46 protein-coding genes and 1 pseudogene are annotated in these 56,044 nt (G+C 40.7%); 5 read left to right on the top strand and 42 right to left on the bottom strand.

Going from position 1 to position 56,044, the window contains the following annotated elements:
* Window positions 1-161: 161 nt before the first annotated feature.
* From E5329_RS16265 to E5329_RS16360, 21 genes are all read right to left on the bottom strand, one after another.
* Window positions 162-851: an acylneuraminate cytidylyltransferase family protein gene (locus E5329_RS16265; protein ID WP_135990528.1), complete on the bottom strand. Its 690-nt coding sequence runs from the start codon at window positions 849-851 to the stop codon at window positions 162-164.
* Between the two features lie 15 nt (window positions 852-866).
* Entirely contained in the window at window positions 867-3,140 is a 2,274-nt protein-coding gene (locus E5329_RS16270; RefSeq protein ID WP_135990529.1) for a glycosyltransferase, read from the bottom strand.
* Between the two features lie 44 nt (window positions 3,141-3,184).
* Complete coding sequence (locus E5329_RS16275; protein ID WP_135990530.1) at window positions 3,185-3,844, bottom strand: class I SAM-dependent methyltransferase; 660 nt, start codon at window positions 3,842-3,844, stop codon at window positions 3,185-3,187.
* A complete protein-coding gene (neuC, locus tag E5329_RS16280) occupies window positions 3,841-5,013 on the bottom strand; it encodes a UDP-N-acetylglucosamine 2-epimerase (protein ID WP_135990531.1) in 1,173 nt (390 codons plus the stop codon). Before neuC ends, E5329_RS16275 begins: the two co-directional genes overlap by 4 nt.
* Before the next feature lie 45 nt (window positions 5,014-5,058).
* Window positions 5,059-5,583, bottom strand: coding sequence for a class I SAM-dependent methyltransferase (locus tag E5329_RS16285; protein ID WP_168356654.1), 525 nt, complete (start codon window positions 5,581-5,583; stop codon window positions 5,059-5,061).
* Window positions 5,564-5,719, bottom strand: coding sequence for a hypothetical protein (locus tag E5329_RS29835; RefSeq protein WP_168356655.1), 156 nt, complete (start codon window positions 5,717-5,719; stop codon window positions 5,564-5,566). Before E5329_RS29835 ends, E5329_RS16285 begins: the two co-directional genes overlap by 20 nt.
* A 24-nt stretch (window positions 5,720-5,743) precedes the next feature.
* On the bottom strand, window positions 5,744-6,745 hold the full coding sequence (neuB, locus tag E5329_RS16290; RefSeq protein ID WP_135990533.1) for an N-acetylneuraminate synthase: 1,002 nt from the start codon (window positions 6,743-6,745) through the stop codon (window positions 5,744-5,746).
* A 33-nt stretch (window positions 6,746-6,778) separates the two neighbouring features.
* Complete coding sequence (locus E5329_RS16295; protein ID WP_135990534.1) at window positions 6,779-7,831, bottom strand: lipid II:glycine glycyltransferase FemX; 1,053 nt, start codon at window positions 7,829-7,831, stop codon at window positions 6,779-6,781.
* A gap of 2 nt (window positions 7,832-7,833) precedes the next feature.
* Complete coding sequence (locus tag E5329_RS16300) at window positions 7,834-8,886, bottom strand: DegT/DnrJ/EryC1/StrS family aminotransferase (protein WP_135990535.1); 1,053 nt, start codon at window positions 8,884-8,886, stop codon at window positions 7,834-7,836.
* A gap of 3 nt (window positions 8,887-8,889) precedes the next feature.
* Window positions 8,890-10,782 (bottom strand): motility associated factor glycosyltransferase family protein, encoded by a 1,893-nt coding sequence (locus tag E5329_RS16305; protein WP_135990536.1) that lies wholly within the window; start codon window positions 10,780-10,782, stop codon window positions 8,890-8,892.
* Window positions 10,769-11,164 carry a hypothetical protein gene (locus E5329_RS16310; protein WP_135990537.1) on the bottom strand — a complete coding sequence of 132 codons (396 nt, stop codon included), beginning with the start codon at window positions 11,162-11,164 and terminating at the stop codon, window positions 10,769-10,771. Before E5329_RS16310 ends, E5329_RS16305 begins: the two co-directional genes overlap by 14 nt.
* A 64-nt stretch (window positions 11,165-11,228) precedes the next feature.
* Window positions 11,229-12,449: a flagellin N-terminal helical domain-containing protein gene (locus tag E5329_RS16315; protein WP_135990568.1), complete on the bottom strand. Its 1,221-nt coding sequence runs from the start codon at window positions 12,447-12,449 to the stop codon at window positions 11,229-11,231.
* Window positions 12,450-12,715: 266 nt separating this feature from the next.
* On the bottom strand, window positions 12,716-13,624 hold the full coding sequence (locus E5329_RS16320) for an NAD-dependent epimerase/dehydratase family protein (RefSeq protein WP_135990538.1): 909 nt from the start codon (window positions 13,622-13,624) through the stop codon (window positions 12,716-12,718).
* Between the two features lie 37 nt (window positions 13,625-13,661).
* Complete coding sequence (locus E5329_RS16325) at window positions 13,662-15,461, bottom strand: thiamine pyrophosphate-binding protein (RefSeq protein ID WP_135990539.1); 1,800 nt, start codon at window positions 15,459-15,461, stop codon at window positions 13,662-13,664.
* Between the two features lie 30 nt (window positions 15,462-15,491).
* Window positions 15,492-16,841, bottom strand: a complete 1,350-nt coding sequence (gene rfbH, locus E5329_RS16330) for a lipopolysaccharide biosynthesis protein RfbH (RefSeq protein ID WP_275443363.1) — start codon at window positions 16,839-16,841, stop codon at window positions 15,492-15,494.
* Window positions 16,842-16,926: 85 nt separating this feature from the next.
* Window positions 16,927-17,709, bottom strand: a complete 783-nt coding sequence (gene rfbF / locus E5329_RS16335; RefSeq protein ID WP_135990540.1) for a glucose-1-phosphate cytidylyltransferase — start codon at window positions 17,707-17,709, stop codon at window positions 16,927-16,929.
* Window positions 17,710-17,748: 39 nt separating this feature from the next.
* Window positions 17,749-18,822, bottom strand: coding sequence for a CDP-glucose 4,6-dehydratase (gene rfbG / locus E5329_RS16340; RefSeq protein ID WP_135990541.1), 1,074 nt, complete (start codon window positions 18,820-18,822; stop codon window positions 17,749-17,751).
* A 22-nt stretch (window positions 18,823-18,844) separates the two neighbouring features.
* Window positions 18,845-20,506, bottom strand: coding sequence for a glycosyltransferase (locus E5329_RS16345; RefSeq protein WP_135990542.1), 1,662 nt, complete (start codon window positions 20,504-20,506; stop codon window positions 18,845-18,847).
* A gap of 42 nt (window positions 20,507-20,548) precedes the next feature.
* Entirely contained in the window at window positions 20,549-21,562 is a 1,014-nt protein-coding gene (gene dmpG, locus E5329_RS16350) for a 4-hydroxy-2-oxovalerate aldolase (protein ID WP_168356656.1), read from the bottom strand.
* A 2-nt stretch (window positions 21,563-21,564) separates the two neighbouring features.
* Window positions 21,565-22,443, bottom strand: a complete 879-nt coding sequence (locus tag E5329_RS16355; protein ID WP_135990544.1) for an acetaldehyde dehydrogenase (acetylating) — start codon at window positions 22,441-22,443, stop codon at window positions 21,565-21,567.
* Between the two features lie 208 nt (window positions 22,444-22,651).
* Window positions 22,652-22,849, bottom strand: coding sequence for a hypothetical protein (locus E5329_RS16360; RefSeq protein ID WP_135990545.1), 198 nt, complete (start codon window positions 22,847-22,849; stop codon window positions 22,652-22,654).
* Window positions 22,850-23,279: 430 nt separating this feature from the next.
* Here E5329_RS16360 and E5329_RS16365 point away from each other — a divergent pair, with 430 nt between their 5' ends.
* Window positions 23,280-23,711, top strand: a complete 432-nt coding sequence (locus E5329_RS16365) for an RpnC/YadD family protein (RefSeq protein WP_135990546.1) — start codon at window positions 23,280-23,282, stop codon at window positions 23,709-23,711.
* Between the two features lie 602 nt (window positions 23,712-24,313).
* Here the strand turns inward: E5329_RS16365 and E5329_RS16370 are convergent.
* From E5329_RS16370 to E5329_RS16445, 16 genes are all read right to left on the bottom strand, one after another.
* Window positions 24,314-24,913 (bottom strand): RNA polymerase sigma factor, encoded by a 600-nt coding sequence (locus E5329_RS16370; RefSeq protein WP_135990547.1) that lies wholly within the window; start codon window positions 24,911-24,913, stop codon window positions 24,314-24,316.
* Between the two features lie 202 nt (window positions 24,914-25,115).
* On the bottom strand, window positions 25,116-25,688 hold the full coding sequence (locus E5329_RS16375) for an RNA polymerase sigma factor (protein ID WP_135990548.1): 573 nt from the start codon (window positions 25,686-25,688) through the stop codon (window positions 25,116-25,118).
* Between the two features lie 291 nt (window positions 25,689-25,979).
* Entirely contained in the window at window positions 25,980-26,456 is a 477-nt protein-coding gene (locus tag E5329_RS16380; protein ID WP_135990549.1) for a flagellar protein FliT, read from the bottom strand.
* 1 nt (window position 26,457) lies between these two features.
* Window positions 26,458-26,844 (bottom strand): flagellar export chaperone FliS, encoded by a 387-nt coding sequence (gene fliS / locus E5329_RS16385; RefSeq protein ID WP_135990550.1) that lies wholly within the window; start codon window positions 26,842-26,844, stop codon window positions 26,458-26,460.
* A 15-nt stretch (window positions 26,845-26,859) separates the two neighbouring features.
* Entirely contained in the window at window positions 26,860-28,389 is a 1,530-nt protein-coding gene (fliD, locus tag E5329_RS16390; protein ID WP_135990551.1) for a flagellar filament capping protein FliD, read from the bottom strand.
* 11 nt (window positions 28,390-28,400) lie between these two features.
* On the bottom strand, window positions 28,401-28,835 hold the full coding sequence (locus E5329_RS16395) for a flagellar protein FlaG (protein ID WP_135990552.1): 435 nt from the start codon (window positions 28,833-28,835) through the stop codon (window positions 28,401-28,403).
* Between the two features lie 89 nt (window positions 28,836-28,924).
* Window positions 28,925-29,140: a carbon storage regulator CsrA gene (gene csrA / locus E5329_RS16400; RefSeq protein ID WP_135990553.1), complete on the bottom strand. Its 216-nt coding sequence runs from the start codon at window positions 29,138-29,140 to the stop codon at window positions 28,925-28,927.
* A 1-nt stretch (window position 29,141) separates the two neighbouring features.
* A complete protein-coding gene (locus tag E5329_RS16405; protein ID WP_135990554.1) occupies window positions 29,142-29,606 on the bottom strand; it encodes a flagellar assembly protein FliW in 465 nt (154 codons plus the stop codon).
* Between the two features lie 11 nt (window positions 29,607-29,617).
* Window positions 29,618-31,153 carry a flagellar hook-associated protein FlgL gene (gene flgL / locus E5329_RS16410; protein ID WP_275443369.1) on the bottom strand — a complete coding sequence of 512 codons (1,536 nt, stop codon included), beginning with the start codon at window positions 31,151-31,153 and terminating at the stop codon, window positions 29,618-29,620.
* Between the two features lie 14 nt (window positions 31,154-31,167).
* Window positions 31,168-33,009, bottom strand: a complete 1,842-nt coding sequence (flgK, locus tag E5329_RS16415; RefSeq protein WP_135990555.1) for a flagellar hook-associated protein FlgK — start codon at window positions 33,007-33,009, stop codon at window positions 31,168-31,170.
* Window positions 33,010-33,022: 13 nt separating this feature from the next.
* On the bottom strand, window positions 33,023-34,720 hold the full coding sequence (gene flgK, locus E5329_RS16420) for a flagellar hook-associated protein FlgK (RefSeq protein ID WP_135990556.1): 1,698 nt from the start codon (window positions 34,718-34,720) through the stop codon (window positions 33,023-33,025).
* Window positions 34,721-34,860: 140 nt separating this feature from the next.
* A complete protein-coding gene (locus tag E5329_RS16425; RefSeq protein WP_275443370.1) occupies window positions 34,861-35,373 on the bottom strand; it encodes a flagellar protein FlgN in 513 nt (170 codons plus the stop codon).
* A gap of 15 nt (window positions 35,374-35,388) precedes the next feature.
* Entirely contained in the window at window positions 35,389-35,664 is a 276-nt protein-coding gene (gene flgM, locus E5329_RS16430) for a flagellar biosynthesis anti-sigma factor FlgM (RefSeq protein WP_135990557.1), read from the bottom strand.
* Window positions 35,665-36,170: 506 nt separating this feature from the next.
* On the bottom strand, window positions 36,171-37,730 hold the full coding sequence (locus tag E5329_RS16435) for a leucine-rich repeat domain-containing protein (RefSeq protein WP_135990558.1): 1,560 nt from the start codon (window positions 37,728-37,730) through the stop codon (window positions 36,171-36,173).
* 35 nt (window positions 37,731-37,765) lie between these two features.
* Entirely contained in the window at window positions 37,766-38,926 is a 1,161-nt protein-coding gene (gene srtB / locus E5329_RS16440) for a class B sortase (protein ID WP_168356657.1), read from the bottom strand.
* 46 nt (window positions 38,927-38,972) lie between these two features.
* Window positions 38,973-46,310, bottom strand: a complete 7,338-nt coding sequence (locus E5329_RS16445; protein WP_135990560.1) for a fibronectin type III domain-containing protein — start codon at window positions 46,308-46,310, stop codon at window positions 38,973-38,975.
* 606 nt (window positions 46,311-46,916) lie between these two features.
* Between E5329_RS16445 and E5329_RS16450 the strand changes: the two genes are divergently transcribed.
* A complete protein-coding gene (locus E5329_RS16450; RefSeq protein WP_135990561.1) occupies window positions 46,917-47,864 on the top strand; it encodes a hypothetical protein in 948 nt (315 codons plus the stop codon).
* A 422-nt stretch (window positions 47,865-48,286) separates the two neighbouring features.
* On the opposite strand, the gene tnpA is transcribed toward E5329_RS16450, so the two are convergent.
* Entirely contained in the window at window positions 48,287-48,715 is a 429-nt protein-coding gene (gene tnpA, locus E5329_RS16455) for an IS200/IS605 family transposase (RefSeq protein ID WP_135990562.1), read from the bottom strand.
* Between the two features lie 131 nt (window positions 48,716-48,846).
* On the opposite strand from tnpA, the pseudogene E5329_RS31750 reads away from it, so the two are divergent.
* Window positions 48,847-51,397, top strand: a pseudogene (locus tag E5329_RS31750) (DEAD/DEAH box helicase family protein); the annotation flags it as partial.
* Window positions 51,398-51,712: 315 nt separating this feature from the next.
* Here E5329_RS31750 and E5329_RS16465 read toward each other — a convergent pair.
* The 3 genes from E5329_RS16465 to E5329_RS16475 all read right to left on the bottom strand — a co-directional run bounded on the left by E5329_RS16465 (window position 51,713) and on the right by E5329_RS16475 (window position 53,321).
* Window positions 51,713-52,117, bottom strand: a complete 405-nt coding sequence (locus E5329_RS16465; RefSeq protein WP_135990563.1) for a hypothetical protein — start codon at window positions 52,115-52,117, stop codon at window positions 51,713-51,715.
* 93 nt (window positions 52,118-52,210) lie between these two features.
* Window positions 52,211-52,822 (bottom strand): zf-HC2 domain-containing protein, encoded by a 612-nt coding sequence (locus E5329_RS16470; RefSeq protein ID WP_135990564.1) that lies wholly within the window; start codon window positions 52,820-52,822, stop codon window positions 52,211-52,213.
* On the bottom strand, window positions 52,806-53,321 hold the full coding sequence (locus E5329_RS16475; RefSeq protein ID WP_135990565.1) for an RNA polymerase sigma factor: 516 nt from the start codon (window positions 53,319-53,321) through the stop codon (window positions 52,806-52,808). The genes E5329_RS16470 and E5329_RS16475 overlap by 17 nt, the downstream gene beginning before the upstream one ends.
* Before the next feature lie 798 nt (window positions 53,322-54,119).
* On the opposite strand from E5329_RS16475, the gene E5329_RS16480 reads away from it, so the two are divergent.
* Both E5329_RS16480 and E5329_RS16485 read left to right on the top strand, forming a co-directional pair.
* Window positions 54,120-54,641 carry a DUF5720 family protein gene (locus E5329_RS16480; RefSeq protein WP_135990566.1) on the top strand — a complete coding sequence of 174 codons (522 nt, stop codon included), beginning with the start codon at window positions 54,120-54,122 and terminating at the stop codon, window positions 54,639-54,641.
* Between the two features lie 99 nt (window positions 54,642-54,740).
* Window positions 54,741-54,920 (top strand): hypothetical protein, encoded by a 180-nt coding sequence (locus E5329_RS16485; RefSeq protein WP_135990567.1) that lies wholly within the window; start codon window positions 54,741-54,743, stop codon window positions 54,918-54,920.
* Window positions 54,921-55,144: 224 nt separating this feature from the next.
* Here E5329_RS16485 and E5329_RS16490 read toward each other — a convergent pair whose 3' ends face one another.
* Window positions 55,145-56,002 (bottom strand): DUF4368 domain-containing protein, encoded by an 858-nt coding sequence (locus E5329_RS16490; RefSeq protein ID WP_275443371.1) that lies wholly within the window; start codon window positions 56,000-56,002, stop codon window positions 55,145-55,147.
* Window positions 56,003-56,044: the final 42 nt, after the last annotated feature.

The following is a 56,044-nucleotide window of genomic DNA, read 5'->3' on the forward strand; positions in this document are numbered from 1 at the left end:
GGAAGCTGTTGCGGCTTGAATTAAGACGTAAATTCAACTAACTTTGGAAAGAACCCCTAAAATTATTGTTTTTCAGGCTTTTTCTATCATGACATCTCGTACTGACTTCCTTCGTTCCACCTGTTCATACACTGAGTGCCAGCTAAGCCTTCATGCTGCTTTCAGAATATTTTTTTCATAAGAATCTCTGCCATAGCAAAGTCAAGTTCATCGTCAATGTCTATGGAATGTTGTTTGGGCATGATGTAAGCATAGCATTTTTCTTTATAAACATTTGATGCGGAATATAAATGCTCCACTTTCAAAATATAAACAGCCCCATTCTCCCGGTAATACACCGGCAGACTTTGCCTGGGAAGATATGCCAGTTTCTCATCCTCGAAATCTTTCATAGACAAATCTTCCGGCAGCGTATTGCTCCACAACGGAGAATGTTCCATTTCACATACAGACGAGATCATATTCGCCTGCTTATCCCTGAAAAATCTAAAAGCGCATGCAATATCTTCTGATGTCCGAAGAGGAGATGTTGGCTGTAATACTGTAATAGTATCGAAATGTTCTTTATATTCTTCATACTTGTTCAGCACAAAGCGCATGGCGTCCCACATCAGGGCTGTATCAGAAGAAGTCGCCATATCTCTTAAAAATGGGATATCAGCTCCATAATGTATGCCGATTTCTGCATACTCTTCCGAATCTGTGGAAACATGTATTCTGTCAAATAATTTCGTATTTTGCGCCGCTTCTATGGCATAAGCCAATAATGGCTTGCCATTCAGCAGCTTTATATTTTTATCTTTTAATCCTTTTGAACCGCTTCTTGCGGGGATGACTGCAATGTTTTTCATATTGTACTCCTATTTTTAGATAGAACATAAAAATCCTAAATCCTCTGAAACAATTAATACCGTATTTTTCATCCCATCTATCTCACATATTGAATACGCAATCTCTTCCTTCTCTAAAATCCCAAGAATCGCTCCAATTGTCTTCCTCTCTCCAGGCCTTTCAGAATCATCTACCATAATTACAAAAGAATCAGCCAAACATTCTGGAAGTATTTCCATAATATCTACTCTGGAATATTCCTCGCTTCCCTGAGGGCCATCCACAAAAATAAAATCAAATATTTTATCAGTGAGTGTTTCTGCAAATTTGTCATAATATTTTATCGGTGCAGTTGTATGAACCCATCTTCCTTTATAAATAGTTTCTTTTCTTTCTAACCATACTATTTCTGTATCCTTTTTTTCCCCATGTTTATCCAGGAAAAACTCTATCCAATCTTTATCATGCTCCACAATGTAATGCTGTGCATGAAAATATTCTGCATAAGCGCCAATCACCCTGGTAGACTGCCCCAAGCCTATTTCTAAAATACGCTTTGGCCTAAATTCATCCAGCGAGCGATACAATACATACAATCCCTGATAGGAAATGGCAACTCTTCCAGGCGATAATGATACTTCTTTCAGCCATTCACTGCCATTTATCGTACTATTAAATACAACTGCAAACTCATTGTCCCTGCTTCTTCTTTCTGTAACATATGCAAGATGCGTCAATTGATCCAGTTTATTCTCAAGATTCACCACCTTTTCTTTTAGTTCCGTTCCAAAATCCTCATCTTTCTTCTTTGCAAATATATTATAAAACTTAAGTTCATCTACGAACCGATCTCCCTGTTGATACTCCACGCCAATATTTGAAAAGAGCTTCTCAAACATTCCTTTCATATCTTCTAATTCCAAACTTCTTTCCCTGCTCTTTTCTCTCATGCTGTTATATAATTCCCCATCCTTATAATAACTCTTTAAGCGCTCCTCCATTTCCTGATAAGAACCTACTCCAAATTCTTTTCCGCAGACATCCCATGCGTCCCCATACCTTGTAGTAATTACTGGAATCCCATGGTACATTGCCTCGAAAGCAGCTCTGCCGCCGCCTTTTCTGTTTGGCTGAATGTACACATCGGCAAGCCGGATTGCCTGACTTCCATCTTCTACATCCCCTGTAAAAGATAACTTTTCACGATTGGTAAATTTATCTGCTATCTGCTCTTCTTCAAATATCTCGCCAATTACCATAAAGTGACTATTAGGCAGTTCACCCAATACCCGATCTACCATTTCTAAAAATTCATCATCCATTTCCTCCTGCATTCTGTTCCCTGCTGAGACAATCAGCCATTCGTCTTCCGCTACTCCAAACTCTTTTCTTGTGTAAAAACGCAATGTATTCTCATCCGGCATAATATAATTAAAGACAGCTTCCACCACTTTCTGCCAAGGCTGTAACCTTTCTATCTTCTTTTTGTCTGTATCTCTCAGCTGCCTGTTGAGCACTAAATAATCCGCCATGCTCACTGGCATAGCAGTTGTACATGCAATTGTAGCAGTCCTCACAAAATGCCGGCATAAATCAGATGTAAATGAGCTGCCGCCCACATTCAGCACAAGCCTTGGAGATAATTTTTTAATGTTATAAATAACATTCGCTATTTCCTGCAAATCCGGCATTGTTACCGGCACTTGATAAAAAGAAAACTTTTCGCCCTTATATGGAAGTTCATTTATCCTATTATAACCTTCTGCAAAACTAGCTGTCGCATTAAAATTCATATATGGAAAATTCTCCAAATGAAATCCCGAATCATTAATTATAGTTACAGAAATCCCTAATCTTTTCTGAATTGTATATGCATAATCCAATACTCGTCTCGTCGGAGCGTGTTTTAAATCCAAAAACTGATCTGTAATAATAACGATGACATCTTGTTCTTCCTGAACTTTATCGCCTTCTATCAAAGAAGCCGGCATAGCATTCTCTATTTTAAGATATATAGCCGCATAGACCTCCTCCAATGTCTGCCCGCACTCGTCAAATAATTCTGATACAAAATAATTTCTCTGTAGTATCCAATATAAGGTCCATCTTTCTTTGAGCGGAAAAAAATCTTCTCTGGCAATACTGCACAGCAGTTCAAAGGCCTTAACTTTCAGTATTTCTTTATAATCATCCCTTGCTAATACAATAATACAAAGACTCACTACATCCCTTACTTCATCTGTTGAAATTTTAAATAAACTATTTTTGTCATTATGAAAAAAATCTATCAATCCCTCTGTCCGATCCATTTCCACCTTTCCTCCAAACTCTATTTTTTCAATTTAAATTTCTTCTATTTCTCCGCCTGCACCAAAAATTGTTCCACAACATTGCCCCTGTCCGTAAATCTTAAAGTATCTGCCACAATGTTCTGAAAACCGGTTTCTTTCAGCAGATTTATTAATTCATTTTCATCATAAAAATGTGATATGCCTCTCCCCGCCAAACCGCCTTCTATAATATCACAAAACGTATTTTTTTCTAATTTCGTTCCCGTTCCAAATCCCGTAGTCCCCGTTGTGAAAGATACCGAAAATAATTTCCCGCCCTTTTTTAACATACGATATATCTGTTGATACATTTTTAAAATATTTTCTTTTCTATTTGCATAAACAGTTGCATTATCGATGACGCAATCGAAAAAATCATCTTCGTAATCCAGTTCTAAAGCATCCCTGACTCTAAGATCCGCCTGTAATTTTTCTTCTTTCAGTCTTGCTTCCACTTTATTCACTGCACTTTTAGATCCGTCAAATCCATATGTATCAAATCCCTCCCTGGCCAAATACCAGGTATGGCTTCCTCCGCCGCAGCCAAAATCCAATATTTTCACTGCTTTCCGATCCCCATTATAATAATTTCTTGCAACAAAGCGAATTACCGGCTCTGAAGGATATTTTCCCCATTCCTGCGCCGCATGGATCTTTTCCCAAGTCTCATCAAATGATTTCATACCAACTCTCCTTCTATATCATGAAATTTCTTTTTTAAATCTATCTTCCCGGACTGTAGAAAAGTTTTCATTGTCTTCACAATATTTTCCGATGTATCCCCATCTCCATAAGGATTTTTCGTTTCTTTGGCAATTTTCCGAAATTCTTTCGACATTGCTTTTTCTATGCTCTCTTTTATCGCCTGAACGTCCGGCTTACAGTCAATAATGCTGCTTGCGCGCAGCCTTCCTTTCTGCCTGTTCCCAATATTGATCGTAGGAATTCCAAAACACGGAACTTCCACAATTCCGCTGGAAGAATTGCCAATTACAAACTCTGCATTTTTTATCAGGCTGAGATAACGCTGAATTCCTAATGAAGTATAGCAAAAAATATTCTTGCATTCTTTCATACTGTCTTGGAATATTTTATTGATTATCTGCCCCTGTAAATCTGCATTGGCTAACGTAACTATAAAATTTATATCAGGAAATAATCTCAGCGCAGATATTACTTCCTCCGTTTGTCTTTGCGCCGAAGCCTTTTCCAATGTAACCGGATGGAATGTCAGACTTGCATATGGTTTTTCCAGAGAAATTCCCAAAAATTTCTCTAATTCCGTTTGCGAAAGATACTCCATCTTCCTGATATTTTCTACACCCACATCCCCATAGTTAAACACTCGTTCCGGCGCCTCTCCCAACTGGATAATTCTTCTCCGGTATGTTTCACATGCCGGAAAATGCAGATAACTCATTTTCGTAATGCAATGACGCACTGCATCATCTATGGCGCCCTCTGTTACCTCGCCACCGGAAATATGGGCAATAGGAATTCCAAATATCATTGCGCTGCTGCAGATGGGAAGCAATTCATAGCGATCGCCCTCCACCACTATCATATCCGGCATTTGGCGGGCATACATTTCCGCAAACAATTTTGCGGCATTTGCCATTGTATGGCATATATCTATTTCTGTATCATTCTTTTGCAAAATTTCAATCTGCTCCGCAATCGGAAATCCATCTTCTTTGATTTCCGCCACAGTATTCCCAAAATGTTTTGATAAATGCGTTCCAGTAACTGCAAGTATCAGCTCCATCTCATCATCTTTTATAATATTCCGAATCACACCCCGCAAAAGACCATATTCCGCCCGTGTTGCCGTTACTACGCAAATTCTTTTCATCTTTAACCCTCTGTTATCTTACATCCATACTTATTTTTTAATTTATCATTTCTCTGCCTGCACTAAAAACTGTTCGACAATATCCTCTCTGTCTGTAAATCTCAGGCTGTCAATAATAATTTTTTGAAAACCAATAGTTTCTAACAAACTATTTAATTCTTCCTTTTCAAAAAAATGACATGTTCCCCTTCCTTTCAAACTCCCTTCCGTAATATCTTTAAAAGTATTCTTTTCCAATTCTATACCAGTTCCGCATCCTGTTGTTCCTGTTGTAAAAGTAATAGAATATAATTTCCCGCCCTGCTTTAAAAGACGATAAGTTTCCTGATACATTTTCACTATATTTCCATACATATTTGAGACTATCGTTGCACTATCGATAATGCAATCAAAAAAATCCATTTGATAATCTAATTCCAATGCATCCCGAACCCTTACATCCGCCTGCAGTTCTTCCGCTTTTAATCTCTCTTTGACTTTCTCGACAGCGCTCTTAGAACCGTCAAATCCATATGTATCGAACCCTTCCCTGGCTAAATACCAGGTGTGGTTACCCCCCCCCCACTCCAAAATCTAACATCTTGATGGAATGCCGTTCTTTTCCGTAATAATTTCTTGCCACGAACCGTATTACTTGTTCTGAAGGATACTTCCCCCACTCTTGTGTTGCATGAATATTTTCCCATACTTCATCAAATGATTTCATCTCTCTTCTCCCTTTATTTATATTTTATTCCGTAATTAATTCATCTTCTTTAAAGTCTTTCACAGCAGCAGTTCCAACAATCTCATACCACCGCATAGGACTGATGCCGTCTCCCGGGCGCTTCACAGAAAGATTGTCCGCTGTTAATTTTTCACCTTTCCTAATATCCCGTTTCGCCACAATGCTTTTCCGTGCAATAGAAATATTCTTTTTTTCAGAGGGACTGGGCTTTTTCTCACCGCTTCCTATTGCCTTTTCAATATTTCGAATAGACGCCACCATCTGTTTTAACTCTTCAGGTTCCAGGCTTGCCTTATGATCCGGCCCTTCCATATTTTTATCCAGCGTAAAATGTTTCTCTATGACAGATGCCCCTAAAGCTGCTGCGGCTATAGGAACCTCAATTCCTGCGGTATGATCTGAATATCCCACCGGAACCTGAAATACATCTTCCATTTTTCTCATTGCATGCAAATTTACGTCTTCCATTGGGGTAGGATATTCTGTATTGCAGTGGAGAAGCGTAATTTGACCCGCTCCATTTTTCCTCAGGACAGAAAGAGCTCTCTCAATTTCATCCATCGTACACATGCCTGTGGATAAAATAATGTCTTTTCCTGTACTGGCAATCTTCTCTAAATATGGAAGATTTGTAATTTCTCCTGAAGGTATTTTCCAAAAGGGGATTCCAATCTCCTCCAAAAAATCAACACTTTCCAGATCAAATGGAGTGGACAGAAACATAATTCCTTTTTCCTTACAGTACTGTTGTATAGAACGGAACTGTTCAAAAGACAGTTCCAGTTTTTTTACCATATCAAACTGACTTTCCTCACTCCCCGTATTTTCCTTCTGATATTCTGCTTTTTGAGCAAACTTTGAAATTACATTTTCTGTCACAAACGTTTGGAATTTTACACAATCCGCCCCGGCTTCCACAGCCTTATCTACTAATTGAAGGGCCAGCTTATAATCTCCGTTATGATTATCGCCTGCTTCTGCTATGATAAATACTTTTTTTTCCATTCTCTCCTCCGCTCCGTCACTTCCTTTTGCATATTAAGCTCTGTATTTAATTAAAAACTGCTTAGCGTCATCAAAAGTCTGATCTTTTTCTCTTCTTAGGGACACTAATTCATCAAATGCCTGTGGATCAAAAATATTCCTTCCAATGCAAAAATCCAACAATCCCTTCCTGTTAAAATGCTTCTTAAAAGTCAAAAGACTGTCTTCAGTTCCCACTCCGCCTCCCAAATGGAATTCCTTGATCCCCTGTTCCGCCGCCCAGTCAGCAGCCGTGCTCAGCAGCAAATTAGCCGACGCCAGTTTCCGATATTCCGGTAATGTTCCAGACAAGTGATAATGCATATATTTTTTATTATAAAAAAAGATAGAAGCACTGACAGGCATTCCCTGATAAACGGCGTAAAAGTATATTATATTCTCTTTCATGTGATGATTTATATATTCAAAATATTCCCGTTTAAAATAATAATAATCTTCTGCTTCATTATTTCTCATCGTTGCTTCATATATATTCTGAAATTCTTCTGCCCTCTCACCTTTATCTTTTACAATTTCTACTCCATATTTCAGGGCTTTACGAACCATATTTCTATTATTGGGAGTCATATTCTTAAATATAATCTCTTTGTCTGCGGTATCCATATAAACTGTCTTTTTCATATACACAGTATCGCACACGTTCTCAATCGCTCTTTGATTCTGCAATAACGGATGAAAACGGAAAAATTGAGAAATTATTTTATGATTCCTGCACCATTCGCTCAGCTCTCTTATGAAATTTTCAACCCATTCCGTTGTTATATCACCTTCTGTTAAAGGCCCTCCATACCCGTAAGGGGTCGTCCAGTCGTAATAGGTATCTGATTTTAAATAAGAAGACAGCGGTAAAAACTTTGCAATATCCTCCTGCATCATTACATAACACAGCTGTCCCCCATTTTGCTCATGATAAATTAAAACAGGCTGTCCGTCACCATGCAACTGTAAGGAACAGGCATATTCATTAAGATAATAAATATCCCAATCCCGAAAACTTTTTATTGTGCTGTTCCATTTTTCCTTTTTCTCTATTGGAATTATTTCCATAGCTATCTCCTGATTTTTACGTAATCTCTTATCAGTTCTGTTAAATACCGAATATGTTCTGCCCCATATCTTTGATCTATCGGTAGTGATAGAATTTGCTCTGACATTTCTTTTGCATCTTTATGATCCTCCAAACCGGTTCCGGCCAATGGCCAATGTACGGCGCAATAGACCCGATGCTCCGCCAGATACTGGCGAAATTCATCCCTGCCATTCAAATAAACAGGACAGGCGAGGGGAACCATCTGCTTACCTTCCAGGGCTAATTCCATTCCGCATTTCTGCAATGCATTTCGCAGCATCCGATAATTCTTTCTTCTTTTTTCTTTCAAATCATCAATTGAAAAATACTTTAATAAGCTCCGGGATAATCCAGAAATCCTATATATTTCCTTCTGTTTGTCCAGCTTCTCTTCCTCTTCTGTAAAAATCTTCCGGTACAATTCATTGCAATCTGCTTTCCCTTCAATATACAGTTTTTTCAGAATCATGGCTTCCAAAAGTGCCGATGGATTTTTTGCAGATATATCCGCGAAAGAAATATCCATCCGCTCATTTTCGGAATACAATACCCCACCATCCGGAACGGGAAACCATTTGCGCAGACTGCAGACACAATAGTCTCCTATGGTTCTTCTTTTTGTAAAAATACTGTGGGTAGTATCTTCAATAATAACAAAACCATACTGTCTCCTGTTTCTATTTAACCAATTTAAAAACGTCTCATCCTGCATCTGCCCAAAATAATGCATAAGATAAACAGCGGTGACGTTCTCTGAAAGTTTACTGTCCAAATCCTCTGTATCAACAGTAAAATCTCTCTTGATTTTATAAAATACGATTGAAAAATTTTCCCGATATACCTTTACCACAGATTCGCAGATATAAGAGGGCAGCAGAATGATTCCCGAAGTTAACACTTGATTCAGGACAGCTAAAGCACTGCGCCCGCTGTCCATGTACCAAGTATGATACAACTCTAAATAACGAAATATGTTGTTTTCTGTATTATGCAAGCTGGAGATATCTAATTCAAAATTACTGCCAAGCTCCATAAATTATTCCTCATCCCTGGGCGGAGCATTTACTTCCTCCATCCCATCTGTAAAGATTTCTTCTGCAAACTCTTTAAATACCTTGGCCATCTCCGCTACATTCTTCATATAAAGAATTCCCTTTCTTGCCATTTCTTTTCCTTCTTCCCGGATAGAATCCTTTACCAAAAACTGCTCATTACTTAAAATATACTGGGCATTATTCATGGTGATCATCACCAATTGATAGGTACTTTTCTTCCCAATATCCTCCATCTTCCGCTCAATTTTCTTTAATAAATTCAAATATTCCTTTTGATCAATCATTCTCCTCTTGCATATTTTATCCAATTTTTGATATAGTTTTACTATTTTCTGCGAATTTTCTGATAGTTTCTGGAACTCTCCGCCCAAACCTTTCAGATACTTTACAGCCCACTCTTTCGCCCCCTCATCCAACATGAACGGCAGCTTTCCGAGACATTCCTGAATATTCACCTCTTTGGTACATTCTTTTTGAATTGCCTCCCGCAAAGTCATAATCTCTGTATTTTGGATCTTTGCTCCGCCTTCAGTGGCATTAATTACGCGGAAATTCTTTCTATGATTCTGGCATCCTTCTATGTACATATTGTACCAATCAATAAACACCTTAAAATCATTTCTTGTTGGAACTTTTTCCTCATAATTTCCCTCCACCATCCTAAAACGACTGGTGTTAACCTGCTCCATAACTTCATGAAAAGTTCCGTCCGCATGGGATTTATTGTCTGTATAAGCCAAATCCTGCCCTACTAGAATAACTGTATCAATTCCAATTTTATATAATAACGAAAATACGCTTGTGGCAACCGACCCGCCGCAGGATACATCCCCTATCTTCTGGCCGCTTTTCAAAAATATTCTTTCTGCAAATTGGTATCCTTCATTAAAGAAAAATTTCATGCCTTTATGGTACTCCAATATTTCCGGCGCCGCATTTAACGTAGTTAAAAGGGGAATTTCCCTTGATTCTTCTATTTTAACAAGATCCAACGGCTTCATTGCGTCAACAATTGCGTACATATCTGGTTTTATCCCCGCCTGCAGCAAAGGCTTCATTGCAGTATCCACCGCAACAATAAACGCTTTCCCTTTTGCTTTCTTTAATTCCTGAATATTTTTATTGAGGGAAGGCCCCGCTGCCACCAGAATTCCCGGAATATCCCGAGGAATTACATCAGGAAGCTGGGTGGTTTTATAGCCGTTGCATAAGTATCTCGCATTAAGGAATAAATTTTTTACCATAACAGCTGAAAAAACATTTTTAGTATTGAAATCCATCGTTTCCCTTAACGCAATATCACGGCATGTTTTCATAAACCCGACTGTTTCTTCCGGAAATAATTTACCATAATTGGGAAGAACAATATTTTTGGAAAAATTCAGCATCTCATAGATCAAAACACTTTGCAAAATTCCTTCCATATGTTTTTGATCCATATCCTTCAATCCGTCCACCCAAAACACAATCAGATGCTTTTTCATCCATGACTCTAATTCTGCCATTTCCAAAAACTTCAAAAAGATCTGGATAGATGGTTCATATATAATAATTGTAATTCTGTTTTCTGTATGTTCCGCTAACTGTTTTAAATAGGACGGGTTTCCGGTTCCTACCATCAAAACCGTTGCATTAGGCTGAAGTTCTCCCAAGGTTTCCACCCAAATCTGAGCTGGTTCCACCGTATTCCGCTTACCATTTAAATAATAGGCCTTATCCTCCTTCTCTATTTTTAAAATCGTCTCCCCGCTATAAGCTGTTTCCTCTATAATTTTCAATTTTGGTTTCATTGTTTTTCTAGCTTCTTCAATCATTGTATCCATTCCCGGATAATGTTCTGCCAATACTTTCAGATTCTTTTCATAGACTGTCATCCGTTCCTTCCTCCTGCTCTTCTTCAACAAATAATTGAAGATACTCCATCAAACCGTAAGCTACCGCATCATGAAGCAATACTATATCTTCCTGTTTCATCGCCTGTAAAATATCATCTAAAATTACAATAACATTCTGGCACATTCCCTGGTATAGTCCTTCTTCTATCCCAAATCTATTTCCATCCAGAAACCATAACACAAATTCCTGTATTTCTGGTATTATTTTCTTTACTTGTTCTACGTTGTTCTGCATACGATAAATCAAATATAAAGCAGAGATATCTCTTAATTTTTGGTATAAATTTTGTATTCTCTCTTCCATGCTTTTCTCCAAGAATTTAATCATTAATTTATATTTTATGAATAAAGGAGCTGGCATTGCCAACTCCTCTATACTCTTTCATATCATAATTTGAAATTAGATCGTTTCTAATTACAGCTAATTACTGTAACAAGGATAATACACCCTGAGTAGACTGATTAGCCTGTGCCAACATGGACTGTCCAGCCTGAGCAAGAATATTGTTCTTGCTGTATTCAACCATTTCAGAAGCCATATCAAGGTCACGGATACGAGACTCTGCTGCCTGTGTATTCTCAGCAACATTATCCAGGTTTGCAATGGTATGTTCTAATCTGTTCTGAATCGCACCAAGTGCAGATCTCTGAGAAGATACCTTATTAATTGCATTCTGTACAGCAGTAATTGTCGCATTTGCAACTGCATAAGAGTCTACCTTGGGCTTATCATAAGTGAAAGAAGCGCCAGAAGCTGCAACTGTAGGTCCGTTTGCAACAACATTTGTCTTGTCAATATAATCTGCAAAGCTGCTAACCATTGCATTGCTCATAGCTACTTTAGCTGCACTGATATCATTCGCCATAGCCCAACTAACTTTTGTGGAATAATTAGAAGTCAGGTCAACACCATTTGTGCTGAATTCACCGTAATATATATCTGTTCCGCTCATATGCGGTGCATATTGATCTTCGGAAGCAGCATTTATAATTGCTGTTGAAAATGCCTGAGTTGCCAAAGCCTGATTGCTTGCTGCATCTTTAGAAGCATCCCACTGATAAGTCATTCCTTTATATGTTACAGAAAGTGGTTTGCTGCCTGTCTGAGTCACACCAGCTTCGAAACCTTTGATTTCTCTCAATCCCAGTGTCTCAGCATTCATATTGTCAATGCTGATCTGAATCTTCTGATTTGCATTTGCGCCAACCTGAAGATTTCTGGTTGTAAAAGTTCCATCCAACAGATTCTGCTTATTGAACTGAGTTGTGGTGGAGATTCTGTCTAATTCCTGTGTCAGCTGATCTAATTCTTCATTGATAGCTTCACGGTCAATGTTTTCATTCGTATCATTAGCACCCTGAACTGCCAGTTCATTCATTCTCTGAAGGATAGAATGAGCTTCATTTAACGCACCTTCAGCAGTCTGGATTAAGGATACGCCGTCCTGTGCATTGGTAGACGCACGGTTCAAACCGCGAACCTGGCTTCTCATTTTCTCAGAAATCTTTAAACCTGCCGCATCATCGCCTGCACGGTTAATTCTGTAGCCAGATGATAATTTTTCAGAAGATTTTGCCTGAGCACTTGTTGTAACGCCTAACTGACGGTTAGAATTGATAGCTGTAATGTTGTGTTGTACGACCATTGCCATAAGATTTTCCTCCTTGAATATACTGCAGCTTCCATGCTGCAAAAAATATTAATATAATCACCTCTGCCTTTGCTTTGGTACTTATATTTTGTTAAAACAGTCTTATCATATTCTCAGATAGTCCCTAGGTTAACTATCTGAAAACCTTTATGCAACTACTTAATATGCTGCACTTTTGACTTACACTATCTTTATCGGTTAATTTTCAAAAGACTTTATAGCCTTTTAAAAATTATTTTAAATTTATACTTTGAAATAATTTAGTAACTTTTCCGCCAACAAATCACCCTTTCAATGCCCTCTTTAAAAGATATTTCAGGCTTATATCCTATATCCCGAACAAGACTATTGATATCCGCCTGCAAACCTATCGTACATCTATCATCTTCTTTCTTTGCAAATTCACAGTTCCCACCTGGCTGACACACATCTCTTAATTCCATAATATATTCTTTCAAGGGCTTTGACTCACCGCTGGCAATGCAATACACCTGGTTCTTATTCACAAGTTCTCCAATCAGATAAAACATCCGTCCAGCATCATCCTCATATAGATAGTCCCACATCTGTTCTCCGGACGAAAACTTAGCCGTTTCTCCCTTTAAAAATCTGTCCACAGCATAACTGATCATAGTTTCTTCTCTGTCATAGCAGCCGTACACACTGAAAATCCTCGTCCAGATATGTATCAAACCAGATTGCTCACATAACTTACTGCTCATTATTCCTGCACTATATTTCGCCATTCCATAAGCGGTCAGCGGATTCACAGGCGTATCCGGTGTAATAACAGCATTAACTCTGCCATATTCGGCTTGCGAACCAGCCCCGATGAACTTTCGGCACCCAAGTCTTTTCGCCAAATTTACTGCATCTAAAGTATATTTAATATTAGGCTCCTGCAGTATAGGATTATTTCTTTCCTCTTTCGAGGTATGTCCCCAGCCCATGTGATAAAACACATCATATGTATCAGAAACATCATTAATAGCATCCAGACTGCTTAAATCACATTCATAAACTTTCAATAGCTTTGATTCAGGCAGACGGTCTATATGTGGAGAATGTTCTCTAACAATTGCCAGTACCTCCGTTTCTCTCTTTATGGATTCCCGTATCAGTGCAGCGCCTATCATACTGGTGGCGCCAGTTACAATAATTTTTCTCATCGCTATCCATTTCCTTAATAAATTTCTGTAATATGTTCTATGATTCTTCTACAGGTTTTACGATCATATGCTCTCTAAATTCATCCCTCGGTAAAAATGGATACATATCTTCAATAGGTGCAGACACCAATCTGCCATCTTCTAATTTCTTTGAACTCACTGATGGTATGACTTCCTGGTCACGTACTATTTTCACTTCACATAGTACCGGTCCTGTTTTAGACATAATATCCGGCATTTTTTTCTCTATATCCTGAATCGTATCAATCCTGAAATATTCTATCCCATATGCAACAGCTATCTTCTCTATATCCGGAAATGACACGCCTGATGCACTGTCTGTACCTATAAATCTCCCCTCAAAAAATTTGTTTTGTGTTGCACGGATAGATAAATACCCGTCATTATTCCATACAAACAACTTCACTGGTAATTTATGATGCACTAACGTCTGAAGTTCCTGTATATTCATCTGAAAGCTTCCATCGCCTGTAATTCCCAACACCTCCTGGCCCTTTCTTGCAATACAAACTCCGATTGCTGCCGGCAATGTAAAGCCCATCTCTGCCTGGGCGCCGCTGGCAATATACCTTTGCCTTTTATCATACGTTTTGATTCCCTGGGCAGGAACATAGGCCACAGAACCTGCATCTGCCACTAATACGGAATCAGCTTTGAAATATTTTGACAATTCCTCAACAAATAAATACATATTAATTCCCTGAGAATCATCTCTATAATATTCCTCTAAACAAACCGGATACGAATTCTTCCATTCCAGGCATTTTTTCGCCCATTGGCCATAATCACATTCCTTACACTCTGACAGCAGTTTTTGCAATGCATCTTTCGCATCTGCCTGGATAATCTGCTCAACATGGACTGTATTTTTCAAATGCTCATATTTATCAATATCAATCGCAATTACTTTTGCCTCTCTCGCAAAATATTCATACTCCTGCCCTGTACTGCTTACGCTCAGCCTGCTGCCAACCGCAATCACCAAGTCAGCATTCTGCAGTGCAAAATTAGCAGCCCGCGTCCCCTTATTTCCTATTCTTCCGATATTTAACTCATCCATTGTAGGCATTACATCCGTACCAAGCCTGGAACATACAACAGGGATTTGATGTTTATGCACAAATTCTGAGAATTCTTCTACTGCACCTGCCAGCCGTATCCCATGGCCTGCAATGATAACCGGACGTTTGACATTTTTCAGATCATGTACAAGCCCCTCCACTTCTTTTGGATGGATTTTTTCCTTCAATGGCTTTAATTCTTCCGGTTCAAAATGGCGCAAGTCTGTTTCCTCTATTTCCGCTGACTGAATATCCATAGGTATGTCCAGCCATACCGGGCCGGGTCTTCCATTTCCCGCCAAAAATAACGCCTTTTCCAAATGATATAATATATCTTCTGCATGTTCAACCATTACCGCATACTTTGTAATTGAGCTGACAATCGATATGATATCTGCTTCCTGGACGCCAACCTGACGGATTGGAAGATTGATATACCCCAGTGTTTCCCTGCGCTTACACTGTCCGGAAATAAACACACACGGAACATTATCCTGCCATGCGTTCAATACCCCTGTAATCGCATTGGTACCGCCGCAGCCTGTTGTTACATATGCACAGCCAATCCCTTTATACTTTGCATATGCCGCAGCAGCCATTGCCACAGCCTGCTCATGATGGCAGCATATTTTATTTAATTTCTGATTACATGCAAGACCATCTGTAAGAAACATAACCCCGCCGCCGGAAATCATAAAAACATCCTCTATCCCACTGTTGTAAATATAATCTGCCACTAAATCACATACTCGCATTTTTACCTCCTGATAAAAACCTATCTACCTTCAAATTTGTTCTTTTACTGCTTCAACAATCACCTGTGACATATCATCTATCATTTCATCTGTCATTCCCGGATAAACGCCAACCCAAAAAGCATCCTTCATAATCCGATCCGTATTCTCCAGTTTGCCAACCACACGATATCCTCTTTTCTCCTTCCGCATCTGGTCAAAGCATGGATGTTTGATCAAATTCCCGGCAAACAACATACGGGTTTGTATGCCTTTCGCCTCAAGGCAGGAAACCATTTTGTTCCGGTCAATTCCCTCCCTGCAGGTAATCAAAAAACCAAACCAACTGGGAACAGAATTTGCACATGCCTCTGGGAGAATCAGCCATTCCTTCAACTCTGCAAGATTTGATTTCAGCCGCTCAAAATTTCGCATTCGCTTTTTCACAAATTCCGGAAATTTCTTAAGCTGAGCACATCCTATCGCCGCCTGCATATCTGTAGCTTTTAAATTATATCCAAAATGGGAATATACATATTTATGATCATATCCCATGGGAAGTTCCCCATACTGTCTGTCAAACCTGTGGCCGCATAGATTGTCTTTCCCGGAAGGGCATGTGCAGTCCCGTCCCCAATCACGGAAGGAACGAATACATTTATGCAGCAGTGGGTTATTTGTATAAACTGCCCCGCCTTCTCCCATTGTCATATGATGGGGCGGATAAAAGGACGAAGTTCCAATATCGCCGATTGTGCCTGTAAACTTTTCCTCGCCATCTATAACATATTTACTGCCCAATGCATCACAGTTATCTTCAATCAGCCATAAATTATGTTTTTCACAAAAGGATTTCACTGCATACAGATCAAAGGGATTTCCCAGCGTATGCGATGCCATCACAACTTTTGTCCTGTCCGACAGCGCTTCTTCTAACTGGGTAATATCCAGATTATATTGAGGAATTGTAACATCAATAAATACCGGCGTCACGCCATACTGTATTGCAGGCGTAACTGTGGTTGGAAAGCCTGCTGCAACGGTAATCATTTCATCTCCAGGACGTATCTGACGCTCCTCCAGCAACGGCGATGTCAGGGCCATAAAAGCATTTAAATTTGCAGATGAACCGGAATTAACCATAGAACAATATCCAACTCCCAAATACTCTGCCAGAGAGCCTTCAAATTCATCCGTATATTTTCCTGACGTCAGCCAAAATTCCAGTGCCGAATCCACTAAACTGCACATTTCCTCCTGATCGTACACCCGCGAAGCGTATGGAATCCTATCCCCTGTCTTATATTCTTTCTGATTATGATATGTCATACAGTATTCCGCAACAATACCTAAAATCTCTTTTCTTGCTTCCTGTTCTGTCATGCTATTAAATTTTAACATTTACACTTTCCTCAATCTTTCTATTCATCTCAGAACATCCGTTCCCTACTGCCATACCATTCCGTTTTAGCCTGTGCATCTTCCTTTAATCTTTCCAGACTTTCCAGGGAGCCTGTCCCGTTTCCCAAAGTTTTTCCAACATGTCCTTTTCCCTTTTATGATCCATACATTGCCAAAAACCTTTATGGGTATAAGACATCAACTGCCCTTCCGATACCAGACGTTCAAATGGTTCTTTCTCAAAGACAGTCTGATCTCCATCCAGATATCCGAATATTTCCGGATCAAACACCATATATCCTGCATTAATCAATACTCCGTCATTTTTATTCTTTTCACGAAAAGAACGGACTGCATTATCGCCGCCGATATCCATAATTCCTTTTTGCTGTTCTACCATTACCGCTGTCAATGTTGCAATTTTTCCATGTGACCTATGAAATTCCAACAGTTTTTGTATATTAACATCACAGACGCCATCTCCATAAGTCAGCATAAATGGCTCATTCTCAATATAGGGCTGTATCCTTTTAATCCTGCCGCCAGTCATTGTATTTAACCCAGTATCCACCACTGTAACCTTCCAGGGTTCACAAAAATGATTATGGATTAAGACGTCACGCTTTCCTTTTGAAAAATCAAATGTCACATCGCTGTTATGTAAAAAATAATCCGAAAACCAGTCCTTCACCATATGCTGCTTATATCCTGCGCAAATCACAAAATCATGGAAACCATAATGAGAATATCCTTTCATTATATGCCATAGAATCGGTTTTCCTCCAATCTCAATCATCGGCTTTGGCTTCCATTGGCTTTCTTCACTGATTCGTGTGCCATATCCGCCGGCTAAAATAACAACTTTCATGGATTTTTCTCCTTGTAACTCTTCTCTGCATCTCTATTCTCAGCTGTCTCTTATGGATGATTCTTTCCAAAATTCCTGCAATTGCCTATCCATACAATCACAGACAGATTCTTTCCTCATATAAGCTTTTGTCCATTCCACTGTTTTTCCCACAGCTTTCTCAATATTCCATACCGGTTTCCAATGAAATCTGCTCTTTATTCTGGAACAATCAAGCTTTAAAAAACTCGCTTCATGAGGCCCCTCTAAGGATTGTGTTTCCCAAGAGGCATCTGGCCCCCATTTCTCGCAAAACAATTGCACCAGCTCCCCTGTCGTGATACAATCTTTTTCTTCCGGCCCTACATTAAAACATCCTGCATATTCCGGATGGATTGCCTGCTGCCAGGCTACCACCAAATAAGCATGCAGAGGTTCCAGCACATGCTGATATGGCCGGACAGAATATGGATTGCGGACAATGATCTTTTCCTTCCTTTGCATAGCTTTTACACAGTCAGGTATAATACGATCTTTTGAAAAATCTCCCCCACCAATGACATTTCCAGCACGCATAGTAGAAACAGCTATACCTTTTTCTTTTAAAAATGAGCGGTTATAACTATGCGTTATCAGTTCCGAACAGGATTTGGAGTTTGAATAGGGATCAAATCCATCCAATCTGTCATCTTCCCGGTATCCCCATTCCCATTCCTGATTATCATATACCTTGTCTGTTGTGATATTCACCACAGATTTTACGCTTTTCGATTGCCTCACACATTCCAAGAGGTTAACCGTCCCCTGCACATTGATTTCGTAAGTTCCTTTCGGATTCTTATAGGATTCACGGACAATCGGCTGTGCAGCCAAATGAAACACGATCTCTGGATTCTCATTGACAAAGATCTTCTTTAAATGATTAAAATCCCGTATGTCACCAATTACGGAATGCACCCTATGTTTTAAGCCTGCCAATTCAAAAAGAGACGGATGGGCTAATGGCTCTAACGAATATCCAACGACTTCTGCACCCATGTCACATAGTATTTTACTTAGCCAGCTTCCTTTGAAACCGGTATGCCCTGTTATCAATACTCTCTTCCCCTGGAAAAACTTTATATCTATTGTCATACTATTGTACCTTCCAAAGTATTTATCTGTGTACATCCTTTTTTCTGTATTCCAAAAATAATTCAGCAATTTGTTCCCGAAGACCTGCTCTCTCTTCCAATGTTGTATAATTTTCCAATAGGCTCAGATTTTTTTCAGCTCTTCTCCTTGCGTCTTCCAAAACACTCTCCCATTTCATATTATTTTTTTTTAAATAGTCTGGATAATAAATAATTGAAAGATACAATAGATAAAAAAATTTCCAGCAGCGTTCTACATACAAGTGACAAAGTATATTTCCGGACATACCACTATCAATAAATACCTTTACGGCACCCACATATTGCTGTTCCCTTGATTCAATGGTCATATATGACTTTAAACTTTCATCATCTTCTTCCTCCTCTGCTTCTTCCAACCACAATGGGAGCTGTCCACATTCTAATATAGCACTCACTAAAGCTAATTTAAAATTTAATATGCAATGAGGATAATAATCAACCATTATGTTGTCTGCATGCTGCCGTAAATATTCTAATAAACCCATTTGATGAATCAGAGCCATATTATACCCAATCCCTGTCATATAGGTTCGGTTTATCCCTGTTATTATAGCTTTAAACCCATGAAGTTGTACGGATTCTTCTTCAAGCGGCGGAAAATTATTTTTCCCAAAACCACCTGTTATAAACACTCCGCATTCTCTATACTTTTTGAACAAATTAAAATAATGAGGCAAATTCTCAATCAACATTATATCTTCATCACTGCTCAAAACAGCATATTTCCCTTTTGCCATCTCCAATCCCCTAACAACATTTTCTAAAAAGCCCATATTATATTTATTACGATTATATCTTACCCTTGTATCATGCATTTGCTGAATAGCTTCATACTCCGAAACATATAAATCTGAACCATTGTCAGAAACAATTATCTCAATTTCACTGTCATAGTTAGAGCGGCAAATCTCTTCTACTGCAGATAATGTCCTTCTGCCACGATTATAGCTGGGAATAATAATAGAAAGAAATACATTGTCCCTTTGTTGTGACAAATACTTAATCCGTTTTCTATGTATATGATTCAAAATAAATTCGTATTTATCACTTGACGCCAGAATTTTTTTTGGCAGATAGTAATCTGAATACTCATCAAAAAATATTTTCATTATTTCTGTGTCTTGAAAAATTACTACATTCTCCATATAAAGTTCATGAAAACGCGGCAGCTTAAAAAAAGAAGCAAAACCCGCTGCCTGCTGATTCAGTAAAATATATACGGTATCCCAGGTTGTTTCTTTCATAAAAGGCAATATCTGCCGGAAATCCCAATAATCTGCAACCAAAATACTTTCAAAATCCACATCATCTGACATAATAGATGTATCATCCAATTGGAAAGAACCCGCAAATTCTTCAGAAGGACGATGGAACAGATAAAATTTTGAATCCGAAACTGGAATAAAATCTATTTCTAATTCTTCGTATGGGATATCCAGCATCTCTTTTCTGTTCTCTTGATAATTTTTTTTAAATTCTGCTTCATTAGGCGCAATAAAACATGAATATAAATGATCCAAAATTTCTTTCCGATGTGTCCCATGCCTATACGCTTTTATAAAATTTTCAACTGCCTTGTCATATTGCTGGCTTTCAAAAAACACGAAAGCTGCCTGGTAATAGGCTTCTCCTATTTCATTCATATTATAAATCCCTCCATAAATGTTCCATTTGCCGCCTCCTATTTAATGAGATAACATTTTTGACTTCAATTTTTCCGCAACTTCTAAAATAACATCATCTTCTCCCGCTATTACATTCCGTTTCCCCAATTCTAGAAATATATCACTTCCAGAAACATGATACTCCTGTGCTATTTTCAAAACTTTATGCTTTACAGTCGAAACTACCCCTGCATAGCCGCTTACAATACTAATATCATTGACCGGGGTTTTATATTCCCACATCGGCTGTACAATCTTTTCACTCACTTCTAACATTTTCTTTAAATTTACACCGGACTTAATTCCTTCTTTCTCAAACAACGCTACTAAAGCTTCCAACTGGCAATTTCCTGCTCCTGAACCAAATCCGCGCAAAGTACCATCCATAATATCTGCCCCTGACTGATATGCTACATACGATAAAGCCACTGCCATCCCAAAATTATTATGTGAATGGAAGCCTATCGTAATATTTAACTCAGATGATAAATACCCAACTACATCTTTCACCTTTTCTAATGTAGATGTTCCGGCAGAGTCCATTAATATAACTCCTTTTGCACCATAACTCTCAATTTTTTTAGCCTCATCCAATAATCTCTCTTTTGACGCCATATGGTACATCATCAATACGCCATACACTTCAATTCCTTTCGAAACCAAATATGAAATATGGGGTTTTGTTGTATCTGCTTCCGTACAATGGCATGCTACACAAAATATAGTTGCGCCTGCTTCTATCGCTGGAATAATCTGATTCTTAATGGTTCCAAACCCAACAGTAATAAATGCTCCCAAGGACGTTTTTTTCAGCTCTTCTCTTGCAATTTTTAACATATCTATTTCATCCAGCCCACTCAACCCCATTTGAATGGAAGATGCGCCTAAACCATTTCCATGACCAACGATACATACATAATTTCCACATCCATCTATTGCCTTGCAATATTCTCTTATCTGTTTTTCTGTCAAATTCTGTTTCACGGCATGGGAACCATCCCGTAAAGTAGAATCAAAAATTAATGGCTGTCTCAAATTCATCGCTCCTTAATCAAAACATTATTATAATATTTTTCTGCCATTTCTATCGCTGCACAAGTTATAATGTCAAGATTCCCAGCATACTCTGGGAGAAAATCCCCATTTCCAGACACTTCAACTGTAATTGCCAATATATTATCTATAAAAGAAGGCTCAACAATTATTTTATAACCTGGTACATATTTTTTAACTTGCAATTCCGTTCTTCCTACAATCTCACATATTTCTCTGAAATCCCCTTGATCTATTTGAAAATATATTGTATTTCGCATATTCACTGGTGGTTCATTGGGATTGATGATCATAATAGATTTTGTTTTATCGACACCTGTAAACATTTTCATTGCACCAGATGTTGTCTCGATAAATTCATCTATATTCTCTCTCGTAGCCTTTCCCGCTGATTTCGCTGATATCGTTGATACTGTTTCAATATATGACACATTGCATCCAGTTTGTAAAACAGCATATGCCAAAGGAATCGTAGCTTGACCTCCGCAAGTTATCATATTTACTTCCCTGCACCTTACACATTCATCCCCATTAATATATGGCACACATTTTTTTCCTGTTTCTGTAGGTGTTAAGTTTATAACATATTTCCCCAAGCTTTCCAACATTTTGTTATGGTGCAAATGTGCTTTTGCACTGGTGGCATCAATTATAATATCAATGCTATTCTGATATTTTACCAATGCTTCAATCCCATCAACCGAAGTGCAAATTCCCATATCGGAAACCATTTTAATATTTGCAGAATCTGGATTATGACCAGCAAAAATCGTGCATTCTAATGATTTTGTATTCAAAATTTTCATTAATAAATCTGTGCCTATATTGCCTGTCCCTAATATTCCTATTTTTGCCCTTATCACAACTAATACCTCAAGTTATTTATTATTCTTTTTTGATTATAAAAAATTTATAGGTAATCAATGGATCATAAAGTAGAAATGCCAATTTTCCGAACAAAAAAAGAGAAACAGAGCCAATCCATTCCTCTTACCTTTAATGGTATATCGCCTCCATGCGTTCAAATGATTTCCTATCTGCATCTTATATCGGTAAAGTTTAATTAATAATTTAGCAAAATTTCAGAATATATTCTCCACCCGCTTGTTCTGACGCTTTCGCACTTTTAATCTTGCTTCTTTCACTTTCAATTCTCATGGCTTCCATCTTTTTCAAAATTATTAGCATAGAATCAGAAGAAGCCTTAGTGGATACAACAAAAGCACACTGCATATAATTTATACAGTCATTACCAATAGCGGCTGGCAAAGCTGTCTCCTGATGAATACTGTGGATACTTAGCAACAGAATATCCCCATAAAAGGAATTGTATAATTAAAACAAACGGATTATTTGTTCTCAAAACAAATTCAAAAAATGCCCTTGACAAAGAATTCATTTTATTTCAGTCCACAATTTTACAAATGAAAATTCATTGTGTTTCCCTTCAATCCATGTTAAACTGATTCTATCAAAAAGTTCTGCTGCCCTTTATTTATATACGGCACATCCAAAGTATACAGCAAGGAGGGAAAGATGAGTTCAACCAGCACACCATACGATGACGTGTTCAGGACACTGCTGAATGACTGCAGCAGTCTGATCCTTCCCGTAATCAATGAAGTTTTTGGGGAATGCTATACCGGGGAGGAAGAAATCATCTTCTCTTATGAGGATCAGTTTTGGGAATACGTCCGCCATGCGGATAGGCTGGAAACTGAAAGCCGAATACGGGCGCGTCCGCGCCAGGCTGGAGGCGCTGTCGGAGTCCCAGAAAATAGACGAATACACGAAATGCACCATCATTGACATGTCCAACAAAGTTGTAGAGCATATTGCAGCTAAATATGATCAGATCAGGGAAGGAGTGAAGTCTGTTATGGGCGGAAAGGTTCTTGATTATGAGGCAAAAACAATCAGAAATGAAGGCCGGCAAGAAGGCATTCTCAAAGGCCGGCAAGAAGGCATTCTCAAAGGCCGGCAGGAGGGAATTCAGGAAGGAATTTTACTGACCGGAAAAATCTTCCAAAAAGTCAAAAGCAATCCCGGCTATAAGAACGAGCAACTTGCAAAAGAGTTAGGCTGCACGGTGGAGGACGTGAAAAGCGCCCGTAAAATGTTTGGCGTCTGACCGCTTCTTCTGGCATTGAGCCTATATCCAGAAAAACAGCTTCGGGCTGTTATAGAAACTTTAGGCACTTACTAATTCAAAATAGCAATGTAAAGACGCATGGTACAGTAAATTGTAAGCTATGCGTCTCTTTGCGTTCAAATGGAGGCATCGTTCCCCTGCCATGACAATAAAATTGCGCCTGCAATAATCAGCAATTTTCCATCGTCATTACTGATTATCGCAAGCTTTTATTTTCCTTGATGCAGAAAATAAAAGCTTTTTTTATTTTTTCTCCAACATCCCCCGAAAAATTACACTTTTTACCATTTCTTCGAAATATCCCCCAAAAAGTGTCATATTTCGCATCTCTCGGTTGTTATTATATATGTGGCGGGTATTCATATAGATTTTTCCGGGGAGATGGAAAAATCATTGAAGAGCCAGAACAAACTCTCTCACCAGCTCTGGCTCTTCACTCCTTTTATCCCTGCCATATGAGCATCTGTTAAGAAATAATCCTTTTTTCAGCTTATACAAATACCCATCTCCGCAGGTTATTTTTTAGCAGTTCCCAACAAGACATCCGAACAGGCCTTTCATCAGCCTGTTCGGATATATGTTTACTTCCTGCCTTTCTTCTTTTTCCGATTTCCTTTGTTACCCTTTTCATTCCAGAGACCATTTTCTTCCAGAATGGACTGCAGCTTGTCCTTGGCACGTTTGGATATATGCCGGACATTATCTGCGGTCGTTTCCATTTCCACCGCAATCTCTTTCGGTTTCATCTGATAATAGTACTGGAGAATCAACACTTCTCTGTAGGGATGTTTTAATCTCCTCAGCAATCCCGTCAGAGCCTCCTGAACCTCGAACTCTTCCATCAATGTGTCAGGGCCTTTTTCTATTACTTCCTCCTGCATCCAGGTTTCGTCCAGACCCGGCGTTTCCTGAATTTTCCGTCGTTTCAGCAGATTGAGAGATTTGTTTCTCACAATAGTGTCCATATAGAACCAAACTTTATAAGGTTCCGAATTGATCACTTTGTCTACGTTTCTAATCAGCGACAGAAACATCTCCTGTACCATATCTTCCGCATCGTCTGCATTATGCAGAATATTGTATGCTTTATAGTACATCTCATTCCTGTGCTTCTTATAAATATCTGTGAAAAAATCCTTCTCATGATCCGTTTCCAGCAGAGCCAGATATTGTAGTAACATATTCCCCCTTCATCTTCCTTTCTCTTTCGTAAGTCATGCTATAACAGTGTAAACTCGGCACTGCTATGTTGCTTTCTGTTACATCTTAAATTTTACACATGATCTCCATGACTTTCAATCCCATAACGAGGAAATCCGCAAAATGCGTTTTCTGTTCACAAAAGAATTTTTCTGTCTCCTTCCATTTGTGACGGAAAATCTGTTATTTATCCTTATCGTCTTTTTCGTTCCACAACCCGTTTTCCTCCAAAATGGACTGCAGCTTTTTCTTAGCTCTCATAGAAATATGTCTGACGTTGTCCGGCGTAGTTTCCATTTCTTCTGCAATTTCCTGCACACTCAGCTCATGATAATACTGCAAAGCCAAAACCTGCTGGTAAGGGCGCTTTAACCTCTTCAGCAATCCTGTCATCGCTTCCTGAAGTTCGAATTCTTCCATCAGAGTATCCGGCCCCTTCTCCAGCACTTCTCCCTGCATCCATTCTTCATCCAAGCCTGGGTCTTCCTGAATCTTCCTGCGCTTTAAAAGATTAAAAGATTTATTTTTTACGGTGGTATCTATGTAGTGCCAAACTTTATGGGGCTCATTATCTATCAGTTTATCCACATGCTTAATCAATGTCAGAAATGTTCCATGTACGATATCTTCTGCATCTGAAGAATCATGCACAATATTGTATGATGTATAAAACATTGAATTCTTGTATTCTTTATAAATTTTTGTGAAAAAGTCCTTTTGCCTATCTGTTTTCAGCAGTACTAAATATTGAAACATAATCCCTCCATGCTTTCCTTCCCTTTTGTAAAAATTGTCTGTGCATCCTAATTTCCTTTTTCTCTTGTAATAAATATCCGTTTACTCTTAAATTTTACAGATTGCTTGACATATTTTCAATCCCAATACAGGCAATTTTTATTTTTAAATTCTTGATTTCCAAGAATTTCTGCTATTAGGTACAGGAATCTCTTACGTTATCAAAAATTACAGGCAAATTCTCCTTTTTCCAACGCTTAAAAAACACTTCAAAACCCCTTCACCGGATCTTCTCCGGCAAAGGGGCCTCTTTCATTTCTTTCTGTCCATAAACTGGGCGTCCACATAATTCAGTTTTGCCATATTCTTATAGTACTGCTTTGCCACGGTGGAGGTATTCTTTTTGCTTCTGACCTTTTTCCGTTCCTGAGCAAAGCGAGATTCCACCAATCTGCGGTTGCGGATTTCATCACTCTGAATCGTTACAGACTTCTCCGTAATTTCTGTGATCAGCTGCTGCATCAGCTGAATCTCTTCTTTATGCTCCTGCTTCTCTGTCTCAATTGCAGCCTTCACTCTGCCATATAATTCTTCAAAGCCCTGATCCAGAAAATCAATCTGATCTACCAGTTCACTCTTGGACTTAATATTTGCTTCAAAGGCGTCTGCATCCAGTTCTTCCTGCTCTAAAATCTTCTGCTGTTCTTTATTCTTCTTGATTATTCCGTCCAGAATCTTAATTTTTTTCTGAAGACTCTGAATCATCACATCCAAATAATTATTATCCATACTAGTTTGCCTTTGCAGTCTTGTTCTGTTCCATAACTTCCTTCCAAGTATCCCGCATGGTGCGAAGATGGGTCAGGACTTCTTCAAGAATCTCTTTATCCTTCTTCAAATTCGCTTCCAGCAGACGCTCCATCAGATAGTTATAAACGTTTTCGAAATCCTGGGCTACCGGATACTTGTGATCCAGTGTTGACAGAAATTCGGCAATGATATTTTCTACTTTGGTTATGTTATTATGGGCTTTCTCAATATCTTTTTCTTCAATAGCGGCAATTGCAATATTGCAGAACTTAATCGCTCCTTCATAAAGCATCAATGTCAGCTCCGCCGGAGAAGCTGTTAATATCTTGTTCTTTGCATAGGCGTCGTACCCTCTGTTTGCTATCACCTCATGTCCTCCTTATCAGCCACCTAACAGTGAAGAAAGTGAATTTGTCTGAGATTGCAGTTTTGCTAATGCAGTCTCCATAGCTGAGAATTTCTTATAATAGTAATCTTCCATATCTTTCAGTTTATCTTCCCATTTCTTAATGGTCTTCGTGTACTCATCGTACTCGCTCTGCATCTGTTTATCATTATAAACCTTGTAAACACTGCTTAATGTAGTGGTTCCCATCTTCTCATGCAGATTATCATACACACTGGTAGCAAGCTGAGTGAAAAATCCTGCAACTGCATCGGGATCTTCCTCAATCATCTTACGCAGCTGATCCTCATTGGAAGAAGAAACAGAATCGTCCGCATCGCCGTCAATGTGGTATGCATAGGACTCATTTTCTGCGGAATTAAAATAACCTGCCGTCTTAATTCCAAAGGATGCAAGACTGTAATTCTTACCATTTACTTCAAACACTTTAGACATATGGGAAGACATTCCGCTCATTACGGAACGCAGGGTATCATCCCTTCTCAAAATGGAATCCTTAATCTTTGTCTCCCACTTCTCTACTTCCTTATCAGACATAGCGTCTTTCTCATCGTCTGTCAGCGGCTCATACCCCTTAGCAGTAGGCGCATTGTAAGCTGCCTCCATGGCGTTCATTACTTCGTTGTATTCCTTCAGGAAGTCTTTCACCATGTTATAAATGCCATCTACGTCTGTTGATGTACTGATTGTCATCTCATCGCTGATGCCTGTAGCTGTAATATTCAATCCATTGATGGAGAATTTATTGCTTTCACCGGTAAAGGTTGCGCCGTTCAGCACAATTTCTGCGTTTTCAGCATCATCTTTATTGGCAAACACTGTACCCTCTGCCGGAGTAACATTCAAATCTTTATAATTCTGCTCTGTTGCCAGTCCAAGGCTGTTCAGCACGTTTAAGGATGCCTGATCTTCCACTACAAAATTAAAGTCATGGCTCACGCCAGTCTCTGAAGAAGCCAGGAAAAATCTCTGCTGATTTGCATCAAAATTCGCTGTAATTCCCTGTTCACTTAAGGCTTTCGTAAAATCCTTTACTGTCATGCCAGACGTAACTTCTACGGTCTTTGTCTCTCCGCCCACTTTCAGCTTCAGGGTACCGCTGGAAATACCCAATTTCGACAATTCCGTACTCGTTGTAATCTTCTCGCCGTCAGAAGCCTTCAGCTCCCGTCCAGTCAAATAACCAGCCTTAGCAAGCTTATTCACTTTCAGAGTCTGAGTTCCGTTGACTACGCTGGAAGATGCCGAAACTGTTGCTTTCGAGCTGTCTGAAACTGTTGTGACCTTCTTATTGGTAAAGTTACCAACACGGCGCATATTAGACAGAGATTTACTATAGAAATTGTAAATCTTGGTATTCATCTCTTTCCATGCATCCTGCTTCCAGGAAAGCTTGGTCTGCGCCTTCTTGTATTTATCCTGTTTCGTACGGTATGCTGATACCAGTTCCTGTACAATGGAATCTGTATCAAGACCTGAATTCAATCCGGAAATCCTAATTGCCATTTCTCTTCCTCCTATCCCCGTTCATCTATCATAATGCCGGCTAATTCCCATACTTTTGCTATCATATCCAGTGTTTCCTCTGGCGGGAACTCCCGGATTACTTCTTTGGTTCCCTTATCCACTACCTTAATGGTTACCCGGTTGGTTGCATCGTGAATGCCGAAAATCACTTCCGAATTCTTCGCCTTCCGGTTTATTTCTTCCACTGCACGCTTCATGCCGCTCTTTTTCTTCATTTCGTTGGAGTCCACTGGGTTCTGCTTCTCTTCTTCCGATATCACCGGACTGTCTGAAACTGCCGTCCTGGGCGCTGCCTTTTTCTCTGTCTTCGGCACTGCAGAACTTATCACGGGCTCCTGCTTTACTGCTGTTTCTAGCTTTACAGCCACCTCCGGCCCACTTCCCTGATAAGGCACGGATGGCGTATTCACCTTTCGAACTTCCATATAATCACCTCCATGTGAAACCTGACCGATATTTTTTCTTTTATATATATCGACCATCTGGCGGAAAAAATTAAGAACCATCATTTATATTATAAAATTTCCTTCAAGGCCGCAAGGCTGGCTGCCGACGACGCTGCCTCGTTTTCTTTCTGAATCTGAAGATATACTTCCTTTCGATATACGGGAACCTCTTTGGGTGCGCTGATTCCAATTTTTACCTGGTCCCCGCGCAGCTCCAGAATACTGATTTCAATATCATTATTTAAAATGATGGATTCTCCTTTTTTTCTGGTTAATGCCAGCATTCTATTCACCCGCCTTTTCTTTTTTTGCCTGCAAAATCTCGTAGATCGCAAATTTCACCGGAAAATCATCTTCTACAATGACCTGATGCGCTTTCCGTTCATCTGCATTAATTACTATGGGCGCTTTCAAGTTCACACTCAGCTTCGTGATATCTTCTGTTGCTGTTACTGTCACCAGAACATAAGTATTTTCTTCTGTAAGATTTCCCAGATGCTTTATCACTTCATCCTCTACCTGGGGATTATAATCTTCCTTTACTAACAGGGGGTCCATAACCGGCAGGGCAAACGCCGGCTCATCCAGGGACTGGAGCCAGGAAATTCCTTTCCTGGTTCCGTCTTCTCCCTCATCATATACAAGTATAAATTTCTGGCAGTCGGGAAATCCAATAATTCCTTTTTCAAAGAAAATTATCTTCTCTTCCTCTACCTCTATCTCTCCAAATAATCTGGTCTCTAACTGCATGCCTTTCCTCCTTACAGATAATTCAGCAGAGTCTGGCCGTTTGCTTTCGCGGACGCCTGCAGGGACGCCTGATACGCGTTATACGCTGCCGTATATTCAATGATTATATCAGACAGTTCCATATCTTCATTTCTGGACTTGAGCTGTTCAAAGGTTGCCTGCTGGCTGGACATTCTGTTTTCTGTCAGCTTCAGGCGGTTTTCACGGCTTCCCAAATCTGTTCTGGCCAGTTTTACCCGGTCCATATGATTCTGGAACTTGGTAATTCCACTGGCAAACATCTTCTGCATATTGTCATCTGCATAAACAGCTTCCTTCTCAGCTGCTTCTATCCATTCTTTCAGCTTTTCCTGAGAAGCCTCATCGGAATACTGATGCTCCTGCTGCATCGCTTTCAGCTTCTCTACTTTATCATGGGCTGCAATGGATGCCTGAACGGCATTGGTGATATCATCCACATCACGGCCTATGTTGGCGTCTAATACGTTGCTGGCCTGCGTGTTTACCGTCAGCTGCTGGTTAAAGGCAACGGTGAATTTGATTTCCTGGTTTTCTTTTACATAGGTGAGTTCCTTGTTGGGGTCGGTGATGTTCTTGCAATCGAAATAGTGTTCGGGCCTTACTTCGCCTTCATCGAAGCCTTGCTTCTGGTAGGTGATGCTGAGCTGCATTTTTTCGCTGTTGATGTGGTTGGCAAGATCTGCTCCTAACACTAATTCTCCTGTCTCTTTAAAAAATATTGCCTGATTATCTCCAACCTGGCATCCTCCTTCTACCCAAGCATCATAGGACATGCCTGTCTCTAATGATGCAAAAGTCATAGCCCCACCTGATTGCAACATCATATCTGTAAACTTCTGAGGATCGCCGTTAGCATCTATATATGTGAGATTATCCGGATTCAAATCCTCAAGCCCCTCATAAGACAAACGAATCCTATTAATCACATGCTCCTCAGGCATATCTCCAACCGCCACGCCTGGCTGCACTTCTGCGGATGTATTAGGCACCGTCACAAGATTACTGTAATACCGCTTCTCTTCTATATTCTCATAAGAAAGAGGCTCCGTAATCTCATATTTAATATCCTTATCCTCTTCCAGGAATGTAAGCTGGCTGTTGGTTTTATATCCGGTAAACACCGTTCTTCCGGCACAGTCCGTATTTCCTTCCGCATATACCTGCTCCCGCAGGGAACGCAGATCTTTCAGGATCGCTGCACGGTCTTCCTGGGTCTTAACATCTGTAGATGCATCCACACATTTGGTATAAATATCTCTCAGTATATCTTCCATATTCTTCAGGGCGCCTTCTGTCACTTCAAACCAGGACTGGGCGTCCGGTATATTTCGCTCATAATACTGGTTCAGCTCGCTTAAGTTGCTTCTGAGACGGAGAGCACGGATTGCGATAATAGGATCATCCGAGGGACGGATAATTTTCTTCTGTGTTGTCATCTGTGTATTCAGCGTATCAACATTTACCTTGTTGTTGTTCATATTCTTCATGCTGTTTCTGCTGATCATGCTGTTGGTTACTCTCATCATGGCTGTGCCTCCTTCTATACGCCGGTTTCCAGAATCAGACGGTCATACATCTCTGTCATAGTCTGTATCATTCTGGACGCCAGATTATATGCATTCTGAAACTTCAACATGTCAAGGGCCTCTTCATCCTCGTCTACGCCGGAAATTGACATCCGTTTCTGAATAATTGTTTCATTGATATTGGTATAACTCTCCAGAAAATTCTTCGCTTTCTGCGTATCCACTGTGTTATCGCTGATCAGGCACGCCAGGAACTGATCGGCGCCCACTCCCCGGAACATAGTCACTTCACTCTTCAAGGTGAGCATTTTCTCTACAATATCCTGACTGGCTACGTCATCTTCCAAATCGCTCTGATACATGGTTACCAGTAAACGGGGATCCAGTTCCAGATCTTTATCTACTTTCACACTGGATGCTGTCAGCAGATAATAATAGTTGCCAGTGGAAGTCATAGTGTCATCCATATCCTGCATTCCATGATAGCCGTCAAAATTATATTCCGTCCCGTCTGTAGGATCTTTCGCCACAAAGAAAGACTTTCCTTCATTCCCGTTCAGATCTACTCCTGACTTGTGTATCAGGTTAAACTGCTTCGCGAATTCCCGGATAAAATTATTGGCCTGAGCCTGATAATACGGAACTCCCATGGCGTCAATATTGCTTCCTATCACTGCGCTCCGGTTATTCATTGCATTCTGCTCTTCCACAGAAAGAGTTGTCTTCAACTGGAATTCATAGGTCTGAGTCTCAGCATTATAAGTAAATCCGGAATAAGCAAAATTCTTATTGCCCAGCGTAATCACGCCCTCAGAAGGCATGGTCATTCCATTAATTGAAGTAATACTTGGATTCTTAACGCTTACAATACTTCCGCCGTTTCCTGCTGTAAAGGAATCGATTCTCCCCTGAAAAGCCTCATTATTATTGCCATCGCGGATATCAAACAACGCCTTCAGCCTTCCGGTGCAATTTTTCCCGGATGCGTTGAATTCCATGCCAGTATGGCTCCAGCGAATCTCGTACAATCCCTCTGCGTCAGACTGGTTAACTTTATAATTTCTTGCCTGGCATTCCAGTGTATTATATTCAAAGTTCTCAACCAGGGTCTGGCCGTTGATTTTCAGCACATAATTGGTAGCTCCTGTATACACATCCGGATAATTGCTATTGGCTACCGGCGATTCTATCACTTCCACCGGCACAAGCTCTGAAAGCTGATCTACCAATAACGCCCGCTGATCTCTCAGTTCATTGGCATTGGTTCCCTGAAGCTCAATTACATTAATCTGCTTATTCAGCAAAGCAATCTTCTGTCCAATCGAATTAATATTCGCCACCTGAGCAGCAATTTCCTGGTTAAAATCCTCCTGAATTCTGGTAAGCCCTACATTCATACTGTTGAAAAAGTTAACAAAATTCTGGGATTTACTGATAAAGGCTTTCCTGGCGTCCAGACTTTCCGGCGTCTTCTGCAAATCCTCCATGGCTGAAAACATTTCGTTCAAAATAGTTGTAAAGCCTTTGGCAGAATCATCGTCCAGCAAAAAATCCTCGATCTGCTGCATTCCGTAGAGTTTTGTATCATACATGCCAACCCTGGCGTTATTCTCCCAATATTTTACATCATAATAGAAATCACGTTTCTGTATAATCTCCGTAGTAGTTACGCCGCTGCCCACCATTCCGTAACGCTGATTGGTGCGCAGAGCCTCTGCTGCCACCCTGACAGCCTCCTGCCTGGTATAACCCTTGGTATTCACATTGGAGATATTATTTGCAACCGTATTGGTGGCTGCATGAAAAGAATTTAAAGCGGATCCCGCTATGGTTAATCCAAAAAATGTTGATGGCATAATTCCCTCCTATTTACAGCCGCGTTACAAGATGCTCCAGCATCTCAGAAATTACATTGATAAACCGGCTGGCTGCATTATACGCACTCTGGTATTTAATCATGTTCTGCAATTCTTCATCAGAAGACACTCCGAAGACCTGCTGTCTGCTGTTCTCAATACTGGCTACTTCTCCCTCCAGATCCGTGGCAAGACCTCCGAACACATCTCCTTTTGCACCAATTCCATTTATCATTCTCTGGTAATATTCTTTAAAAGAACAGGGATTGGTATCATTGGCGTTCACCGTATATTTCTTTTCCTCCCAGAGATTTACCAGCTTATGGGCCAGATCCCAGTCCGGATCTCCATTCTTATCCAAATGAGGAAGCCCTGATTCGATTTCCAGCAAATCGTGATTCACGGTAACCCCCTGTGTGGTATACATTTTAGAGGTATCCTGAGGATCTTCCTCATTGTAGACATAATAAATCTTTCCTGTTCCCTGTTCCGTTACAGCCGTATATCGATCGCATCCCCGTCTGGTAAACAGTTCCCGGCCAGGCTTTTCCCCATCCTGACCCAGGCAGGCATTCTCTTCATCCCATACCCGTACGTCTGTGTACCTGGTTCCATCTGTGGCTGTAAAGCTTGCTGTGGTGGTAGGACTGAACACATCATTAATTGCAGTTATAATTTCATGAATCATCTGATCCAGTTCTGCCTCCGCCGAAACCATAACTGACATTCCTGCCCCATTGTTGTATTTATCCGCCGAAACGCCTGTAACATCCCGGTAATTGCCGATTTTCTCTCCTCTGGTAAGCACCAGCGCCTTTAACTGACCAATATCTGTATTCAATTCTGGCGAAATGTCCACATTATAGTCAAACATAGGCGTATATTTTCCTCTGGCCATATCGGACAACTGAGGCCAGATAGGAGTTACAAAACCTGTAATTTCATCGGTAATGGTTCCAATCTCAAATACATGCACTTCATCCAGAAACTCTACATTTTCCAATCTGACCCGAACCGCTCCATTGACATCCTCCCGGACGTCTATTTTCGCCAGAGCGGAAAGTTCATCTAACGCATTGTCTCTCTCATCCCTCAAAGTCATGGCTGTCTCTATGCCGCCGGACTCAATTCTCATAATCTCCTGATTCAGTTCCTGAATCGTATGCCCCAGCTCATTGATACGGTCAATGCCTTCCCGAATCTTAATATTGATTCTCTTCTGGTACTCCTTCATATTCTGATAAATACCCTGGGAGCGTTCAATAAACAATGTAGCCTTCTGAACAACCAAATTCTGATTTACTTCTTCATTCGGTCCCTTCGACAATTCTTCAAAAGAATCCCAGAAATCCTCCAGTACATTCTGATACTGCATTCCTTCCAATTCCTGAAAAATATCTTCCACATCCTGAACTGCCAGGTAATTTGCCTCATAAAATGCCTGACGGCCATTCTCTCTGCGGTAATATTTATCCAAAAACATATCTCTGGTATGTACCACATCGGCAATGGCAAGACCAAGTCCTGCCTGCTGCTTGCTGATAGCTGCGCTCTTAAATGTGACATAGCTTCTGTCTGCAAACAGCACCTGCTGCCTTACATAGCCTTTGGTATCCGCATTTGCCAGGTTATTCGCCGTAGTATTCAAGGCGTTCTGGCTGTTCTGCAGCCCGGATGCCCCGATATACAGACTTCCCATTCCATTTGCCATAATTGCTTTCTCCTTCTATTCCGCATCCCTGCCCGAACTGTTACGCATCCCTGCTATGATTCCTGTTCCTAATTCCTCCCTCTTAAAAACTGCGGTAAATTAATTGTTCCTGCTTCTGAACATTAATAGTACGGCAATTCTTACTGCTTGGCGTCAAATCCGCTGCTGCCCAATAAATCTCCTGTATTGTTGGCCCGCTTGTCATAGTTGGCAGTAACCGGCGCCTGCCTCATGCTCTTAAATAGTGTAAGATCAAACTCCGCCATCTCAATTGCATGCTGCAGCAATACCTCGTTCTGATTATTAATCTCAGCCATTTGCTCTAACGTAGCATGCAGCTTCTCCTTCAACTCCTGCAATTGCTGCTGCTCTTTTGGCTGTTTATTTAAAAAGGCTATCATATTAGTAAGCGTCAGTTCCTCTGGCTTCTTACTAAGTACGATAGACATATCATTGACTACTTCTTCTCTTTTCTTTTCCAGATTCTTGAGGACACTTGTTATTTCCTGTTCCCGACTGGTAATTTCCTCAAGAGCGGGGATATTTCCGTCAATTATGATCTGTCTCTTTTCTCGGGACAATTCTGTTAGGCGTTCATATTCCCCGTTCTCTTTCTCCAATACATCCATAAAATCTTCCATTAAGCTGGCCACGTGAAAACCTCATTTCTAAAAATATGCTTCATATTTTTCTAACAGTTTCGCTGCAAAATCTCCAGCTTCCACTTTATAATTCCCGGATGCAATACTGCTCTTTAAAGCAGCAACTTTATCATTCCGGATGTCAGGCGCCTCTGCCACTGCCTGTTTCGCAACCTGATAATCTCTGCCGGCCCTGGAAATCTCTACCGCATCTTTCTTCCCTGCGCTTCCGCTGCCTTTAACCCTGGAAGCTTTGCTGGTGTTGTATGCCTGGCTAATTTGATTATATGCTTCTATACGCATAAAGGCATCTCCTTTCTTCTCTGTAAATTACAGTTTATAGAAACAGTATTACCTGTTTGCTGATTACTTATCTATTTTATTTATCGGTTGTTTAAAAAGAAACTTTAGGAAATATTGGGAAAGAATGACCAGAAATAGACTATACGACTGCCGCAATCAGCAATTTGTTTCCAACAGCCACTTCTTTCACTCCTATTTCTTTCTTTTTATTGAAATTAAAACTAAGCATGTTTGTTATATGAATTTCCATGCCATATTTTCATTTCAATAATGCTCTGCTCCCCACGATAATAAATCACTAAGTCCATCCGCTCATTATTCCTTGTCCGTGATTCCACACTGCAATTTCCCACTCCATTGATAAAAACTACCGGCTTGTCTACCTGTCAGGAATACAGGCGCCATTAATATTAAAAACCCTTGTCATTTTCTATGCTCTCCTTTTCAAAAAAGGCATTGCCAATGCCTGCGCCATTACGCAAGTATGCAATGCCTTTTCTTATAATCTATTCTGTATCTGCGCTCTTTCTCTTTTTACTGATTACCAAATAACCTCCTGCAAAGAACACGCCGAGACAAAGCACATATCTTGCATCAAATGCAACTCCTGTCTTCGGAGTTCCGCTTCCCACTTGTGCAGTGCCCATATTTCTGGAAACAGAAGTCCGGGAACCGGCGCTTGTGCCTCCGCCACTGCCTGTCTGTGTGGATCCGCCAGTACTGCCGCCACCGCTGCCGCCAGTGCCAGGAGTAGGCGTTGGCGTTGGCGTGCTGCCGGGGCTGGGCGTCGGAGTAGGCTCATCTGTTGGCTCCGGAGTGGGAGTAGGCGTCGGAGTAGGATCTGCCCCAACTGTTCCGATACTCTCAAAAATGTAACCGTTCTCATCTGCAAATTTCTCTGCCTGGGAACCTGTGTATCCCCGGATTACATCTGGCGTCCAAGATGACTGAGAACCAATGGAAGTGGTATTGGGCAGAATCGTTACTGCTTTAATTCCGCTTCCGGTAAATGCGTCCACCTCAATCGTAGTTACAGAGGCCGGTACATCCAAACTATATACATAAGGGCAGTCACTGAATGCCGAAGAAGCAATCGAAGTCATGCTGTCCGGCAATGTCAAAGAAGACTTCCCAATCGGGCAATACAAAAGCTGTGTCAGACTGGTATCATATACTGCACCATCAGAAGAAGCATAACTTCCATTTCCGCTTTCCACATTAACCTCCGCCAGGTTGCTGCAGCCATCAAAAGCGCTGAAATCTATGGAAGAGACAGACGCTGGAATACTGATGCTCCCGATTCCGCTGCAGTTTCCAAATGCCTGGGAACCGATGCTTCCCACAGATCCCGGAATATTAATGCTGCCAAGGCTGCTGCAGCCATATAAGGTCAATTCCGGAATAGAGGACATTCCGCCGGAAAGACTAACAGAAGTCAAACCGCTGCACCCTGCCAGAACTCCGCTTCCCATAGAGGATACCGAATCTGGAATATTAATCTCAGACAGTCCTACACAATTGTTAAAGGCACTGCTTCCAATCTCTGTTACAGACCCTGGAATACTAATGCTTCCAAGACTTCCGCAGCCATTAAACGCCTGTGCTCCAATTGAGGTTACGCCATCTGGAATATTAACAGAACCCAAACTGCTGCAGCCGTCAAAGGTCTCTGAACCAATTGAGGTCAGACCTGCCGGCAATTCCACGTATCCAAGGGAGGAACATCCATAAAAAGCTCCGCCGCCAAGGCTTACTGCTCCGCCGAACACTGCATTGGTCAATCCAGTACAGCCGGAAAATGCATAGCTTCCTACGCTGGTAACATTTGCTGGAATCGTTACGCTGGAAATACTTGTATTTCCGGCAAAAGCATAATCTGCAATTGCTGTTACAGAAGCTGGAATACTGACATCTCCGCCAGGTCCATTATAACCTGTAATGGTACTTCCTTCCATAATAAACGCACTGACATCTTCCTCCGCCATAGCCGGCAGTGCCGGGGACAGCGCGAAGGTTAAGGCCAGTATCAATATTACATTGAAACATTTGCCAAATAATTTCTTCATTCTCTTGTCCTCCTTGAAAACTGGTATATGTGCCGTTATGGCGAGCACTTCTTTGCCAGTAAAACTAACCTTCCATCTTCTGTATAATTATTGCAGGTTGAAAGTGTCAATAATCTATCTCCATACGAGGCGTCCAAATCCCCGTCCATTATATTCATTTTCTTCATATTTTTCAGAAAACTATTGAAGTTCTCTTCATTTCCTGCATTGATAAAATCATAATAACGGAATCCTTCTTCTCCCTCTGCAGGCACTTTCGCCAGGCACACTGCTATGATTTCATACTGTGCCTTCTCATAAATTGTATTGAACTGAATAGTCTTGTGCTCCTGGAAGAATGCGGGATCCAAATAATTCTTCAATTCTCCGAACATCATACCGCTCTTCATGTTATGTCCATATACAATCAGATTGTCATCCTGCTGTTCATAATCATTCCTGGAATCCAGAAAGATTGACCCATTAATGTCCTCTTCCCCATCGTAGTTATGGGTCAGATAAAAATCACTGCTCTCCGGCACAGCCTGCATCACCGGATAATCAATACTTGTTCCCGGTATGCTAAGCCATCCAGAAAAATCTGAATTCTGCTCATACAACTGCCGATATTCCCGTAAAACTTCTGGGCCTTCCGGCTTCTCCACTGTTTCCTGCGACAATTCTGCCCCATATACGTTGTTATCTACAGTTCCAGACTGAGCCAGAACAGGCTCCTCTTCCTCTTCTCCATTTAATGCTTCCAGAAATCGGGCGGAGAGCCAGTCTGACGCAGCGGAAATCTCCTGTTCATCCTTAATTCTTTCCAATTCTCTGGTCTTCTGCTGATCATGCAGTTCACTTCCCAGAAAGACCAGAAAACACACTACTGCACCTGTCATACAGATGGCGCCTACCACCTGACCAGGCGACAGCTGCTTTATCTTACGTGCCATCCGGTCAGTGAAGGTGGTCCTGGAAATGGTCTTATAATCTTCTGCCACCATATCCGAGAGATAGAGGAGGTAATCATCCCCAATCACACTTTTAAATATGATCTTTCCTTCCCGTATCAGTGAATAAAGCTTCTGGGCCACTCCAGTTTCATTGATATCCATTTTCTTGGAAATATATCTGATTTTCTCTATGTCATCCAGAGCTTCCTGATATTTTTCATAGGAATCAAACTGAAATTTTCCAATGCAATATACTCTGCCCATGATATCAACTCCCATCCTTCTCTGCTTCTTTTACTTGTTTCTTTGTTTATTTCTTAGCTTTGACCGACTTCACAGCGGAATAGCTGCTGTAATAATTCTTCTTGTCAATTTTCTTGCATACGCGGATCTTGTAATAATACTTCTTGCCGCCTGTTGCTTTCTTATCAGTATACGAGGTTTTCTTCGTTGTTGCAAGCTTTTTATACTTTCCTTTCTTGCTGGTGCTTCTGTAAACCTCATACTGAGTTGCTCCTGATACCTTCTTCCACTTCACTGCAACCTGTTTCTTCTTAGAAGATTTCAAGCTCTTAATCTTCGTGGAATTGGGCGCTGTCACTGCTTTCACACTTGCAAATGGACCATAATAATACTGTCCGTCTTTGTTGACATATGCTCTTACCCGGAATGTCTGTGAGGTTCCTGCCTTCAATTTTGAAACCGTTGCCTTGACAGTGGTTGGCTTATTCACCCTTGCTGCCCGTCTGTTGCCGGAATTGTAAATCTCATATCCGCTGACCACATCATTCTTGGTCCAGGAAAGAGTGACACTCTTATTCGTATACTTTGAAACCTTAACGCCAGTAATTTCCGGAACTTTAATATTGTAATTTACTGTTTGGGTTCCGGTATAATTTCCTTCTCCCTTGATAATCACGCTTGCCATTCCCGGAGTTGCACTGTTGACGTATACCACGCTGTAGTCCGTACCCTTCTGCAATGTCGTATTACCGCTGGTAACAGTGATCGGCGGATTCTGCTCTTTTCCAGTGTAAATCTGATCGCTGATAGGACTTACGGTTGCCCTTCCTAACTGCTGAGGACTAATCTGGAACGTTGTCTTTGTGCCTCCGGTGTACTTGCCCTTACCAGTAATGGTAATGGTTGCTGTTCCTGCATTTACATTCTCAGAATATGCAATGTCGTAGTCCACTCCGCTGACCAAAAGGTTGCCGTCATCTTCCACTCTGACCGGAGGAGTAATGGCTGCGCCTGTGTAGGTGTAAACAGCTGCCACGCCCCGGATGGAGGTTTCTGCTGATAATTCTCTTGCAATGTCAAAATTCACAGTTTTTGTTCCGAAATACCAGTCTTCTGTACCTGTAATGGTAATGGTGGCTGTTCCGCGATCTACGTTATTGCTGTATTCCACGCGGTAATCTGTGCCTTCCACCATTGCTTTTCCACCAATGCTTACCTGAGGAACCGGCGTCACAGGACTTCCGGTATAATCCTGGGTAGGAATAGGAGCCACATCTACCATATTCATGTTTCCATGGATGCGGAACTTCGTTTCAATGGTGCCTGTATAGTTGCCGATACCGGTAATGGTGGCTGTCGCTTCCCCTACCATGGTATTGTTTACGGCAGTTACCCGGTAATCTGTTCCCTGTATCAGAGTAACTGGATTGTTGGTTTCTTCTCCTTCCCTTACCGTTGGCTGGCTGGAAGGCTGGAACTTAAGCTCTACGCCTGGAACAATCGGCCTGCCACCGTACCACTGAGGTTCAATGCTGTTCAATTCCATGGCACTGTCTATCACGCCTTCTGAACCGATGCTCTTGGGTGTAATGGTAAAGCGTGCAGCTGCCTGCTTATTCTGCTCTGCAAAATAGCCCAAGCCTTTGGCAATGACTACTGCGGTATCCACACCTGCATTGATGATATTGTCATATTCCAGTACATAATCTGTACCTTCTATTAACTGAATCGATAATTCTTCGTCTACATCAAGGAAAACCTTTACTTCTGGTTTAATTGGTGCATTTCTAAATTCCTGAGGCTGAATTTCTTCTATCCGGAAATCACCCTCTGGCGGATACATCCGGAATGATACTTCACGGCTTCCGGTATAGTTGCCAATTCCTCGTATTGTAGCTACTCCCGGCACATTAATTCCTGCTTCACCAGTGTAGGGATCCACTGTGTAGTCTACACCCAATTCAAGCTTTGTACCGTCTTTTGCCTGAACCTGGAACTCTGGAACAACTTCCTCGCCTTCTCTGTAAATTGCCCTTCCGCTTGCATCAATATCTTCTGCATTGGCAATATCCTCTGGAAGAATATTAAAAGTAATCCGATTAGTTCCGCCAAATCCTCCGATACCAGTCAGAATAACGGCAGGTTTCTCCTCTTCAACTTCTATTGCTGTACTTGCATTTACATTATTTTCATAAGCCACCGTGTAATCTGTGCCTTCTGTAAGCGTATTTCCACCGAAGGTTACTGTAAGTTCCGGCTCTTTCGCTGTTCTGTCAAATGTCTGGTTCTGTTCGAACTCAACTCTTACACCTGAGCCTGAAATCGGCTGAGGAATAATAGAGAAATAGAATGTCGCCTGACCCTCATAATGGTCTCCGATTCCTTCCACTGTTACACTGGCTTTAGCATCTCCTTCTGACAGTTTATCATTGTTCTTCCACTCTACAATCCTATAATCCTTATCTTTTATCAATCTTCTGTTTGCAGCATTAGACGTATAGCCATCTGTTCCTATCTTCTTGAAATCGTTATTATAGATTTCAAAGGGCGGTTCCATGGCTGAACCATTATATACATAAGCATTTTCATACGGTTCATCATTTATAACATCTCCGCCAAATACCAACGTTATGCCGCTCTCAGGATCTGAGAAGTTCTTTTTGATAATATTATAATACCGTGTAATCACTCCTTTATAGCAATCAATTCCGCGCACGACAACGGTAGGTCTGAACTCTTCCACATCATCTTCACTGCCAATTCCAGTATTATTCTTACTGATTTCTGTTGCGTTGCCCTGATTCGCTGATGTAATGATTTCGAAGTCTTCTCCTTCTTTCAATATTTTCGGTTCCGGATCTCCTTCGCACTGCATACCTGAGCGGTCTTCAAAAATCAATTCCGGATATACCGGGTCCACGCCATAGTAAACATCATGGTCATAATTTAATGTCATATACTCCGGCGGATTATTATTAACATCTTCAATCGATGCCATAATCTTGAATATCTTATCGTAACGGCCCTCATAGTTACAATACTCTTCTTCAAGAGCACGAATATAAACAGTTGCGTCTCCGATCCTTGCATTATGCTCATATCCAACAGCAAAATCTTGACCTTCTATCAGTCCTGTTTCTGTACTGTTCTCTCCTTCACACCAGGTAACTGTCAGTGCACTTTTCCCCTCTTCTACCAGAGAATCAAATCTAATATAATCACGGATATAATCACATTCCCAGAAACCGGTTTCTGCGTTTTCTTCTCCCAGATACCCTGTAGAGCCGCTGGCGCCGCCTGGAGGCGCGATTCTGTCATTTCTAATTTTTATAAATGTATCTACCGTTTCCTCCGTTATCTGCCTCGGATTAATCTTAAATTCTTTGATAAATTCTCCATAATAGTTTCCATCGTATGCCTCATCATCATTCCGGCTTGCAGTAACCGTCAAGGTAGGAAGCAGCCTTGTTCCACCCTTAATATCATTCTCCCAGGTATAGACATTGATATTATTCGCAGCTTCTACCTTATAGTCATAAGCTGTTCCTTCCACTGCTGCCGAATCTAACTTGTCAAGAGGCTGTTCCTTGCAATATATCTGCAATTCCGGTTCTATCGCTTCCCCTGTATAGAGATATCCTTCCTCATTCACTCCATCCAGCGACATGTCATTCTCATTGTCCTTTGCCTTGGAAAGATCCCGCTGATAAATCTGGAATTCCTTCCTTCTTTCTCCACAATAATTTCCATTCAGCTCTGTCTGAGTGTCATCGCCTTCGGAAGATGTTCCCGGAGCAACAATTCCGGAAATAATTGCAATTGCCGGAGAACTTCCGTCTTTCGTAGAATTTACTCCTTCGGGAGCTGCAGTAGCATTCTCATAGTTGTCATAGGTCACCTGATAATCTTCACCTTTTTTCAGCAGAAACTTTGTTTCTATTCCGCTTTTGAACCTTACGGTATAATATACTTCTGGTTCCGGCGTATTGGTAATATTCCCGTCAGCATCCTTCGGGCTGTATTCCCAGTCCTGCCCGCCATTCAGTTCCATCGAAACATAATCGCCGGACAAATCTCCTATAATCTGGAAATCCTTTGTAATTGTCCCTGTAAAGTTGCCTTTTCCTGTTACAGTTATTGTAGCAGTCCCGATGGTATTATTTCTTTCATATTTTACAGTATAATCGGTATTAAGCACCAAATTCTTCGCTTCTTTCTGATTGCCTTCCATATCAACTGCTATATAACTTACCTGCAGGTTAGGCCAGATAATTTCGTCCGAATCCTCTTTCATTATTGGTGAATCAGAATCGGTATATTTATCTGCATATTTCTCTCTATCCTTTACCCAGTCCAACACCACACTTGAATCTACGCCTGTAATCTCCACCTTGTCTTCTGCATATGCTGCTTCAAAGTCATAGGCTTCAATGGTGAACTCTTTCTCTATTTCCCCTTCATAATTCTCAGGACTGCCTTTCACTGTCAGCTTCTGAGGACCCACTGTAATTCCTGCCCCTGTGCTTTCATCTGTATTATACTCTACGCTATAATCTGTATCTTGTGTCAATGTCCTCTCGAAATGAGTAATCTCCGGCTTAGGCTCAATGGGAAGCCCGGAATAAATGTAGGTTCCTGCAATGCCAGTTACTCCCTCTGGCAATACAATGTTATACTCATTCTTTACTAAATCATCTGTTGATAAGTTCAGGGGAACAATGTCAAACTCCACTTTCGCTGTATTATAATAATCTCCTGTACCAATAATATCAGCGGTAGCTTTTCCTGTTGTTTCCGTTGTTACATTAATGTTTGTATAGTTCTCAATGGTATAATCTGTCTCATGTGCCAGCGTCGTTCCATTAAATATAACCTCGGTATTTACCGGTTTTACCGGACTTCCTGTATAAGTCTGGGGATGGCCTATAATTTTTGTCAGAGGATCTATCGTATCATAATCACTTAAATCTCCTCTGATCCTGTACGTTAATTCTTTCGTTCCTTTCCAGTTCTTTACTCCTGTGATACGCAGAGTAGCTGTTCCAGGCTTTGTATTATTATTATGGACAATCGTATAATCTCCTGATTGGAAATTATATGAAACATCCTCTCCGTTATCATAACTAATCTTCAGTTCTTTTGTTACAACACCGCCTTCTTTTACTTCAAATTTATAGAAAATCGCACTTAAATCTTGCTCCGTCATTTCAGCAAAATTTTCATCTGTCAGAGATAATCCTGTTGCTGTCACTTTCAAATACTCTGAATCGATACTGCGGGCTTCAATGTCAAATTTTCCGATTGTCTCACCCTCAAAATTGTTCTGTCCGATAATTCTAACTTCTGCACCGCTTTGAGCATTTATCGGAGTGCCAACCGATTCCAAAACATAATCCTCGTCCGCCCTCAGGGTCACTGTCCCTAGATTAATTGTCACTGGCGGCGTAATCACTTTTCCTGTATAAATTACAGGCGAGGTAACTCTAATAGAGGTTCCATCTGTAATATTCCTTTTGGTTATTTCAAATTCTTTGCTAACCGTACCGCTGTAATTACCCGTACCATTAATTTTCATTGTTGCGGTACCAACATTCAGATTATTCTCATAAGCAATATCATAATCTCTGCCTTTTATAAGCGGAGTGGTTGTATTGCCCTGCCTTAAACTCACATTAACACGACTCTGTTCAATCTCTTTTCCTTCATACTTTTTGGAATCTTCAAAGTTGTTCACGATTATATTATCGTCTGTAATCGGCAGCGCCGCTATTGTAAATTTTTTAACAACACTTCCGGTAAAGTTTCCCTTACCTTTTACAGTTACCGTAGCTTCTCCAGCATTTGTATTACCAGAGTATCCATACTCTACCTCTGACGTTGACAAACTCTGATTTTTATAAGTGACTGTGGGAGTCGGCTTATGGGCTGTGCCAGTATACGTATAACTATCCGCCACCTCACTGACAGTAACATCGTTGCCTGGCGCTATACTTCTTGGTTCAATTGTATAGTCTACCGTAACGGTACTGCCTGCCTGTATTTTCCCAGTGCCTGTTGACCTGACAGTAATCGAATGCTTACCTGCATCTGTGTGATTGGTTCTGCTTGAATATTCAACCACATAGTCTGTTCCCTCTGTATAAGATGTACCATCTCCCACTTTAACGCTTACTTGATTTCTTTTAGATTCACGATCATAAGTATATGTTCCCTCAACGCTTACACCAATGCTTTCTAATGTGGGGGAATAAATCTCAAATTCTAAGATCATGGTTCCCACATAACTGCCTATACCATTAATAGTAACCTTGGCTGTACCCTGTCCATTCGCAGCAGTAGGGTATACATAAGTACCTATTGTATAATCTTCATCCAACACTAACGGTTTCTCTTTTCCATAATCAGGATCATACAGCTTAATATCATCCCCTGTAAGTTTCACTGGATTCGAAGCACCCTGATAGGGTTTAGCCGCTATGGGATCTGCCTGTATCTGCTTGCTGACATCATATCCGCCTGCTGCCGCCGTGAGGCTTTTCCTTATTGTAAATTCAACCGGATTACTTTCCAACTGTCCAAACCGTTCTCCTTTACCCAATACATATACTTGAGCTTTAGTATCTCCACGACTGGCCCGATCTGTATTCCTGTATCGGAACTCATACTCTTCCGGTTTTATATCATCAATCCCATCATATGTTACCTTCAATTTCTCTAATTGTTGCTCCGGTAATTCTTGTGTTCTTCCATTGTACACTAATCTCAATGATGACACACTGCCTGTATCATCATTTAATTTAAATTTTTCTTCCTCAATTCTTGTTATCTGATAATTCCCTGTTGCAGTCCCCTTGTAATCTCCATTTCCTGTTACTGTTACTGTTACTGTCTTAGGGCTAGAATCGTTACTTCCCATGTTATTATCACTTAACGTATAATTATAATCTGTTCCGGAATTTAGATTCTTCCCCCCTACTTGCACGGTCATATCTCCAGGCAGAATATTTGTACCGCTGCCCTGCACATATTTCATGTCTTTAACCACCGTTACAATCGCTTGATCTGTAAAATCCATAGGTTTAATTTCAAAGGTTGCCGTTGCCGTTCCAATGCAATTCACACCATCCCCATTAACTGTGACGGTTCCTCCTGTACCTACATGAATATTTTCTCCCCATTCTATTGTATAATATCCCGAATCTATTGTCTGATCAGAATAATCCTTCACCACAATAGTAGGCTCTTTCTTGGTTCCATCATACGTAATATCTGTATCCACAACCTCCACGGTGGCAATTCGCACGGCTTCTGCATGCACTGTAAACCCGGACAAATCCACCATCCCGGCTATCATGCAGACGCTTAACAGCAACGCCATTATCCTCTTCCCAACATCCTTATACATCGCTCATTCCTCCTTGCTTCATCCCACATGCATATTTCGTTCTATCTATATCAATATTATTAATTTTTTTCGGCAATTTTGCCTGTTTATTTAACTGTTTTCACTGATTTTTCAATATTTTCCTGAATTCTTTCTATAAATGCAGTAAAGAATACGAAGAACCACATCCGGAACAGCTTTATCTTTTGTAGTAATGGTAGAACCGTAGCCTGACTGTTCCGGATGCAATACTCCGTTTAGAAATTATAACACATATTTCGCAAGAATGCTATTTTTTTACGGATTTCTTTTATAAATTTTTTAGATTTCCTGAAATTTATGTATAATTTCGGGAAATACAGTACCTTTTTCCTGGATTTTTCTTGTTCACACCCTGAAAATGCACTTTGACAACCCTCTATTTCTATGATAAGATGATGCAAACGAAGTTTCTATATACATTTCCAGCAGATTTCATCTGTATCATTACGTGGACTTCCCACAGAAACCTTGTTTTATATCCAAACTCTTTATTCTTTGCTGACACTTAGCTTTTATTGCCCTGAGAAGATTTTTCATGCTTTTACCCGCTGTAAATCTATGCTATACTATGAGAAAGGAATCTATATGAAAGACACGAAAATCCAGTGGCATCCCGCATTCGTGGCCGCCATGAACCTGGAGCTGCGGAAAGACAGAGAGAACCTGATTTTCCAAAAGGAACATAACCTGAACACGAAGCCCCTGTCCATTGATCTGCTCATCATTCAGAAGAGTTCTTCCGCCGCTGTCTCTAATGAAATTGGTCGGCTGTTTCGAGGGCATAACATTATGGAGTACAAATCGCCAGGGGATTCCCTGGACATTGACGTTTATTATAAGACCATGGCCTATGCCGCGCTTTATAAATCCAATGGCAATACTGTAAATGCAATTAAGGCCGACGATATTACGATATCGCTTGTTTGGGACGCAAAGCCCCTGAAGCTGTTTCAGCATTTCAGGGCGCAGGGCTGTTCCATGGCTGAACCTTATTCCGGGATCTATTATATAGAAGGAAGCATCCCTTTTCCTACGCAAGTGCTTGTCACCCAGGAATTAGATCCCACTGCCCATGCATGGCTCTGCGCTCTTTCAAAGAAAGTAACGATTTCAGAGGCGCAGCGGCTGTTAGATCAGACGAAAGAATTGACGGAAAGCGGCGAACGAAATTTTGCTGATTCTGTTATAACCGTTATGTTAAAGGCAAATAAAGCGATTATCAACAACTGGAAAGGAGCTGGGAAGATGTTTGAAATTCTGATGGAACTTATGGAGCCCCAGATAGAGGCGATGTTGGAAGAAGAAAGGAAAAAATCTATTATGATTGGGGAACAGAAAGGTGAACAGAAAGGTGAACAGAAAGGCATTACCGCAGGCATACTGGGCACCATAGACACCCTTCGGGAATTCGGGCACACGGATACCGATATCAAACCTGCCATAATGAGAAAATACAACCTCTCACTGGAAGAAGCGGATGATTATTTATCTGGAACTGTTACTGTTGATTTGTCTGGAACGCCTCTGCAATGAAGAAACATTTATACTATTCGTTTTTCCATTACTGATAAATAAGAAAAAATGCATATAATGTCCAGCATATTGCTAACAAAGCGGTCTGTTGCCATTTACACAATGGACCGCATACCAAATCTTGTAAATTTCTCACAAAGCCTATATATAACGTAATTAATTATTGCCTATAAGCACAAGCGATCAATAACCATTTGCGGAACTGTAGTTACCCAATCAATAAACTTTTTCACGGCTTCCTGAATCTCTTCACGGGAATAAAAGAATACATTATTTATTACAGAATCTTTCAGCCATCCCCAAAGTTCCTCAATCTTAAGTCAGCAACCACCAGTTCAACTGGTGGTTTGCCCTAAGCCCTAATAAGGGCTTTCTTACTGCTCGCCCAAAAGGGCGGTGTCGCAAGCATTCTTACTGGTCCGCTAAAAAGCGGTACTTCTTGCATCTTCTTTTCGTGATTCTTCTGCCTGCTCGTTAATATATTTTCTGACAGCATCTTCCGTTATATTACCTATTGTTTCTACGTAATATCCACGTGCCCAAAATGCTTTGTTCCACTTACTTTGCAATTCTGGGCGTCTGTCATATATCATTAGTGTGCTTTTTCCTTTTAAGTATCCCATAAAACTTGATATACTTATTTTCGGCGGAATTGCTACACTTAGATGTGCGTGATCCTCGCATACTGCGCCTGCTATTATCTCAACATCCTTATATTTGCATAATGTACTGATTATCTCACGTACATCGACTTTTATTTGCCCATACAATTGCTTCTTCCTATACTTCGGAATGAATACTATATGATACTGGCATTTCCATTTCGTGTGTGATAAACTTTTATTATCCATTAGGACCGCCTCCTATTTTTGAGTTTGGCTTGCGACACCATTCTCATTTTAACATAGGAGGCTTTTTATTATATCCTCATCGTTTCCACTTACACGATTCTCCCCAGCATAGCTGGGGGATTAGACCTTTCATTCATAATTACTTCCTGGCTAAGTCCCTTGATAAAGTGCGTCTCGGCGGCAGCCTGGCGTTTATCACCACCCGTTACACAATGGATTCCAAGGATACAGACGTAAGGGAATATCTGGCTGCAAGAGCGGACCTGCTTGGGGCTGTCCGTCTGCCTGACAACGCCTTTAAAGCGAACGCTAATACAGAAGTGGTGTCTGACATCTTATTCTTACAGAAACGCGATACCCCAGCAGACGAAATCCCAGATTGGATACATACTGAAGAGAATACAGACGGATTTATAATCAACAGTTATTTCCTCAATCATCCCGAAATGGTTCTGGGAACGCCTTCATCAGAAAGCACACAGTATGGCAGGCAGGATTATACAGTTGTTCCTGTTCCAGACGTTGGCCTTGCCACACAGCTCCAAAAGGCAATGGAATTTATTCGTGGGACCTACCAGAAAGCCGTGCCAGCAGAACCGGATAAAAGCACTCCGGCAGACACGCTCCCGGCTGACGACAGCGTGAAGAACTATTCTTTCACTCTGGTAGACGGTGAAGTGTACTACCGTGAGAATTCTATGATGAAGAAAGCCGAGCTGAACGCAACAGCCGAGAACCGTGTCAAAGGCATGATAAAACTGCGTGACTGCGTACAAAAGTTGATTGCCCTGCAGATGGATGAATCTATACCGGATAGTGCCATTAAGGCAGGTCAGGCAGAGTTAAACCAGTTATACGATGCTTACACTCATAAATACGGCCTGATTAACAGCCGTGCGAACCGTCTGGCGTTTGAGCGGGATTCAAGCTATTATCTGCTCTGCTCCTTGGAAATCTTGGATGAAGACGGCAGACTGGAACGCAAAGCGGATATGTTCACAAAACGCACTATCAAACAGCATAAGACAATCACCAGCGTAGACACGGCATCGGAAGCTCTGGTTGTATCCATTGGAGAACGTGCCAAAGTGGATTTGCCGTTTATGTCACAGCTGACCGGAAAAAGTGAATCCGAGCTGATTCGGGAATTACAGGGCGTAATCTATAAAGACCCAACGAATAATATTTGGCAGACAGCAGACGAATATTTGTCTGGCAATGTCCGTAAAAAGCTGCGACAGGCACAAAAAGCAATGTCCACAGACCCGGCGTATAAAATTAACGTCAAGGCTCTGAAAGCGGCGCAGCCAAAAGACCTTGACGCATCTGAGATTGAAGTACGTCTGGGCGCGACATGGATTGATAAATCTTATATCCAGCAATTCATGTATGAAACCCTGAACACGCCTGCTTACCTGCGTAACAGAATCACAGTAAATTATTCAGCGTTTACGGCGGAATGGAGCATTGCCAATAAGAATGCCGCCCCATATAACGATGTCGCAGCATACACGACATATGGCACTGACCGTGCAAATGCATATAAAATCCTTGAAGATTCCTTAAATCTCCGCGATGTGCGTATTTACGATACTGTAGAAGACGCAGACGGAAAGGAAAAACGTGTCTTGAACGCAAAACAGACAACCCTTGCCCAGCAGAAACAGCAGGCCTTAAAAGATGCATTTAAAGACTGGATATTCAAGGAGCCGGAACGCCGCCAGACGCTTGTCCATCACTATAACGAAACCATGAACAACACCCGGCCTCGCGAATATGACGGCTCTCATATTGTATTCTCAGGCATCAACCCGGAAATAAAACTCCAGCCCCATCAGTTCAATGCGATTGCACATGTGCTGTATGGCGGGAACACCCTGCTTGCGCATGAAGTGGGGGGCTGGGAAGACGTTCGAGATGATTGCCGCCGCTATGGAGAGCAAACGTCTGGGCTTATGCCATAAGTCGATATTTGTTGTTCCGAACCACTTAACCGAGCAGACTGCAGCTGAGTTTCTCAGACTATATCCTGCCGCGAATATTCTGGTCACAACTAAAAAGGATTTTGAAACCCGTAACCGTAAAAAGTTCTGCGCCCGTATCGCCACCAGCGACATTGATGCAGTCATCATCGGGCATTCACAATTCGAGCGTATCCCGATAAGCATGGAACGCCAGGAACGCTTGATACGGGAACAGATTAACGAAATTACAGACGGCATCCGGGAAGTGAAAGCCAGCCATGGAGAACGCTTTACCATTAAGCAGCTGGAGCGTACAAAGAAAAGCCTGGAAGTGCGGCTTGAGAAGCTGCAGGCAAATGGACGCAAGGACGATGTGGTCACGTTTGAAGAACTCGGCGTTGACATGATGTTCGTGGACGAATCGGACCTGTACAAAAATTTGTTCTTATATACCAAAATGCGCAACGTGGCTGGCTTATCGACGGCAGATGCACAGAAATCAAGCGATATGTTCGCAAAATGCCGTTATCTGGATGAAATCACGGGCGGCAGGGGGATTGTGTTCGCCACCGGAACTCCAATATTGAATAGCATGACGGAAATGTACTCTATCCAAAGATATTTACAATACGGCCGCCTGCAGGAGATGGGTATGGGGCAGTTTGACAGTTGGGCATCCCGGTTTGGAGAAACCACCACCGCCCTGGAGATAGCACCAGTATTAGAGGTACATGGACAAATCCAGAGAGAAATACGCTGAAAATACATAAGATATTTTTTAACATATCAATGAAATAAATTCTTGAATGAAATTTTCTTTTATTGGAATACAACGTTAAATCTATCTATTTATGAAAAAGTACCGATAGAACAGATAAGAGAACTTATAAGGTTTACAACCCTGCAAGTCCTCTTATGTATCAGAGATATTGGTGGTGTCCGTTTTGCATAAAACTGTCCTAGCTTGTTTTGTTCCTTTACCTCATTATAATTTTCTTTCGATTAATGATAATATTATTTACAATGTTAACGACTAATCAATAGTAATCGTATAACTTCCTGCCTTGCTTATTGCCTTTGCTTGTAATGTATATGTCCCACTAAATGCTGGAATTTGATCCATTGTAACTGTTTTTCCCGCCTTTATCTCTTTAGTGTTTCCAACTTGTTTACCATTACCATTAATAATTCTCACTTTAATTGTCCCCGGATTTCCTGCATGATTAGTCACCTTAGGAGAATCTCTAAAAATATTATTAGATGATGTTACATTATAATAACCATCTGTTGAAAGTCTTGCATTTCCTGTCCAATTCACACGTGGCTGAATTATATTCTCTTCATTGATACTCAGTTCCTTTTGATCTGGGATTTCCGCCGCCAAAGCACTTGTTGACGCAGATACCATTACCACACACATTCCCATAACAGCTATCAATTTTTTAACTTCATATTTTTCTCCTCTTTTCTGAATTATTTTATTTTAATTGCATATCATATCATGCATTAAAATCAGTATAAATTTTACAAATTATATGAAATTCAAAAAATATCTTCCCTCTTTGCACTTCACCTCAACAATATAATTCATATTATCTTCTAAAACTTTTAGGCTAATAGATTCACCCGCATCAACGATTATTTCATCTAAAATAATATTCCTGTTCTCATCCAATATACGAACAGCAACATGGCCACTGCTATTGGCGTCATTTATCATCTCTTTTTTGTAAAAGATGGAAGAAAAATTCAAATAACCGTTATTGGATACTTTTACTTGTGACCACTCTGTTTGATTTATTTCATTTTCAATCGTAGCTTCACTTTTAGGATGGAAATAGCTATGCAGCCATCCTACCTCTTGCGTCGCAAACATAAACGATCCTACTATACAGCCAGTAATAATAACCGTCAGTATCAGCTGTATACGGACTTTCTTTTTGATTTTCTTAAACGGTTCTTTACTTTCCCATTGTTCCGACATTTGAGGATACTCTATCGGATTTTTCATATCTTCCAGTTTTTGGTTGCATTTCTTACAATTCTTCATGTGCTCTTCTATCAGTTTACAGCTATCTTCCGTACAAATATTATCAATATACAGAGGAATTAAATCATTTATAATATCACATGTTATTTTCATTATTTAATCGTATCCTTTCTCTAATCCACTCTTTCGCGCGATAATAATTTATGCGTGCCCAATTTTCGCTTTTATCAAAAATCTCTCCTATTTCTTTAAAAGTCATTTCTTCGTATGCTCTTAGCCAAAACACTTGCCCGTAAGTTTTTTTCGCCTGCTGTACTGCAAACAAAAGTTCTTGAATTTCTTCCTTTAAAAGATATGTTTCTTCCACATTTCTTTCTGTGTCAAATATTTTTAAATTCTCTATTTCTATTTTCTGTATGTGTTTTTCCTTTTTCAGATAGTCAAAATACATATGTTTTGCAATTTGGCATAGCCACACAGACATTTTACATTTTCCATTATAACGATGGAGAGACTTATATGCTTGATAAAATGTTTCTTGTGTAAGATCTTCTGCTAAGTCAAAGTTTCCCGAAAGAGAAATTAAAAAACGTTTTACGGTATTTGCATATTTTACATATATATCATCATCCTTTGATGCTTTATCCTGCATATTCTTATTGCCTTTCTAGTACATGTACTAATATATAAATAGAAATTAATCAAATAATGTTACACTTTAAATCCAGTTTTTTATATTTTATTTTTCTCTAACCTGTTATCAGCATCATTTCTTTTATTGTAAGGCATCATTTTCTACGGGTCAAATTGAGGAAATGCCCAGTAATGAAATTTGGGAAACTAAAAGGGCATTATCCGAGAAGTCTCATTATCAAAGAAATATCCTGAAAAGCACAATTTATCGGCGGTTTCTAAAAAACTTCTCGGATAATTACTCAACTGTTTAGACCATAGACACGATACGTTCCTTATGTTGTTGACAATCATTCTGATAATTACGATAAAGAATACCTTAATCTCTATGCTAGATTTTTTATACCTGTCAAACATTATTCGAGAAGATTTTCTTAGAAGCTGTTAATAAGCCGTACTTCTATAAGTTTTCTGAAATAATGAAACTTCTCGGATAATGCCTTTTATTTTAGTTCTGACATAAAGGGCAAGTTTCGCCAGAGTAACTCAAAACCCACTTTGTGGGTTTTGCTTACCCGGCAACCTTGATGGGGATTCTGTTTCCCCATACCCTCAGTTCCTGCATATTTTCCAAATATGCAGATTGGCTCCTATTAAAAATAGCCGCAGCGTGATTGCCTTACATCACGGAAGATAAAAAAATTCTAAAAATAATTCAATTTCCTTTCCCACTAGCGTTCTCCAATCGGCTTATATAGTAGGAAGCAAAAAACAGCTTCCCCTGATCAGGCATTATGAAAAAAGCAAGGAGGGATTCATGCGATTTACAAAGAGTGAACTGGAGATGGTTTACAAATATGAAGCGACAACAAAAGAGGACACAGTGAAAGCTATGAGGGACGGGCAGTCAGCAGCCGGGGACGACCTGACACGGATTATCATAAGGAATGCCGCAGACAAACTGGAGAAACTTCCAGAACCGGAATGCAGCCGGTTCATAGCGGACAATAAGGCACATTTCATAGGACAGGGCAGAAGTTCCGTCCTGCGGAGACTGAATGAAGCAAAGGAACGGTTGAAACAGCCGGTCTTACAGGGGCATGACCTGTCAGGGCGGGAACGGTTCCAGCCGGACACAAGACATATGATCGTCCTTGATGTGCTGAATAATGACAGCCCCGTAGGATTTAAAGGGGAGAGATACCGATTCTTCCTCTCAGACGGGAGATACCGCAATGCCATAGAAAGTGAAAAGCGTGGGGAAATCAAAATCCGCAGCCATGCGGCGGTAGTTTCCGGGAAACTATATCCAGATAAGAAAGCGGAGCATAACAGATAACAGTCCCTTGATAAAAGTAGGAACTGCACAAAAGCTGAAAGGAAACATAACAGGGGAGTGGAGAAAGCTGAAAAAATATCGAAAGAAGGGAGGGAATCTATGCAGAGAAAGAAAAAGGGGAGAAAGGATACGCCGATCCGTTATGTGGTAGAGCATGTATATTCCGGCACGGAAAGTATGGAGGGATTACTGACAGTAGTGAGCGAAGAAGCCGCCCGTAAGAACGTGGAGGAAAAATTAAGGAACGGAAGTATGGGGACAGGGAAGAAAGCTGTCTGAAAAGATGAATTGACGGTTGATACCAGAGACAGAAAAGGCTATAATGAAGTCAGCGTATTTCTGTCTCTGGATATTGAGTGAATATAGGAGGCCAATATGCAGAATACAGAAAATAAAGAAATATGGACAGCACTCTATACGAGATTGTCAATGGATGATGAGAAGTCAAATAGACGTAAAGCCAAGTTATTTTTTTAGGCATCCATAGGGGATGCCGTTTTTGCTTATTGGATAGCCCCGACAAATTTGTAGTAGATAGTAATGCGCTTTTCCTTTCCCTTGCGGCAACGTCCCATACCTGGCGTTTCGTAAATCGTAATCCGGTCAATCAGTTCGTGAAGCATGAAGCGGTCGAGTTTTTCAAAGCTGGTGTATTTTCGGATAAGGGCTGCGAAGCGGTCAATATCGGCCTTGGTATCCCGAACCTTTTCCAGTGCCTTTTCCATCTCTGCAATGTTCGCTTTCAGCGTTGCCCGTTCCGTATCGTAATCTGCGATAAACATGGTAAAGATGTGGTCAGGCAGCTTTCCGCTCATGTTATCCTCATAGGTGCGTTTCAGCTTCACATCCAGGTCAGCCAGCCGTTTCTTTGCTGATGCAAGGTCGCGTTTCATTGCGGCAGTTTGCTTCTGCTGGTCGGCGCATTTCAGTTCCATCAGTTTCTGCGCGGCTTTTTCGGCATCCTCGCTGAACAGCTTGGCATTGCGCTGAATATCCTCCTGAACCACCTGATAAAGCGTGTCACGGTTGATGTAGTGGCTGGAACAAGCTACTGTCCCTATCGCCTGACTGCGCCCACACATATAGTAAAAATACTTCTGCTGGCTAACGCCCAACTTCATGGATGTTCCGCAGGCTTCGCAGTAGAACAGTCCTGCAAACAGCGCCGGCTCGTCTTTGGCTTTAATGGTCTTTTTCCGCGCAATCAGCCTTTTTTGTGCTTCATCAAATAATTCGCGGGATATGATCGGTTCGTGCATATCAGGAACAACTACCCAATCTTCTTTAGGGATAGGTTCCCTTTTTTTACTTCGATAGGATGGCGTGTACTGCCGTCCCTGTACCATGCTGTAGCCCAGCAAATTAAAGTTCCTGTCTCCCGCACAAAAACGTCAAATTAAAAT

The organism is Petralouisia muris (assembly GCF_004793545.1).
Lineage (GTDB): Bacteria > Bacillota > Clostridia > Lachnospirales > Lachnospiraceae > Petralouisia > Petralouisia muris.

Excerpts from the sequence above, each read along its gene's own strand:
- E5329_RS16265 (WP_135990528.1), bottom strand. The coding sequence starts at position 851 with ATGAAAAACATTGCAGTCATCCCCGCAAGAAGCGGTTCAAAAGGATTA.
- E5329_RS16270 (WP_135990529.1), bottom strand. The coding sequence starts at position 3,140 with ATGGATCGGACAGAGGGATTGATAGATTTTTTTCATAATGACAAAAAT.
- E5329_RS16275 (WP_135990530.1), bottom strand. The coding sequence starts at position 3,844 with ATGAAATCATTTGATGAGACTTGGGAAAAGATCCATGCGGCGCAGGAA.
- neuC (WP_135990531.1), bottom strand. The coding sequence starts at position 5,013 with ATGAAAAGAATTTGCGTAGTAACGGCAACACGGGCGGAATATGGTCTT.
- E5329_RS29835 (WP_168356655.1), bottom strand. The coding sequence starts at position 5,719 with ATGAAATCATTTGATGAAGTATGGGAAAATATTCATGCAACACAAGAG.
- neuB (WP_135990533.1), bottom strand. The coding sequence starts at position 6,745 with ATGGAAAAAAAAGTATTTATCATAGCAGAAGCAGGCGATAATCATAAC.
- E5329_RS16295 (WP_135990534.1), bottom strand. The coding sequence starts at position 7,831 with ATGGAAATAATTCCAATAGAGAAAAAGGAAAAATGGAACAGCACAATA.
- E5329_RS16300 (WP_135990535.1), bottom strand. The coding sequence starts at position 8,886 with ATGGAGCTTGGCAGTAATTTTGAATTAGATATCTCCAGCTTGCATAAT.
- E5329_RS16305 (WP_135990536.1), bottom strand. The coding sequence starts at position 10,782 with ATGACAGTCTATGAAAAGAATCTGAAAGTATTGGCAGAACATTATCCG.
- E5329_RS16310 (WP_135990537.1), bottom strand. The coding sequence starts at position 11,164 with ATGCCAGCTCCTTTATTCATAAAATATAAATTAATGATTAAATTCTTG.
- E5329_RS16315 (WP_135990568.1), bottom strand. The coding sequence starts at position 12,449 with ATGGTCGTACAACACAACATTACAGCTATCAATTCTAACCGTCAGTTA.
- E5329_RS16320 (WP_135990538.1), bottom strand. The coding sequence starts at position 13,624 with ATGAGAAAAATTATTGTAACTGGCGCCACCAGTATGATAGGCGCTGCA.
- E5329_RS16325 (WP_135990539.1), bottom strand. The coding sequence starts at position 15,461 with ATGCGAGTATGTGATTTAGTGGCAGATTATATTTACAACAGTGGGATA.
- rfbH (WP_275443363.1), bottom strand. The coding sequence starts at position 16,841 with ATGTTAAAATTTAATAGCATGACAGAACAGGAAGCAAGAAAAGAGATT.
- rfbF (WP_135990540.1), bottom strand. The coding sequence starts at position 17,709 with ATGAAAGTTGTTATTTTAGCCGGCGGATATGGCACACGAATCAGTGAA.
- rfbG (WP_135990541.1), bottom strand. The coding sequence starts at position 18,822 with ATGACAATAGATATAAAGTTTTTCCAGGGGAAGAGAGTATTGATAACA.
- E5329_RS16345 (WP_135990542.1), bottom strand. The coding sequence starts at position 20,506 with ATGAATGAAATAGGAGAAGCCTATTACCAGGCAGCTTTCGTGTTTTTT.
- E5329_RS16365 (WP_135990546.1), top strand. The coding sequence starts at position 23,280 with ATGCGGATAGGCTGGAAACTGAAAGCCGAATACGGGCGCGTCCGCGCC.
- E5329_RS16370 (WP_135990547.1), bottom strand. The coding sequence starts at position 24,913 with ATGTTACTACAATATCTGGCTCTGCTGGAAACGGATCATGAGAAGGAT.
- E5329_RS16375 (WP_135990548.1), bottom strand. The coding sequence starts at position 25,688 with ATGTTTCAATATTTAGTACTGCTGAAAACAGATAGGCAAAAGGACTTT.
- E5329_RS16380 (WP_135990549.1), bottom strand. The coding sequence starts at position 26,456 with ATGGATAATAATTATTTGGATGTGATGATTCAGAGTCTTCAGAAAAAA.
- fliD (WP_135990551.1), bottom strand. The coding sequence starts at position 28,389 with ATGGCAATTAGGATTTCCGGATTGAATTCAGGTCTTGATACAGATTCC.
- E5329_RS16395 (WP_135990552.1), bottom strand. The coding sequence starts at position 28,835 with ATGGAAGTTCGAAAGGTGAATACGCCATCCGTGCCTTATCAGGGAAGT.
- csrA (WP_135990553.1), bottom strand. The coding sequence starts at position 29,140 with ATGCTGGCATTAACCAGAAAAAAAGGAGAATCCATCATTTTAAATAAT.
- E5329_RS16405 (WP_135990554.1), bottom strand. The coding sequence starts at position 29,606 with ATGCAGTTAGAGACCAGATTATTTGGAGAGATAGAGGTAGAGGAAGAG.
- flgL (WP_275443369.1), bottom strand. The coding sequence starts at position 31,153 with ATGATGAGAGTAACCAACAGCATGATCAGCAGAAACAGCATGAAGAAT.
- flgK (WP_135990555.1), bottom strand. The coding sequence starts at position 33,009 with ATGCCATCAACATTTTTTGGATTAACCATAGCGGGATCCGCTTTAAAT.
- flgK (WP_135990556.1), bottom strand. The coding sequence starts at position 34,720 with ATGGCAAATGGAATGGGAAGTCTGTATATCGGGGCATCCGGGCTGCAG.
- flgM (WP_135990557.1), bottom strand. The coding sequence starts at position 35,664 with ATGCGTATAGAAGCATATAATCAAATTAGCCAGGCATACAACACCAGC.
- E5329_RS16435 (WP_135990558.1), bottom strand. The coding sequence starts at position 37,730 with ATGAAGAAATTATTTGGCAAATGTTTCAATGTAATATTGATACTGGCC.
- srtB (WP_168356657.1), bottom strand. The coding sequence starts at position 38,926 with ATGGGCAGAGTATATTGCATTGGAAAATTTCAGTTTGATTCCTATGAA.
- E5329_RS16445 (WP_135990560.1), bottom strand. The coding sequence starts at position 46,310 with ATGTATAAGGATGTTGGGAAGAGGATAATGGCGTTGCTGTTAAGCGTC.
- E5329_RS16450 (WP_135990561.1), top strand. The coding sequence starts at position 46,917 with ATGAAAGACACGAAAATCCAGTGGCATCCCGCATTCGTGGCCGCCATG.
- tnpA (WP_135990562.1), bottom strand. The coding sequence starts at position 48,715 with ATGGATAATAAAAGTTTATCACACACGAAATGGAAATGCCAGTATCAT.
- E5329_RS16470 (WP_135990564.1), bottom strand. The coding sequence starts at position 52,822 with ATGAAAATAACATGTGATATTATAAATGATTTAATTCCTCTGTATATT.
- E5329_RS16475 (WP_135990565.1), bottom strand. The coding sequence starts at position 53,321 with ATGCAGGATAAAGCATCAAAGGATGATGATATATATGTAAAATATGCA.
- E5329_RS16480 (WP_135990566.1), top strand. The coding sequence starts at position 54,120 with ATGCGATTTACAAAGAGTGAACTGGAGATGGTTTACAAATATGAAGCG.
- E5329_RS16485 (WP_135990567.1), top strand. The coding sequence starts at position 54,741 with ATGCAGAGAAAGAAAAAGGGGAGAAAGGATACGCCGATCCGTTATGTG.